General features: G+C 72.7%; 51 protein-coding genes. 30 read left to right on the forward strand and 21 right to left on the reverse strand.

Going from position 1 to position 56,067, the window contains the following annotated elements:
• Positions 1-1,166 (reverse strand): acetyl/propionyl/methylcrotonyl-CoA carboxylase subunit alpha (locus ACF1AL_RS23840; RefSeq protein ID WP_391827285.1); only part of this gene is annotated, 1,166 nt, incomplete at its 3' end.
• 379 nt (positions 1,167-1,545) lie between these two features.
• Here ACF1AL_RS23840 and ACF1AL_RS23845 point away from each other — a divergent pair.
• A complete protein-coding gene (locus ACF1AL_RS23845; protein ID WP_386916253.1) occupies positions 1,546-2,004 on the forward strand; it encodes a hypothetical protein in 459 nt (152 codons plus the stop codon).
• Here ACF1AL_RS23845 and ACF1AL_RS23850 read toward each other — a convergent pair.
• Both ACF1AL_RS23850 and mmpB read right to left on the reverse strand, forming a co-directional pair.
• Complete coding sequence (locus tag ACF1AL_RS23850; protein WP_391662104.1) at positions 1,973-2,593, reverse strand: Maf family protein; 621 nt, start codon at positions 2,591-2,593, stop codon at positions 1,973-1,975. The genes ACF1AL_RS23845 and ACF1AL_RS23850 overlap by 32 nt on opposite strands.
• 143 nt (positions 2,594-2,736) lie before the next feature.
• Positions 2,737-2,865, reverse strand: a complete 129-nt coding sequence (mmpB, locus tag ACF1AL_RS23855; protein ID WP_366842224.1) for a morphogenic membrane protein MmpB — start codon at positions 2,863-2,865, stop codon at positions 2,737-2,739.
• 117 nt (positions 2,866-2,982) lie between these two features.
• Here mmpB and ACF1AL_RS23860 point away from each other — a divergent pair, with 117 nt between their 5' ends.
• Entirely contained in the window at positions 2,983-4,134 is a 1,152-nt protein-coding gene (locus tag ACF1AL_RS23860) for an SGNH/GDSL hydrolase family protein (protein ID WP_391827287.1), read from the forward strand.
• Between the two features lie 10 nt (positions 4,135-4,144).
• On the opposite strand, the gene ACF1AL_RS23865 is transcribed toward ACF1AL_RS23860, so the two are convergent.
• Both ACF1AL_RS23865 and ACF1AL_RS23870 read right to left on the reverse strand, forming a co-directional pair.
• Positions 4,145-4,354: an acyl-CoA carboxylase epsilon subunit gene (locus ACF1AL_RS23865; RefSeq protein ID WP_366842227.1), complete on the reverse strand. Its 210-nt coding sequence runs from the start codon at positions 4,352-4,354 to the stop codon at positions 4,145-4,147.
• A 17-nt stretch (positions 4,355-4,371) separates the two neighbouring features.
• Positions 4,372-5,967: an acyl-CoA carboxylase subunit beta gene (locus ACF1AL_RS23870; protein WP_391827289.1), complete on the reverse strand. Its 1,596-nt coding sequence runs from the start codon at positions 5,965-5,967 to the stop codon at positions 4,372-4,374.
• Between the two features lie 111 nt (positions 5,968-6,078).
• On the opposite strand from ACF1AL_RS23870, the gene ACF1AL_RS23875 reads away from it, so the two are divergent.
• Both ACF1AL_RS23875 and ACF1AL_RS23880 read left to right on the forward strand, forming a co-directional pair.
• On the forward strand, positions 6,079-6,939 hold the full coding sequence (locus ACF1AL_RS23875) for a biotin--[acetyl-CoA-carboxylase] ligase (RefSeq protein ID WP_391827291.1): 861 nt from the start codon (positions 6,079-6,081) through the stop codon (positions 6,937-6,939).
• A 460-nt stretch (positions 6,940-7,399) separates the two neighbouring features.
• The gene (locus ACF1AL_RS23880; protein ID WP_366840001.1) at positions 7,400-8,503 is read left to right on the forward strand and encodes an adenylate/guanylate cyclase domain-containing protein; all 1,104 of its coding nucleotides are present in this window, start codon (positions 7,400-7,402) and stop codon (positions 8,501-8,503) included.
• 59 nt (positions 8,504-8,562) lie between these two features.
• On the opposite strand, the gene ACF1AL_RS23885 is transcribed toward ACF1AL_RS23880, so the two are convergent.
• Complete coding sequence (locus tag ACF1AL_RS23885) at positions 8,563-9,102, reverse strand: hypothetical protein (protein WP_391827293.1); 540 nt, start codon at positions 9,100-9,102, stop codon at positions 8,563-8,565.
• A gap of 94 nt (positions 9,103-9,196) precedes the next feature.
• Between ACF1AL_RS23885 and ACF1AL_RS23890 the strand changes: the two genes are divergently transcribed.
• From ACF1AL_RS23890 to hutH, 4 genes are all read left to right on the forward strand, one after another.
• Positions 9,197-9,784 carry a hypothetical protein gene (locus ACF1AL_RS23890; RefSeq protein WP_391827295.1) on the forward strand — a complete coding sequence of 196 codons (588 nt, stop codon included), beginning with the start codon at positions 9,197-9,199 and terminating at the stop codon, positions 9,782-9,784.
• Between the two features lie 172 nt (positions 9,785-9,956).
• The gene (locus ACF1AL_RS23895; protein ID WP_384208699.1) at positions 9,957-10,757 is read left to right on the forward strand and encodes an enoyl-CoA hydratase/isomerase family protein; all 801 of its coding nucleotides are present in this window, start codon (positions 9,957-9,959) and stop codon (positions 10,755-10,757) included.
• A gap of 191 nt (positions 10,758-10,948) precedes the next feature.
• Complete coding sequence (locus tag ACF1AL_RS23900) at positions 10,949-12,091, forward strand: diguanylate cyclase domain-containing protein (protein WP_384208701.1); 1,143 nt, start codon at positions 10,949-10,951, stop codon at positions 12,089-12,091.
• 211 nt (positions 12,092-12,302) lie between these two features.
• The gene (hutH, locus tag ACF1AL_RS23905; protein WP_386584392.1) at positions 12,303-13,841 is read left to right on the forward strand and encodes a histidine ammonia-lyase; all 1,539 of its coding nucleotides are present in this window, start codon (positions 12,303-12,305) and stop codon (positions 13,839-13,841) included.
• A 143-nt stretch (positions 13,842-13,984) separates the two neighbouring features.
• Here the strand turns inward: hutH and ACF1AL_RS23910 are convergent, their stop codons facing one another.
• Positions 13,985-14,317 (reverse strand): LPXTG cell wall anchor domain-containing protein, encoded by a 333-nt coding sequence (locus ACF1AL_RS23910; protein WP_391827564.1) that lies wholly within the window; start codon positions 14,315-14,317, stop codon positions 13,985-13,987.
• A gap of 154 nt (positions 14,318-14,471) precedes the next feature.
• On the opposite strand from ACF1AL_RS23910, the gene ACF1AL_RS23915 reads away from it, so the two are divergent.
• From ACF1AL_RS23915 to ACF1AL_RS23950, 8 genes are all read left to right on the forward strand, one after another.
• The gene (locus ACF1AL_RS23915) at positions 14,472-14,825 is read left to right on the forward strand and encodes a hypothetical protein (protein ID WP_366840006.1); all 354 of its coding nucleotides are present in this window, start codon (positions 14,472-14,474) and stop codon (positions 14,823-14,825) included.
• 223 nt (positions 14,826-15,048) lie between these two features.
• Entirely contained in the window at positions 15,049-16,296 is a 1,248-nt protein-coding gene (locus ACF1AL_RS23920) for an Ig-like domain-containing protein (RefSeq protein ID WP_391819362.1), read from the forward strand.
• Positions 16,297-16,385: 89 nt separating this feature from the next.
• Positions 16,386-16,892: a GNAT family N-acetyltransferase gene (locus ACF1AL_RS23925; protein WP_391705205.1), complete on the forward strand. Its 507-nt coding sequence runs from the start codon at positions 16,386-16,388 to the stop codon at positions 16,890-16,892.
• 2 nt (positions 16,893-16,894) lie between these two features.
• On the forward strand, positions 16,895-17,440 hold the full coding sequence (locus ACF1AL_RS23930) for a hypothetical protein (protein ID WP_391827298.1): 546 nt from the start codon (positions 16,895-16,897) through the stop codon (positions 17,438-17,440).
• Between the two features lie 99 nt (positions 17,441-17,539).
• Positions 17,540-18,970, forward strand: a complete 1,431-nt coding sequence (locus ACF1AL_RS23935) for an ABC transporter permease (protein WP_391827300.1) — start codon at positions 17,540-17,542, stop codon at positions 18,968-18,970.
• 143 nt (positions 18,971-19,113) lie between these two features.
• Positions 19,114-19,797, forward strand: a complete 684-nt coding sequence (locus tag ACF1AL_RS23940) for an ABC transporter ATP-binding protein (RefSeq protein ID WP_391827302.1) — start codon at positions 19,114-19,116, stop codon at positions 19,795-19,797.
• A gap of 131 nt (positions 19,798-19,928) precedes the next feature.
• On the forward strand, positions 19,929-23,252 hold the full coding sequence (locus ACF1AL_RS23945; protein ID WP_391827304.1) for a S8 family serine peptidase: 3,324 nt from the start codon (positions 19,929-19,931) through the stop codon (positions 23,250-23,252).
• Between the two features lie 108 nt (positions 23,253-23,360).
• A complete protein-coding gene (locus ACF1AL_RS23950) occupies positions 23,361-23,873 on the forward strand; it encodes a hypothetical protein (protein ID WP_366840013.1) in 513 nt (170 codons plus the stop codon).
• Between the two features lie 158 nt (positions 23,874-24,031).
• On the opposite strand, the gene ACF1AL_RS23955 is transcribed toward ACF1AL_RS23950, so the two are convergent.
• On the reverse strand, positions 24,032-25,114 hold the full coding sequence (locus tag ACF1AL_RS23955) for a helix-turn-helix domain-containing protein (RefSeq protein ID WP_391827306.1): 1,083 nt from the start codon (positions 25,112-25,114) through the stop codon (positions 24,032-24,034).
• Positions 25,115-25,289: 175 nt separating this feature from the next.
• Between ACF1AL_RS23955 and ACF1AL_RS23960 the strand changes: the two genes are divergently transcribed.
• The 3 genes from ACF1AL_RS23960 to msrA all read left to right on the forward strand — a co-directional run bounded on the left by ACF1AL_RS23960 (position 25,290) and on the right by msrA (position 28,927).
• Positions 25,290-26,333, forward strand: coding sequence for an NAD(P)-dependent alcohol dehydrogenase (locus ACF1AL_RS23960; RefSeq protein WP_366840015.1), 1,044 nt, complete (start codon positions 25,290-25,292; stop codon positions 26,331-26,333).
• A gap of 304 nt (positions 26,334-26,637) precedes the next feature.
• Complete coding sequence (locus ACF1AL_RS23965) at positions 26,638-28,212, forward strand: hypothetical protein (RefSeq protein WP_391827308.1); 1,575 nt, start codon at positions 26,638-26,640, stop codon at positions 28,210-28,212.
• 202 nt (positions 28,213-28,414) lie between these two features.
• Positions 28,415-28,927, forward strand: a complete 513-nt coding sequence (gene msrA, locus ACF1AL_RS23970) for a peptide-methionine (S)-S-oxide reductase MsrA (RefSeq protein WP_366840016.1) — start codon at positions 28,415-28,417, stop codon at positions 28,925-28,927.
• A 184-nt stretch (positions 28,928-29,111) separates the two neighbouring features.
• Here msrA and ACF1AL_RS23975 read toward each other — a convergent pair whose 3' ends face one another.
• On the reverse strand, positions 29,112-30,230 hold the full coding sequence (locus ACF1AL_RS23975) for a hypothetical protein (protein ID WP_391780059.1): 1,119 nt from the start codon (positions 30,228-30,230) through the stop codon (positions 29,112-29,114).
• 183 nt (positions 30,231-30,413) lie between these two features.
• On the opposite strand from ACF1AL_RS23975, the gene ACF1AL_RS23980 reads away from it, so the two are divergent.
• Positions 30,414-31,568 carry a cystathionine gamma-synthase gene (locus ACF1AL_RS23980; RefSeq protein ID WP_366840018.1) on the forward strand — a complete coding sequence of 385 codons (1,155 nt, stop codon included), beginning with the start codon at positions 30,414-30,416 and terminating at the stop codon, positions 31,566-31,568.
• A 104-nt stretch (positions 31,569-31,672) separates the two neighbouring features.
• Here ACF1AL_RS23980 and ACF1AL_RS23985 read toward each other — a convergent pair whose 3' ends face one another.
• The 3 genes from ACF1AL_RS23985 to ACF1AL_RS23995 form a co-directional block, all read right to left on the reverse strand.
• Positions 31,673-31,921, reverse strand: coding sequence for a hypothetical protein (locus tag ACF1AL_RS23985; RefSeq protein ID WP_384208725.1), 249 nt, complete (start codon positions 31,919-31,921; stop codon positions 31,673-31,675).
• Positions 31,918-32,424 (reverse strand): sigma factor-like helix-turn-helix DNA-binding protein, encoded by a 507-nt coding sequence (locus tag ACF1AL_RS23990; RefSeq protein ID WP_384208728.1) that lies wholly within the window; start codon positions 32,422-32,424, stop codon positions 31,918-31,920. Before ACF1AL_RS23990 ends, ACF1AL_RS23985 begins: the two co-directional genes overlap by 4 nt.
• Before the next feature lie 161 nt (positions 32,425-32,585).
• A complete protein-coding gene (locus ACF1AL_RS23995) occupies positions 32,586-33,098 on the reverse strand; it encodes a MarR family winged helix-turn-helix transcriptional regulator (protein WP_391657342.1) in 513 nt (170 codons plus the stop codon).
• A gap of 163 nt (positions 33,099-33,261) precedes the next feature.
• Here ACF1AL_RS23995 and ilvA point away from each other — a divergent pair, with 163 nt between their 5' ends.
• The 3 genes from ilvA to ACF1AL_RS24010 all read left to right on the forward strand — a co-directional run bounded on the left by ilvA (position 33,262) and on the right by ACF1AL_RS24010 (position 36,485).
• Positions 33,262-34,491, forward strand: a complete 1,230-nt coding sequence (ilvA, locus tag ACF1AL_RS24000; protein WP_366840022.1) for a threonine ammonia-lyase — start codon at positions 33,262-33,264, stop codon at positions 34,489-34,491.
• A 162-nt stretch (positions 34,492-34,653) separates the two neighbouring features.
• Positions 34,654-35,631 (forward strand): ATP-binding cassette domain-containing protein, encoded by a 978-nt coding sequence (locus ACF1AL_RS24005; protein WP_391827310.1) that lies wholly within the window; start codon positions 34,654-34,656, stop codon positions 35,629-35,631.
• The gene (locus ACF1AL_RS24010) at positions 35,628-36,485 is read left to right on the forward strand and encodes an ABC transporter permease (protein WP_391657340.1); all 858 of its coding nucleotides are present in this window, start codon (positions 35,628-35,630) and stop codon (positions 36,483-36,485) included. Before ACF1AL_RS24005 ends, ACF1AL_RS24010 begins: the two co-directional genes overlap by 4 nt.
• Positions 36,486-36,553: 68 nt before the next feature.
• Here ACF1AL_RS24010 and greA read toward each other — a convergent pair whose 3' ends face one another.
• Positions 36,554-37,051, reverse strand: coding sequence for a transcription elongation factor GreA (greA, locus tag ACF1AL_RS24015; RefSeq protein WP_366840025.1), 498 nt, complete (start codon positions 37,049-37,051; stop codon positions 36,554-36,556).
• Positions 37,052-37,257: 206 nt separating this feature from the next.
• Positions 37,258-37,656: a DUF4307 domain-containing protein gene (locus ACF1AL_RS24020; RefSeq protein ID WP_384208739.1), complete on the reverse strand. Its 399-nt coding sequence runs from the start codon at positions 37,654-37,656 to the stop codon at positions 37,258-37,260.
• A gap of 245 nt (positions 37,657-37,901) precedes the next feature.
• Between ACF1AL_RS24020 and mca the strand changes: the two genes are divergently transcribed.
• Both mca and ACF1AL_RS24030 read left to right on the forward strand, forming a co-directional pair.
• Positions 37,902-38,762: a mycothiol conjugate amidase Mca gene (gene mca, locus ACF1AL_RS24025; protein ID WP_391705394.1), complete on the forward strand. Its 861-nt coding sequence runs from the start codon at positions 37,902-37,904 to the stop codon at positions 38,760-38,762.
• Complete coding sequence (locus ACF1AL_RS24030) at positions 38,755-39,027, forward strand: hypothetical protein (RefSeq protein ID WP_391705240.1); 273 nt, start codon at positions 38,755-38,757, stop codon at positions 39,025-39,027. Before mca ends, ACF1AL_RS24030 begins: the two co-directional genes overlap by 8 nt.
• Before the next feature lie 418 nt (positions 39,028-39,445).
• On the opposite strand, the gene ACF1AL_RS24035 is transcribed toward ACF1AL_RS24030, so the two are convergent.
• Both ACF1AL_RS24035 and ACF1AL_RS24040 read right to left on the reverse strand, forming a co-directional pair.
• On the reverse strand, positions 39,446-42,652 hold the full coding sequence (locus ACF1AL_RS24035; RefSeq protein ID WP_391827312.1) for a tetratricopeptide repeat protein: 3,207 nt from the start codon (positions 42,650-42,652) through the stop codon (positions 39,446-39,448).
• A 32-nt stretch (positions 42,653-42,684) separates the two neighbouring features.
• Entirely contained in the window at positions 42,685-43,125 is a 441-nt protein-coding gene (locus ACF1AL_RS24040) for a hypothetical protein (RefSeq protein ID WP_391827314.1), read from the reverse strand.
• 173 nt (positions 43,126-43,298) lie between these two features.
• Here ACF1AL_RS24040 and ACF1AL_RS24045 point away from each other — a divergent pair, with 173 nt between their 5' ends.
• From ACF1AL_RS24045 to ACF1AL_RS24055, 3 genes are all read left to right on the forward strand, one after another.
• Positions 43,299-43,889: an ArsR/SmtB family transcription factor gene (locus ACF1AL_RS24045; RefSeq protein WP_391780064.1), complete on the forward strand. Its 591-nt coding sequence runs from the start codon at positions 43,299-43,301 to the stop codon at positions 43,887-43,889.
• Positions 43,870-45,900 carry a thioredoxin domain-containing protein gene (locus ACF1AL_RS24050; protein ID WP_391780065.1) on the forward strand — a complete coding sequence of 677 codons (2,031 nt, stop codon included), beginning with the start codon at positions 43,870-43,872 and terminating at the stop codon, positions 45,898-45,900. The genes ACF1AL_RS24045 and ACF1AL_RS24050 overlap by 20 nt, the downstream gene beginning before the upstream one ends.
• A gap of 318 nt (positions 45,901-46,218) precedes the next feature.
• The gene (locus ACF1AL_RS24055) at positions 46,219-47,406 is read left to right on the forward strand and encodes a glycosyltransferase (protein WP_391827316.1); all 1,188 of its coding nucleotides are present in this window, start codon (positions 46,219-46,221) and stop codon (positions 47,404-47,406) included.
• On the opposite strand, the gene ACF1AL_RS24060 is transcribed toward ACF1AL_RS24055, so the two are convergent.
• The 3 genes from ACF1AL_RS24060 to ACF1AL_RS24070 all read right to left on the reverse strand — a co-directional run bounded on the left by ACF1AL_RS24060 (position 47,393) and on the right by ACF1AL_RS24070 (position 49,651).
• A complete protein-coding gene (locus tag ACF1AL_RS24060) occupies positions 47,393-48,121 on the reverse strand; it encodes a Mut7-C RNAse domain-containing protein (RefSeq protein WP_391780067.1) in 729 nt (242 codons plus the stop codon). The genes ACF1AL_RS24055 and ACF1AL_RS24060 overlap by 14 nt on opposite strands.
• Before the next feature lie 79 nt (positions 48,122-48,200).
• Positions 48,201-48,839: a TetR/AcrR family transcriptional regulator gene (locus tag ACF1AL_RS24065; RefSeq protein ID WP_391705257.1), complete on the reverse strand. Its 639-nt coding sequence runs from the start codon at positions 48,837-48,839 to the stop codon at positions 48,201-48,203.
• Positions 48,840-48,904: 65 nt separating this feature from the next.
• Positions 48,905-49,651, reverse strand: coding sequence for a hemolysin III family protein (locus ACF1AL_RS24070; RefSeq protein ID WP_391657332.1), 747 nt, complete (start codon positions 49,649-49,651; stop codon positions 48,905-48,907).
• Between the two features lie 289 nt (positions 49,652-49,940).
• Between ACF1AL_RS24070 and ACF1AL_RS24075 the strand changes: the two genes are divergently transcribed.
• On the forward strand, positions 49,941-51,761 hold the full coding sequence (locus ACF1AL_RS24075) for a phosphoenolpyruvate carboxykinase (GTP) (protein ID WP_391827318.1): 1,821 nt from the start codon (positions 49,941-49,943) through the stop codon (positions 51,759-51,761).
• 352 nt (positions 51,762-52,113) lie between these two features.
• Positions 52,114-54,147 carry a calcium-binding protein gene (locus ACF1AL_RS24080; RefSeq protein ID WP_391827320.1) on the forward strand — a complete coding sequence of 678 codons (2,034 nt, stop codon included), beginning with the start codon at positions 52,114-52,116 and terminating at the stop codon, positions 54,145-54,147.
• A gap of 126 nt (positions 54,148-54,273) precedes the next feature.
• Here the strand turns inward: ACF1AL_RS24080 and ACF1AL_RS24085 are convergent, their stop codons facing one another.
• Positions 54,274-54,690 (reverse strand): hypothetical protein, encoded by a 417-nt coding sequence (locus ACF1AL_RS24085; RefSeq protein ID WP_391705267.1) that lies wholly within the window; start codon positions 54,688-54,690, stop codon positions 54,274-54,276.
• Positions 54,691-54,790: 100 nt separating this feature from the next.
• The gene (locus ACF1AL_RS24090; protein ID WP_366840041.1) at positions 54,791-56,002 is read right to left on the reverse strand and encodes a pyridoxal phosphate-dependent aminotransferase; all 1,212 of its coding nucleotides are present in this window, start codon (positions 56,000-56,002) and stop codon (positions 54,791-54,793) included.
• Positions 56,003-56,067: the final 65 nt, after the last annotated feature.

Raw genomic sequence — 56,067 nt, forward strand, 5'->3', positions numbered from 1 at the left:
GTGACGATGAGCTTGGCGAGCAGGGAGTCCCAGGCGGGGCCGATCACGCTGCCGGATTCCACGCCGGCGTCCAGGCGCACGCCCGGACCGGACGGCGGGTCGAACTTGGTGACGGTGCCGGGGGCGGGCAGGAAGTTGCGGCCGGGGTCTTCGCCGTTGATGCGGAATTCGAAGGAGTGGCCGCGCAGGACGGGGTCGTCGTAGCCGAGCGGCTCGCCGTCGGCGATGCGGAACATCTCGCGGACGAGGTCGATGCCGGCGACTTCTTCGGTGACGGGGTGTTCGACCTGGAGGCGGGTGTTGACCTCGAGGAAGGAGATGGTGCCGTCCTGGCCGACGAGGAATTCGCAGGTGCCGGCGCCTTCGTAGCCGGCCTCGCGCAGGATGGCCTTGGAGGCGCGGTAGAGCTCGGCGATCTGGGCCTCGGACAGGAACGGGGCCGGGGCCTCCTCCACCAGTTTCTGGTGGCGGCGCTGCAGGGAGCAGTCGCGGGTGGAGACGACGACGACGTTGCCGTGCTTGTCGGCCAGGCACTGGGTCTCGACGTGGCGGGGGCGGTCGAGGTAGCGCTCGACGAAGCATTCGCCGCGGCCGAAGGCGGCGACGGCCTCGCGGACGGCGGAGTCGTAGAGCTCGGGGACCTCTTCCAGGGTGCGGGCGACCTTCAGGCCGCGGCCGCCGCCGCCGAAGGCGGCCTTGATGGCGATGGGCAGGCCGTGTTCCTTGGCGAAGGCGACGACCTCGTCCGCGCCGGAGACGGGGTCGGGGGTGCCGGCGACCAGGGGGGCGCCGGCGCGCTGGGCGATGTGGCGGGCGGCGACCTTGTCGCCGAGGTCGCGGATGGCCTGCGGCGGGGGGCCGATCCAGATCAGGCCGGCGTCGAGGACGGCCTGGGCGAAGTCGGCGTTCTCGGAGAGGAAGCCGTAGCCGGGGTGGATGGCGTCCGCGCCGGATTCCTTGGCGGCCTTGAGGACCTTGTCGATGTCGAGGTAGCTGGTCGCCGGGGTGTCACCGCCCAGGGCGAACGCCTCGTCCGCGGCGCGGACGTGCAGAGCGTCCCGGTCCGGGTCGGCGTAGACGGCCACGCTCGCGATCCCCGCGTCCCGGCAGGCCCGGGCCACGCGGACAGCGATTTCGCCACGGTTGGCGATGAGCACCTTGCGCACGATTGAGGCTCCCTCCTTGAAACAAGCCGAGTTTAGGGACTGCCGACACGGCACTTCGACCCGTCCCCAATGGTGAGCTTGCCCACACGGAGCGTGATTCGAGGCTCGCTCGACCCGCGAAATCCCTTGTCGCACCGCAATACGCAGGACTCCTGCGGGTAACCCTAGCCCGCCCGTGTGGTCAAGGTCTCTGTGAGAGCGTGCCGCGCCCCACTCGGATTCTTTGTGGAGTCCCTACGAATGGCCCAATGGTTCCTTGGCATGCGCAGGACCCTTGTCCCTCGGTTTACCCGTTAGTAGCGTTCGCGCTGTATCGCACGTACTCGGGGTAACGGTGGCGTGGCCGGGTCGAGCCGCGCTCGAAGGTGGGTGGGCGACCGTGGTGCGCAGACCGGTGGCGTGGGTGGTGGCGCTCGTGCTCTTCGTAGAGGCGATCGGCGTGGCCGGGTTCAACTGGATCCTCGCCGGTGTCGTCGAGAAGCAGCACATGTCGCTGGCCGGCCTTGATCCGGACGTCATGGCGACGTCCTCGAAGGCCGGCGGCGTGGTCTTCGCGCTCTACTTCGTGCTGTGCGGGGTGGTCGCCCTGCTCGTCGCCGTCCGCAACCGCGCCCCCGCCGGGCTCGGCCGCGTGCTGCTGGTCAGCGCCGCCGTGGTGCACGGCCTGCTGGGCGCCTTCGCCTGGGGGCTGGTGGGCTGGAGCGCGTTCGTGTTCATGGTGGTCGTGCTCGCCCTGATCGTCCTGCTCCTCATGACGTACGACGCCCCGCCGCAGCCCGCCGCGGACGCGGACGGGGACGCGCCCGTCACTCCGCCGGCGGCGCCCACAACTCCGTGATGCCCACGCCCAGTTCGCTCAGCAGTCGGCGCACCAGCGGCAGGCTGATGCCGATGACGTTGCCGTGGTCGCCCTCGATGCCGTCGATGAACGGCGCGGAGCGCCCGTCGAGGGTGAAGGCGCCCGCGACGTGGAGCGGCTCGCCGGAGGCGACGTAGGCGGCGATCTCCTCGTCCGTGGGCTCGCCGAAGCGGACGACGGTGGAGGCGGTCGCGGAGACGTACCGCTTGGCCCGCGTGTCCCACACGCAGTGGCCGGTCTGCAGGACGCCGGCGCGGCCGCGCATGGTCTTCCAGCGGGCGGTGGCCTCCTCGGCGTCGGCGGGCTTGCCGAGGGCCTGCCCGTCCAGCTCCAGCACCGAGTCGCAGCCGATCACCAGGGCGCCCTGCACCTCGGGTTTCGCGGCGACCACGGAGGCCTTGGCCTCGGCGAGGGCGAGGGCCAGCTCGGCGGGGGTGGGGGCGGTCACGGCGTCCTCGTCGACCCCGCTGACGATCACCTCGGGGGCGAGTCCGGCCTGCCGGAGCAGTCCGAGCCGGGCGGGTGACTGGGAGGCGAGCACGAGTCGGCGGCGCGGCTGATCTGTCATGCGATCAGCGTAGCCGCGGGGCGCGCGGTCCGGGCGCGTCACCGGGAGCGCCCCGCCGCCGAGGGCGCCGGGTCTCCCGTGGCGGGGAGTGGCCACCGGGGCCGTCATCGGGAGCGGTCGGCGTGAGCGGTCGGCGTGAGTGGTCACCTCACGCCGATCACGATCATCGCCAGCACCATGGCCGCCGCCATGAGAACGCCCAGCCGCCGCAGCATGTCCTGCATCTCCCGCATGTCCTCGGGCGGCTCGTTCTCGGGGTCGGACCACAGCATGCCTTCCATCGTCCGGCGGGGGCCTCGCGAACCGCCTGAGTACGCATACTCATCTTCCGCTAACGGTGCTACAGTCCCATTTATAAATGGAACGCAAGTCCTGTTTGGAGGAGCGTCATGTTCACCGCCGCCTGGACCGCGTCACCCCAGCAGCCCTCGGAAGGCTTCACCCCGAACTGGTCCCGCGAGGGCTTCTGGCGCCAGTCGCTGCGCCAGGTCGTCCGCCTCACCGCGGGCGGCGGCCGGGTCCGCGTCCGGCTCTCGCACGCCTACGGCACCTCCCCGCTGCGGATCGCGGGCGCGACCGTGGCCCGCGCGGCGGCCGGGGCTGCCGGGGCGGCCGGGGCTGCCGTGGAGCCCGGCTCCCTGCGCCGGCTCACCTTCGGCGGCGCGGACGCCGTGCTGGTCCCGGCGCGCGGCCAGGTGGTCAGCGACCCCGCCGAGCTGCCCCTGGCGGCGGGCGAGGCGCTGACGGTCACCCTCCACTTCGATGAGGCGACCGGCCCCGCGACCTTCCACGCCCAGGCCTTCACCCGCAGCCACCGGGGCCCCGGCGACCTGCTCACGGAGACCGACGGCAACGCGTTCTCGGAGGTCACCGAGTCCTGGTACGTGCTCTCGGCGGTCGAGACCGACGCCGGCCGCACCGACGGCATCGCCCTGTTCGGCGACTCGATCACGGACGGCTTCGGCTCCACGCCCGGCGCCGACCGCCGCTGGTCGGACGCGCTCGCCACGCGCACCGGCCGCCCCGTACTGAACGCGGGCATCGGCGGCAACCTGCTGCTCAACGACTCGGCCTGGTACGGCGAGAAGGCCCTCCACCGCCTGTCCCGGGACGTCCTCGACCACCCCGGCGTCGACACGCTCGTCGTCCTGCTCGGCCTGAACGACATCGGCTTCAGCGAGACCGACGAGCAGCCCACCTACAAGCCGGCGCCCGTCGTCACGGCCGCCGAACTGATCGAGGGGCACCGGGAGTTGATCCGTCAGGCCCGCGAGGCCGGACTGCGCCGGGTGATCGGCGCGACGCTGCTGCCCTTCGCCGGCTCCGACCACTGGGGCGAGCGCGCGGCCAAGACGAGCCACGCCCTCAACGAGTGGATCCGCACCTCGGGGGAGTACGACGCGGTGGCCGACCTGCACCGCGTGCTGGCCGATCCCCGCGACGGGGACCGGCTGCGTCCGGCGTACGACTCCGGCGACCACCTGCACCCCGACGACGCGGGGTACGCGGTGATGGCCGAAGCCGTCGCGGACGTGCTGTGAAACGGGCGGGTCAGGCCGGCCAGTAGGTGCGCGACCAGGCCGTGGGGCCGGGCTGGGGCACCCGGCGGCCGGCGAGGCGGGCCGGGTCGGCCCACGCGGCACGCGGAGCGGGCGCGCCGGGCGGCGCGGCTGCCGCCGCCGCGGCGCGGGCCCGGACCACCGCCAGTGCGGCGGCCAGCTCCTCCGGGGTCGGGTTTCCCCGTACGACCTTGATGTTCATGACGGCTCCCAGCAGGCCTAGAGGGGGATGTTGCCGTGCTTCTTCGGGGGCAGGGTTTCCCGCTTGGTGCGCAGTTGACGCAGGCCGCGGACGATGTGGCGGCGGGTGTCGGAGGGCTTGACGACGGCGTCGACGTAGCCGCGTTCGGCGGCGATGTAGGGGTTGAGGAGGGCGTCCTCGTACTCGCGGATGAGGCGGGCGCGCACGGCTTCGACGTCCTCGCCGGCTGCTTCGGCTTCGGCGAGGGTGCGGCGGTGGAGGATGTTGACGGCGCCCTGGGCGCCCATGACGGCGATCTGCGCGGTGGGCCAGGCGAGGTTGAGGTCGGCGCCCAGGTGCTTGGAGCCCATGACGTCGTAGGCGCCGCCGAAGGCCTTGCGGGTGATGACGGTGATCAGGGGGACGGTGGCCTCGGCGTAGGCGTAGATGAGTTTGGCGCCGCGGCGGATGATGCCCTCGTGTTCCTGGCCGACGCCGGGCAGGAAGCCGGGGACGTCGACGAAGGTGATCACGGGCAGGTTGAAGGCGTCGCAGGTGCGCACGAAGCGGGCGGCTTTTTCGGAGGCGGCGATGTCGAGGCAGCCGGCGAACTGCATCGGCTGGTTGGCGACGATGCCGACGGGGTGGCCCTCGACGCGGCCGAAGCCGGTGAGGATGTTCGGGGCGAACAGGGCCTGGGTCTCGAAGAACTCGCCGTCGTCGAGGACGTGCTCGATGACGGTGTGCATGTCGTAGGGCTGGTTGGCGGAGTCGGGGACGATCGCGTCGAGTTCGAGGTCCTCGTCGCTGACGGTGAGGTCGGCCTCTTCGGGGAAGGCGGGGGGCTCGGAGAGGTTGTTGGAGGGCAGGTAGGACAGCAGCTGCTTGACGTATTCGATGGCGTCTTTCTCGTCGCCGGCCATGTGGTGGGCGACGCCGGAGGCGCTGTTGTGGGTGCGGGCGCCGCCGAGTTCCTCGAAGCCGACGTCTTCGCCGGTGACGGTCTTGATGACGTCGGGGCCGGTGATGAACATGTGGCTGGTCTGGTCGACCATGACGGTGAAGTCGGTGATGGCGGGGGAGTAGACGGCTCCGCCCGCGCAGGGGCCGACGACCAGGGAGATCTGGGGGATGACGCCGGAGGCGTGGGTGTTGCGGCGGAAGATCTCGCCGTAGGCGCCCAGGGAGGCGACGCCTTCCTGGATGCGGGCGCCGCCGGAGTCGTTGATGCCGATGACGGGGCAGCCGGTCTTGAGGGCGAAGTCCATGACCTTGCAGATCTTCTGGCCGTAGATTTCGCCGAGGGCGCCGCCGAAGACGGTGAAGTCCTGGGAGAAGACGGCGACGGGGCGGCCGTCGACGGTGCCGTAGCCGGTGACGACGCCGTCGCCGTAGGGGCGGTTGGCGTCCAGGCCGAAGTTGGTGGAGCGGTGCCGGGCGAACTCGTCGAGCTCCACGAAGGAGTCCTCGTCCAGGAGCAGTTCGATGCGCTCACGGGCCGTCAGCTTGCCCTTGGCGTGCTGCTTCTCGACGGCGCGTTCGGAGCCGGCGTGCGTCGCTTCCTGGATACGGCGCTGCAGATCCGCGAGCTTGCCCGCGGTCGTGTGAAGGTCGATCTCTTCCGGCTCGGACATCGGGATCGCGGCTCCCTGCCTGCTCAAACGGGGGGACGGTTACTCATCCGTAGCGTAGTGCTGCGCCCTGCGGTCGGCAGTGCGGCGTTTCCCACACCTAATGTGGCTTGCATGACGCCGCGAGATGCATCAGACGACAGCCGTTGGTCCGACCTCGACCGCCCGCCCCTCAACGCCGCCGCAATGCGGCGCGGGCTGGTACGGGAGGGGGCCCTGTGGTCCGACGTGGAGGTGGTGCAGCGCACCGGCTCCACCAACTCCGACCTGGTCGCCCGCGCGGCCGCGGGCAAGGCGGCCGAGGGCGCGGTCCTGATCGCCGAGGAGCAGACCGCCGGCCGCGGCCGTCTGGACCGGCAGTGGACGGCCCCGCCGCGCTCGGGCCTGTTCTTCTCGGTCCTGCTCCGGCCGACGGAGGTCCCCGTCGCCCGCTGGGGCTGGATCCCCCTGCTGACCGGCGTCGCCGTGGCCACCGGCCTCTCCCGCGCCGCCGGCGTCGACACGGCCCTGAAGTGGCCCAACGACCTCCTGGTCACCGTCGGCGGCGAGGAACGCAAGGCCGGCGGCATCCTCGCGGAGCGGGCCGGCGAGGGCGGAGTGGTCGTCGGGGTCGGCATCAACGTCACCCTCAAGGCGGAGGAACTGCCCGTGCCCCAGGCGGGCTCCCTGGCGCTCGCCGGAGCGGTGAGCACGGACCGCGACACCCTGCTGCGGGGCGTCCTGCGGGCCCTGGACGACTGGTACGGCCGGTGGCGTGCCGCGGGCGGCGACCCGGCGGCGTCCGGGCTCCAGGAGACCTACGCGGCGGGCTGCGCGACCCTCGGCCGGACGGTCCGCGCGGAGCTGCCGGGCGACCGCTCGCTGGTGGGCGAGGCGGTGGCGGTCGACGGCGACGGCCGCCTGGTCCTGGCGACGAAGGACGGCGTCCAGGAACCGGTGGGAGCGGGCGACATCGTCCACCTGCGCCCGGCGTGACCTTGCGCGGCGCGCGGGGACGGTGAGTGAGTGGCCCGGCGTGCCCTTGCGGGGCGCGCGGGGACGGTGAGTGGCCCGGCGCGTCCCTGCGGGTCCCGCGGGGACGGTGAGTGGTCACAGGGGGCAGTGCACCCCACCCAGGGGCGCGGGGAACTGCGCGCTCAGACCCCCACAGCCCGCACTGTGACGACGCGCAGCACACCCCACCACCCAAGGGGAACTGCGCGTCCAGTCCCCACCCGCCGCACCCGGACGACGCAACCGAACCACCCCGAACCGACCCGAGGGGGTCCAGGGGGCGACAGCCCCCTGCCGGACCGGCGCCACCACCCCCGGGGTGGCAAGACAACGCCGGTCACCCCACCCATCGGCCCACCTGACGGAGTGAGCTGGCGCACACCTGCCGTAAAGTTGGAGGCCGGTCGATACCTGACCGCGGCAGATCGGAAGGGCAGCAGGCGTGACCGTCGACGACTCGGGCTCCGAACCCGACGCCACCGACTCCGGTGAGGATCCCCTCACCCTGCGCCTGGAACAGCTGATCCTCGGCGCCGAGCGGCGCTACACCCCGTTTCAGGCGGCCCGCAGCGCCGGTGTCTCCATGGAACTGGCGTCCCGCTTCTGGCGTGCCATGGGGTTCGCGGACATCGGGCAGGCCAAGGCGCTGACGGAGGCCGACGTGCTGGCCCTGCGCCGGCTCGCCGGTCTGGTCGAGGCGGGCCTGCTCAGCGAGGCGATGGCGGTGCAGGTGGCCCGGTCGACGGGGCAGACCACCGCCCGTCTGGCGGAGTGGCAGATCGATTCCTTCCTGGAGGGCCTGACCGAGCCGCCCGAGCCCGGCATGACCCGCACCGAGGTGACGTACCCCCTGGTCGAGCTGCTGCTCCCGGAGCTGGAGGAGTTCCTGGTCTACGTCTGGCGCCGCCAGCTCGCCGCCGCGACGGGCCGGGTCGTCCAGGCCGGTGACGACGAGGAGATGGTGGACCGCCGCCTCGCGGTCGGCTTCGCGGACCTGGTCGGCTTCACGCGGCTGACCCGCCGTATGGAGGAAGAGGAGCTGGGCGAGCTGGTCGAGGCGTTCGAGACGACGGCCGCCGACCTGGTGGCCGCGCGCGGCGGACGGCTGATCAAGACGCTCGGCGACGAGGTGCTGTACGCGGCGGACGACGCGGGCACGGCGGCCGAGATCGGGCTGCGGCTGATCGAGACGATGGCGAACGACGAGACGATGCCGGAACTGCGCGTCGGCCTCGCCTTCGGCACGGTGACCACCCGTATGGGTGATGTCTTCGGTACGACCGTGAACCTGGCGTCCCGGCTGACGTCGATAGCCCCGCGGGACGCGGTGCTGGTCGACAGTGCCCTCGCGGAGGAGCTGATCCGCACCGGGGAGGCGCCGGCGTCGGAGGCGGAGGCGGCTGAGCAGGCGGCTGCCGCCGAGAAGGAGGGCGAGGAGCCGCCGGCGTACCGCTTCGCGCTTCAGCCGATGTACCAGCGCCCGGTGCGTGGCCTCGGCGTGGTCGAGCCGTGGCTGCTGAGCCGGCGGGACGAGGGCCGCTCGTAGCGGACCCGTCCGGGCGGCCGCTCGGACGGGACGGAGCGGGGGCAGTCCGTGGTCGCTGATCAGCCCAGCCCCAGTCCCACGCAGATGCGGATGATCGGCAGGCAGAGGCCCGCTCCGGGGTCGTCGGGCTGCCCCGGGTGACCGGTCTGGCCGGGTGGCGGGGTCGTGGGGCCACTGCTGGCCGACGGTGCCGGCGGCGGGGGCGCCGGGGCGGGATCGGTGGCCGAGGGCCCGGTGCCGGGCGTGGCGGGCGGTGTCCAGGGCGCGGCGGAGGTGGTGCCGGCGGGCGCGCCGGGTACGGCGGCCGCCGACGAGGACGGACCACCGGCCGGCAGCGGGAAGCGGCTGACGCCTCCCGGGGTCGCGGTGGCGCTCACCCCGCCCATGACGTCCGCCGCCGTGGCGCCGGGGCGCGGGGCGGCGGAGACGGTGGCGGAGGTGTCGGTGGACCGCTCGGTGGCGGTACGGCGTCCGGGGTCGAGGTCGGTGCGGGGCCCGGCCTCCGCGGTGCCGAGGCCGGGCACGCCGGACTCGGGCGCGAGCCGTACGAGGCTCAGCACACCGGCGGCCAGCGCGAGCCCTGCGGCGGCGAGCAGCACACGACGGCGGGGCCGCCGATGCCGCCCGCGGAGGACGCGCTCCGAGGGGCGTTCCTGCCCTGCGGGACGCGGTCGGGGGGAGGGACGCGGCGCGGTGGTGACCGGCGGGGTGGGAGCGGCCGTTCCCCGTGAGGTGGGGGTGGGCGGGGCCGCCGTCGTCTTGGGGGCCACCGGCGCGGTCGGCGGCTTCGTGGCCGCCGGGGCGGCTGGTATCTGCGCAGTTTTGGCGTGGGACGGGGTGGGCGGCGCGGTGGGGGCGGTCGCTTTCCGTGCGGTGGTGGCGGGCGGGGCCGTCGTCTTCGCGGGGGTCGCCGGCGCGGTCGGCGGCTTCTTGTGGGCTGGGGCAGGCGATATCCGCGCCGTCTTGGCGTCGGACGGCGCGGACGGGGCGGCGGCATTGTCGGCCGCCGTCGCTTTCCGGGACGCCGTGGCTTCCGGGGACGCCATGGGTCCCGCGGGTGCGGTGGCCTTCGGCGACGCCGTGGCCTCAGGTGACGCCGGGGCCTTCGGCGACGCCGCGCCCCCCGACGGCGCCGATTCCGCCTGCTGCGCGGCGGCTGTGCCGGCCGCCGGGGCCTTTCCCGCCGCGCTCTTCGCCGTGGCGTCGTTGCCTCTGCCCGCCGGTGTCTCCGTCGTCATCGTGACCGTCCCCTCCTGCGCTCGCGCCCCCGATGCGCCGTAGCGCACGCACGTTATGCGCTCCCCCGGACGGTGGACCCGGTTTTGGGCGGGATGTCACTCGAACGGGTAATCGGCGGGTGGCGCGGCGGAGGTCCGGCTCTTTCCCGGACGCGGTCGGCCTGCGATGATCGGGCCGTTGTCGTCTGTTAACCCGCGTTAACCGGGAGGGTGTCATGAGCGAGGAGCGGTTCGGGGAGTTCGTGCTGGTGCGGCGGCACGAGGACGGGCATGTCGCGGAGCTCGCCCTCGACCGGCCCAAGGCCATGAACGCGGTCTCCACCGAGATGGCCCGCTCGATCGCCGCCGCGTGCACGGCGCTGGGCGAGGACCGGGACGTACGGGTGGTGGTGCTGACCTCGACGCACGAGCGGGCGTTCTGCGTGGGCGCCGACCTGAAGGAGCGCAACTCCTTTTCCGACGCCGATCTGGTACGGCAGCGCCCGGTGGCCCGCGGGGCGTACACCGGCGTGCTGGACCTGCCGATGCCGACGATCGCGGCCGTGCACGGCTTCGCGCTCGGCGGCGGCTTCGAGCTCGCGCTGTCCTGCGACCTGATCGTGGCCGACGGTACGGCGGTGGTGGGGCTGCCGGAGGTGTCAGTGGGCGTGATCCCGGGCGGCGGCGGGACGCAGCTGCTGCCGCGGCGGGTCGGCGCGGCGAAGGCCGCCGAGCTGATCTTCACCGCGCGGCGCCTGGAGGCCGCGGAGGCGGCCGGGCTGGGACTGGTCGACCGTCTCGTGGACGCGGGCCGCGACCGCGAGGAGGCGTTGAGCCTGGCCGCGGGCATCGCCAAGAACTCCCCGGTGGGCCTGCGCGCGGCGAAGCGGGCGCTGCGGCTGGGGCACGGCCTGGATCTGAAGGCGGGCCTGGAGGTCGAGGACGCGGCATGGCGGGCGGTGGCGTTCTCGGGCGACCGTGCGGAGGGCGTGGCGGCGTTCAACGAGAAGCGCGCGCCGCAGTGGCCGGGGGAGTGAGCGAGGGCTGCCACGCACGGCCGGCGGCGGCCGGTCCGGGGCGAGCGCCCCTTCCGGGGTGATCGCGGCACCCTTTCCGGGGTGTTCGCGGCACCCCTCATGGGGCGTTCACCGAGGAGGACCAGAACCCGCACACACCTGTTCGCCCCATTAACGCACCGATTCGGGCAAAACCTCCCTAGCCTGGAGCAATGGGTGAGGACAGGCGGCTCGCGGCTGTGGTGGCTCTCGCGCAGGGGATGGCCGCGGCGCACAGCCCGCGCGAGTCGTGGCGGGCGGCGGCGCTCGGCGGGTGCCGCGCACTGGCCGGGAGCTTCGCCGCGCTCTCGGTGTGGGAACGGGACCTTGGCCGGCTGCGGGTCCTGGTGAACGTGGGGGACCGCGCCCCGGAGGAGGCGGAGTTCCCGGTGGACGAGACGTACCCGGTCCACCAGTTCCCGGAGATCACGGAGTTCCTGCACGAGCGGTGGGCGGCGGGCGGTGAGCCCAACGCGTGGGTGGAGACCGCGCAGGGTCCGACCGCGGACCACGCCGGGTACTGCCACCAGCGGGTCGCCGCCCTGCGCCGCCGCGGGCGCGGGTGCTGTGTGGTCGCGCCGATCGTCATGCACGGCCGGGCCTGGGGCGAGCTGTACGTGGCGCGCCGGGTCGGCGCTCCCGTCTTCGACCGGGGCGACGCGGACTTCGCGACGGTGCTGGCCGCGGTGGCCGCCGCGGGCCTGGCGCAGACCGAACGGCTCCAGGAGGCGCGCCGGCTGGCCTTCACGGACGCGCTGACCGGCCTCGCCAACCGCCGTGCCGTGGACGCCCGCCTGGACGAGGCGATCGAACGGCACCGCCGGGACGGTGCGGTGGTCAGCCTCGTGGTGTGCGACCTGAACGGGCTCAAGAACGTCAACGACACGCTCGGGCACGCGGTCGGCGACCGGCTGCTGGAACGTTTCGGCTCGGTGCTGTCGCTGTGCGGGGCCATGCTGCCGGGTGCGCTGGCCGCGCGGCTCGGCGGTGACGAGTTCTGCCTGCTGGCCGTCGGTCCGCCCGCCCAGGACGTCGTCAAGGTCGCCGACGAGCTGTGCCGCAGGGCCGCCGAACTGGAACTGGGGGAGGGCGTGGCCTGCGGGGTGGCCTCCACCGAGGAGCCGATCGGCCCGGTGCGCTCGGCCCGCCGTCTGTTCCGTCTGGCGGACGCCGCCCAGTATCGGGCGAAGGCCGAACGCTCCACCCGCCCGGTGGTGGCCGGCCAGGAGGGACCCGACGACCCGGTGATCCGCCTGGCGGACCAGCCCACCACGGAATCCACGGCGGAACGCCGCAGCTTCAGGGGCCGCCTGTAACCTGCCGACGGCACCCCGGGCCCACGGCATCCCCAGGACCCACGGCGCCCCCGCCCCGCAGGGCCTGCACGCCCATCCCTGCAAGGTCCCGCAAGGCCCCGCAAGGCCACGCAGGCCCCGCACTCTCGCTGGCCCGCCCCGTCGTAAGGGGCACTCCCGCCCCCCACTGGTGACATCTCCGTCTTCAATGCGTACGCTCCTGAATATGGATATGCACACTGTGGTGGTGGGGACGTCCGGAGTGACCGCGTCCGACGTTCTCGCGGTGGCGCGTGACGGCGCCCGTGTCGAGCTTTCCGGGGAAGCGGTGGCGGCCCTCGCCGCGGCCCGCGAGATAGTGGACGCGCTGGCCGCCAAGCCGGACCCCGTCTACGGCGTCTCCACCGGATTCGGCGCCCTGGCCACCCGCCACATCAGCCGCGAGCTGCGCACCCAGCTCCAGCGCAACATCGTCCGCTCCCACGCCGCCGGCATGGGCCCGCGGGTGGAGCGGGAGGTCGTCCGCGCCCTGATGTTCCTGCGGCTGAAGACCGTCTGCTCGGGCCACACCGGCGTACGCCCCGAGGTCGCGCAGACCATGGCGGACCTCCTCAACGCCGGTATCACCCCCGTCGTCCACGAGTACGGCTCCCTCGGCTGCTCCGGCGACCTCGCCCCCCTCTCGCACTGCGCTCTCACCCTGATGGGCGAGGGCGAGGCCGAGGGCCCCGACGGCGTCGTACGGCCCGCCGCCGAGCTGCTCGCCGAGCACGGCATCCAGCCCGTGGAACTGCGCGAGAAGGAGGGCCTGGCCCTCCTCAACGGCACCGACGGCATGCTCGGCATGCTGGTCATGGCGCTCGCCGACCTGGACCGCCTCTACAAGTCCGCGGACATCACGGCCGCCCTGTCCCTGGAGGGCCTGCTCGGCACCGACAAGGTGCTGGCGCCCGAGCTGCACGCCATCCGCCCGCACCCGGGACAGGGCGCCTCCGCCGCCAACATGCTGGCCGTCCTCAAGGGCTCCGGCCTCACGGGCCACCACCAGGACGACGCGCCGCGCGTCCAGGACGCCTACTCGGTGCGGTGCGCGCCGCAGGTCGCGGGCGCCGGGCGCGACACCGTCGCGCACGCCCGGCTGGTCGCCGAGCGCGAGCTGGCCTCGGCCGTCGACAACCCGGTCGTCCTGCCCGACGGCCGCGTCGAGTCCAACGGCAACTTCCACGGCGCCCCGGTCGCCTACGTGCTGGACTTCCTCGCCATCGCCGCCGCCGACCTCGCCTCCATCGCCGAGCGGCGCACCGACCGGCTGCTGGACAAGAACCGCAGCCACGGCCTGCCGCCGTTCCTCGCCGACGACGCCGGCGTGGACTCCGGGCTGATGATCGCCCAGTACACGCAGGCCGCGCTGGTCAGCGAGATGAAGCGGCTCGCCGTACCGGCCTCGGCGGACTCCATCCCGTCCTCCGCCATGCAGGAGGACCACGTGTCGATGGGCTGGTCGGCCGCGCGCAAGCTGCGCACAGCCGTCGACAACCTCACGCGCGTGATCGCCGTCGAGCTGTACGCCGCCACACGCGCGATCGAGCTGCGCGAGGGCCTGACGCCGGCGCCCGCCTCGCAGGCCGTCATCGAGGCCGCACGGGCGGCCGGGGTCGGGGGCCCGGGCGCGGACCGCTTCCTGGCGCCCGACCTGGCGGCGGCGGACGCCTTCGTGCGCGACGGGCGGCTGGTCGCCGCGGCGGAGTCGGTGACCGGCCCGCTGCAGTAGGACGGAACAGGGCCGAGCAGGACGGGAGAAGGCCGAGCGAAGGGGCCCTGCCGCACCGGAGTGCGGCAGGGCCCCTTCCACGTCTGCGCTCCCGCGCACCCCGCCCCTCGGACGCTCTCGACCGCCGAGGAGTCGGAGGCCGGTCAGAAACCGAGGCGTTCGCGGCGTACCGAGTAGACGACGAAACCGGCGCCGAGGGAGAGGAAGACCGTGCCGCCGACGACGTACGGCGTGGTGTCGAAGCTTCCGGTGTCGGCGAGTTGGGTGTCGTCGGTGCCGGACGCGGCGGCGGTGTCGGCGACGGTCGCGGCGTCCGACAGGGAGGCGGTGTCCGCGGCGGTGGTGCCGGCCCGCGCGCTCACCCCGGCCTGCGCCGATGTGGTCTGCGCTCTCGCCGGCGACTCCGACGTCGCGTTGGCGGACGGGACGAACCACAGGGCGCCCAGAAGGGTCGCCGCGGCGGTGGCGGTCAGCAACGAGCGGCGGGCGGATGACACGGACTATCGATCCCCTTGTGGCGCTGGCGAATTGGCCGGCGAATTGGCCGCGCGGGCCAATGCTTGGGGCGATGCTAATGAAAGGCGCGGGTCGCGGGAAAGTTGTGGGAGCAGGGAGCCTTACTCTCCCGCCATGACCACTGAAGAGACATCACGTTTTGTGCGGCTTCGCGTGGAACTCGTGCTGGAGGTGGACGACGAGCAGGCGGTGACCGCGGCCGCGCTGCGCCGGCTGGCCGACGACCCGGAGATGCCGGAGGCGGAACGGGCACACGCCGAGGGCGCTGTGACGGAAGACACCGCGGAGGCTCTCGCCTATCTCGTCGACCCGTTCGACCTGGTCAGCGAGGTGCCGGGGGTGGAGCTGCAGCAGGCCTCCTGGTCCAGTGAGCGGATCGACTACGACCCTGACTCGCCGGACTGGGAACTGGACGAGGATGATGGCGAAGAGGACGACGACGAGGACGACGAGGCGCACACCGGCTGAGGTCGCGCGGGGGGAAACCTGGCCCCGGGCGGCAACCGCCGTCCGGGGTTTCGCCGTCTCAGGGGACGCACTGACCGACACCGGCACCACCGGCCCGCCCGGGCTGCGTGGTGTGCCCCACATATCCGAGGGATATGGAACGGGACGAACCGGTCGTAGCGTTGAACGTTCTTACGGGGACACTCGGGGTTTTCGGGAATCGGCAACGATGGAGAAGCGTGTGATGACGGAGGGTAAGCGGCGCAAGGGCCTGATGGCCGCGTCCGCACTGCTCGGCGGTGTGCTGGTGCTCACCGGCTGTACCGGCGGCGAGAAGGCGTCCGCCGGCGACGGCGGCGACACCTCACAGGCCAAGGTCGACGAGGCGGCGGCCCAGAAGTCGTCCGAGGCCCAGATCACGATCACGCCCAAGGACGGCTCCACCAACGCCTCCATCAACAACTCCGCGGCCGTCACGGTGAGCAAGGGCACGCTCACGAACGTGACGATGACCTCCACGGACGGCAAGCAGATCCAGGGCGAGCTGTCCTCGGACAAGACCAGCTGGAAGCCGAGCGTCCAACTGCAGCGCTCCACCACCTACAAGGTGGCGGCGGAGGCCACCGACAAGGACGGCCGGGTCGCCCACGAGAACGCGTCCTTCACGACCGTCTCGCCGGCCAACAGCTTCATAGCCAACTTCAACCCGGAGAACGGCGCCACGGTCGGCGTCGGCATGCCGGTGTCGATCACCTTCAACAAGGCGATCACCCACAAGGCGGCCGTCCAGAAGGGCATCACGGTCTCCTCCAGCAGCGGCCAGGACGTCGCCTGCCACTGGTTCAGCGCCAACCGCATGGACTGCCGCCCCGAGCAGTACTGGCAGGGCGGCTCCACCGTCACCCTCAAGCTCGCGCTGGACGGCGTCGAGGGCGCGTCCGGCGTCTACGGCGTGCAGCAGAAGACGGTGTCCTTCCAGATCGGCCGCAACCAGGTCTCCTACGTCGACGCCAAGACCAAGGAGATGAAGGTCACCCAGAACGGCAAGGTCGTCAAGACCATCCCGATCTCCGCCGGCTCGCCCGACAACAAGACGTACGAGGGCCAGATGGTGATCTCCGAGAAGTTCAAGGAGACCCGGATGAACGGCGCGACGGTCGGCTTCACCGACGACGACGGCAAGGGCGAGTACGACATCAAGGACGTGCCGCACGCCATGCGCCTGACCAACTCCGGCACCTTCATCCACGGCAACTACTGGGGCGCCAAGTCCATCTTCGGCTCGGTCAACACCAGCCACGGCTGCGTCGGCCTGTCCGACACCAAGGGCGCGAACGACCCGTCGACGCCCGCCGCGTGGTTCTACAACCACTCCCTCATCGGTGACGTGGTCGTCGTCCAGAACACCGGCGACAAGACCGTCGCCCCCGACAACGGCCTCAACGGCTGGAACATGAGCTGGTCCCAGTGGAAGGCGGGCTCGGCGATCTGACGCCTGCCCCCCTCCTCACGGACGCGAACGAAGGCGGCCGCCCGCAAAAGGGGCGGCCGCCTTCGCCGTTGTTCCGTACGCTCCCGCCCATGATCCGACTGGAACGCCTGCGCCCGGACCACGCGGACGCGCTGCTGGCCTTCGAACGCGTCAACCGCGCGTACTTCGCCCGCACGATCCCCGACCGCGGCGACGCGTACTTCACGGACTTCCCGGCCCGCCACGCGGCCCTCCTGGCGGAACAGGAGGCAGGCGTCTGCCACTTCCACGTGATCCTGACGCCCGACGGCACCCTCGCGGGCCGCATCAACCTGGTCGACGTGGCCTCCGGCACCGCCGAACTCGGCTACCGCGTCGGCGAACGCTTCACGGGCCGCGGGGTGGCGAAGGCGGCGGTACGGGAGGTGTGCCGCCTGGCGGCCGACACCTACGGCCTGTCGGCCCTGACGGCCAGAACCACCCTGACCAACCCGGCCTCCATGGCCGTCCTCACCGCGACGGGCTTCACCCCCCTGGGCGAGACCCCCGTCGGCGGACGACCGGGCATGCGCTACGAACGCCGCCTCGCCGCTTCCCCTCCCGGTCAGGGGTGCTGAAGGTGCTGATCCAGTCGATCGAGACCTTGTGGCGCGCGGCGGAAGCGCTGCAGCGCCCCGTCGTGGCGTCCCGCGCGCCCGGAGTGCCCGTGGAGGAGGTCGAGGCGGTGTTCGGGCGGGCTGTGCCGGGGGATGTGGCGACCTGGTTCGGGTGGTCGAACGGGGTGGCGTACGCGCCGGGGCAGGTCCAGGACGATGCCGTCCTCGTGCCGGGGTACGAACCCCTCTCCGTGCGGGAAGCCGCGGCGGTGCGGGACGGGTACGGCAGTGACGACCCGGTTCTCGGTGACTTCTACGTGCCGCTGCTGGCGACCGGGGGCGGAGACTTCTACGCGGTGGTGTGTGAGCGGGCGCGGGAACATCCCCCGGTCGCCCATGTCATGATCGGCGGCGAGACGGACATCGTGTATCCGAGCGTCGGGGCGATGGTGGAGGCCTTCTGCCGTTTCTACCGGAACGGCGTCTTCTTCGTCAGCGACGAGGGGACCCTGGAGGCGGACGACGTTCGCTGGGTGGCGGAGGAGTCGGGGGCTCGGCCTTCCGGCTGACGTACCCTCACCGGCCGTCGTGTTGGCGCCCAGGGCTTCTCATCCTTCTTTTATGGGGCGCTTATGTGGCCATCACGCGCCGCACCTAGCTTCCCCCGCATGTTCTTCACCTACCTCAGGCGCGAGTTGCGGCGCCGTAGAAAGGCGGCGCTCGTCGTCGCCTCCGGGCTGGCGCTCGGGATCGCGCTCGTCATCGTCGTCAACTCCGTGTCTGCCGGCATGGGGAAGGCGCAGGACACCGTGCTGCAGTCGCTGTACGGGCTGGGCACCGACATGACCGTCACCAAGGCCGCCGCGCCCGCGGCCGACGGGGCGCAGCGGCCGCGGTTCCAGTTCGACGCGCGGGACAGCGGCGACGGCACCGAGCAGAGCAGTGACCGGGTCATGGTCCAGGGGTTCCAGACGCTGGCCTCCTCCACCGTGGCCAAGGTCGGGCAGCAGAGCGGCGTCGCCGACGCGGTGGGAGGCCTGAGTCTGCGCGTGCTCAAGGTCAGCGGGCAGTTCACCCGGGGGCAGTTCCAGCAGGAGGGCGGACAGGCGGGTCCACGGGGGTACGGGCAGCCGGGTGGTGAAGTCAGGGGCGGCGGCGCCGACTTCGACATCAACAACTACTCCGTCTACGGCACCGACGTCACCAAGCCCGCCCTCGGGCCGCTGACCTCCTCGAAGATCACCCGTGGCCGGACGTTCAAAACCTCGGAGGGTGCCGCGGCCGTCGCCGTCGTGGACTCCGCGTACGCCACGGAGAACAAGCTCTCCGTCGGGTCCGTCCTGACCATCAAGAGCGTCAAGTTCACGGTCGTCGGGATCGCCACCGCCGACAGCGGGGACGCCGCCGCCAACGTGTACCTTCCGCTGACGCGGGCCCAGACCCTCGCCGACGCCAAGGACAAGGTCACCACCATCTACGTCAAGGCGGCCGACTCCCAGAAGATCGACGGCGTCAAGGCCGCCATCCAGAAGAACGTCTCCGGTACCACCGTCACCACCTCCGCCGACCTCGCCGACACCGTCTCCGGGTCGCTGTCCACGGCCTCCTCCCTCGCCACCAGCGTCGGCAAGTGGCTGTCCGTCGTGGTGCTGGTCGCCGCGTTCCTCGTCGCCGGACTGCTCACCTCCTCCGCCGTCTCGCGGCGTGTACGGGAGTTCGGCACGCTCAAGGCCCTCGGGTGGAAGTCCGGGCGGGTCACCGGGCAGGTCGTCGGGGAGGCCGTCGTCAACGGGCTGATCGGCGGGTCGCTCGGCATCGCGCTCGGGCTCGCGGGGGCGTACGCCGTCACCGCCGTGAGTCCCACGCTGCAAGCGCAGCTCGGTGGAAACGGCTCCGGAGGCGGCGGTGGTGGCTTCGGCGGGCCCGGCCGGCGCCTCGCCGAGCGCAGCCTCGACGTCGCGCTCACCGCGCCCGTCTCCCTCACCACCGTCGCACTCGCCGTCGGCCTCGCCGTGGCCGGCGGGCTGATCGCCGGGGCGTTCGGCGGCTGGCGGGCCTCCCGGCTGCGTCCGGCCGACGCGCTGCGCCGCGTCGAGTAGACGGCCCCCCGGCCCCGGCCCCCGGCCCCCGGCCTCGCGGCCCCCCGCCCCACGGTCCCGCCTCAACGAGGCCCCCGGCCCCCGGCCCCCTGGCCTCAAGGCCCTCCGGCCCACCCCCCGCCACCCCAGGAGCTCTACGACCCATGTACGAACTCAACGGCGTCACCAAGCGCTACGCCCGCGGCAAGGACACCGTCCATGCCCTCGACGGCGTCGACCTCACCATCCACGACGGCGACCGGCTCGTCATCCAGGGCCCGACCGGCGGCGGCAAGTCCACGTTGCTGCAGATGCTCGGCGGGCTGGACCGGCCCACCTCCGGCGACGTCGTCCTCGACGGTGTCGATCTGGCCAAGTTGCCGGAGGCCCGGCTCACCCGGGTGCGCAGCGAGACCATCGGTTTCGTCTTCCAGTCGTTCAACCTCATCCCCACCCTGACCGCCCAGGAGAACGTCGAGACCGCCCTCGTACCGCTCGGGGTGAAGGCCGGTCAGCGACGCGAGCGGGCCGCCGAGGCGCTGGCCTCCGTGGGGCTCGGCGAGCGGCTCGCGCATCTGCCGGGCGAGATGTCCGGCGGCCAGCAGCAGCGCGTCGCGATCGCCCGCGCGCTGGTCAAGCGGCCGAAGGTGCTGCTCGCCGACGAGCCCACCGGCAACCTCGACGAGGGCATGCGCGACGAGGTGATGGAGGTGCTGGAGCGCATGTGGAAGGAGCACGGGCTGACCTTCGTGATGGTCACGCACGACTCCGCCATCGCCCGCAGGGCACCCCGGCTCGCGACCATCCGCAAGGGCCGGATCACCGTGACGGAAAACCCCAGCGCGTAGCCCTGGGCCGTATTGAGGTGGTGATCACCCCCCGGCATACTGCGCACCCCGGGGGGTTGACGTGCAGACGTACGGGACTGCCCCCGGCCGGGTGACAGGGGAAATCACCCGGTACTCAGCAAGGGGGAGTCTTGCGCAGACAAGTGAAGAGGGCGGGCGCGGCCGGTGTCGCCGCCGCGGCCGCCGTGGCGCTCGCCGCGGGCATGACCGGCCCGGCGGCGGCCGCCGATCCCGGGCAGCGCGCGACCGGCGCCGCCCCGGCCCACGGACAGCTCCAGGCCAAGCACCGCATCACCCTCATCACCGGTGACCGGGTCGCCGTCGACGCCAAGGGGCGGGTCGTCGGCCTGGAACGGGCGAAGGGCCGCGAGAACATACCCGTCCGCATCCAGACCGTCCACGGGCACACCGTCGTCCTGCCCGCCGACGCGGCCCGCCTCGTCGCCACCGGTGTGGTGGACCAACGGCTGTTCGACGTCACCGAGTTGACGCGGCCGGCGAACCTCACGGCCCAGCGCGGCGGGCTGAAGGTCATCGTCGGCTACCGGGGCGCCGCCACCACCGCCCGCGCCCAGGTACGCGAGGCCGGCACGCTGCGCCGCACCCTCGGCACGCTCAACGCCGACGCCGTGCAGACCCCGCAGGCCGACGCGCCCGCGCTGTGGGACGCGGTCACCAACGGCGACCGCACCGCCGCCGGGGTCGCCCACGTCTGGCTCGACGGCGTCCGCAAGGTCGCCCTCGACACGTCCGTGCCGCAGATCGGCGCGCCGACGGCGTGGGCGGCCGGCTACACCGGCAAGGGCGTGAAGATCGCCGTCCTGGACACCGGCGTCGACGCGACCCACCCGGACCTCAAGAGCCAGGTCGTCGCGGCGAAGAACTTCTCCACCGCCAAGGACGCCACCGACCACTTCGGACACGGCACGCACGTCGCGTCCATCGCGGCCGGCACCGGCGCCAAGTCGGGCGGCAAGTTCAAGGGGGTCGCGCCCGGCGCGCAGATCCTCAACGGCAAGGTCCTCGACGACAACGGCTCCGGCGACGACTCCGGCATCCTCGCCGGCATGGAGTGGGCGGCCCAGCAGGGCGCCGACATCGTCAACCTCAGCCTCGGCGGCTACGACACGCCCGACATCGACCCGCTCGAGGCCGAGGTCGACAAACTGTCCGCGGACAAGGGCATCCTGTTCGCGATCGCCGCGGGCAACGAGGGCCCGGAGTCCATCGGTTCGCCCGGCAGCGCGGACGCCGCGCTCACCGTCGGCGCGGTCGACGGCAAGGACAAGCTCGCCGACTTCTCCTCCACCGGCCCGCGCGTCGGCGACGGCGCCATCAAGCCGGACGTGACCGCGCCCGGCGTCGACATCACCGCCGCCGCGGCCAAGGGCAGCGTCATCGACCAGGAGGTCGGCGAGAACCCGGCCGGCTACCTGACCATCTCGGGTACGTCGATGGCGACCCCGCACGTCGCGGGCGCCGCCGCGCTGCTCAAGCAGCAGCACCCGGCCTGGGGGTACGCCGAGCTCAAGGGCGCCCTGACCGGTTCCGCGAAGGGCGGCGCGTACACGCCGTTCCAGCAGGGCAGCGGCCGTATCGCCGTGGACCGGGCGATCAAGCAGACGGTGATCGCCGAGCCGGTGTCGGTGAGCTTCGGCACGCAGGCCTGGCCGCACACCGACGACAAGCCCGTCACCAAGCGGCTGACCTACCGCAACCTCGGCACCGGCGACGTCACGCTGAAGCTGTCCGCGACCGCCACCGACCCCAAGGGCAAGGCCGCCCCGGCCGGTTTCTTCACGCTCGGCGCGACCAGTGTGACCGTCCCCGCGGGCGGCACCGCGTCCGTGGACCTCACCGCCGACACCCGGCTGGGCGGCACCCTCGACGGCGCCTACTCCGCGTACGTGACGGCGAGCGGCGGCGGGCAGAGCGTGCGGACCGCCGCGGCCGTCCAGCGCGAGGTCGAGTCGTACGACGTGACCGTCAAGCACATCGGGCGGGACGGCAAGGCGACCGACGGCTACCTCACCGACCTGTTCGGTTACACCGGACTGGCCCAGGGCCGGCACTACCAGCCCCCGGTCGCCGCCTCCGGCACCACCACCCTGCGCGTCCCCCGGGGCACCTACCTGCTGGACGCCTGGATCGCCCAGGACTTCAAGCAGTTCAAGGGCGGCATCGACTGGCTGGTCCAGCCGAAGCTCGACGTCACCAGGAACCTGACGGTGACGCTCGACGCCCGCATCGCCAAGAAGGCCGCCATCACCGTCCCGGACCGCGCCGCCAAGCCGCTGTCCGCGACGATCGACTACGGCTACGAGGCCGCCGGCGTCGTCGCCGGGTCCACCCAGCGCTCCTTCGCCGACGTGCGCATGGCCGCCCTCGGACCGGACGTCACCGGGCTCACCCAGACGTGGAGCGGCCAGTGGACCAAGGGCGCCACGGCCGAGTACGACGTGGCCACCAGCGCCCGGGTCAAGCGCGTCCAGGGCGGCAAGGTGCGCCACTTCGGCGCCCGCGAGTTCGCCACCGTCAGCACCCGCCTCGGGGCGTCCGCCCCCGGCAAGACCGGCGCCGTGACCGCGCTGGGCGTCCTGCCCGACGACATCGGCGTCGGACTGCCGGTCGAGCAGAGACTGCCGAGCACCCGCACCCTCCACCTGTCGACCGCCGACAAGATCCAGTGGACGTTCGGCTTCGAGCAGTACGCGGGCAAGGACGCCGACGGCTTCCCCCTCTCGGAGGCCGCCTACACGCTCGGCAACCCGCAGACCTTCGCGGCGGGCAAGAGCTACACCAAGACCTTCAACACCGCCGTGTTCGCCCCGCACGTCGACGCCGACTACGGCGTCTTCCGCGAGGACAACACCCTCTACGGCCTGCTGCCGCTGTTCGCGGACGGCAGCACGCACGCCGGCTCGTCGAACGTCACCCAGGCCACGACGACGCTCTACCGCGACGGCAAGAAGGTCGGCTCCAACCAGGACCCGCTCCTCGGCGACGGCGTCTTCACGGTCCCGGCCGCCGACGCGGCGTACCGCCTGTCCACCTCGGTGACCCGCAGCGCCAAGGTGGCGGCCGTGTCCACCCGGATCGACGCGAGCTGGACCTTCCGCTCCAAGAAGCCCGCCGCCGGCCAGTCGGCGAAGCTGCCCGTCTCCACCGTCCGCTTCAACGCCGCGACCGGCCTGGACAGCAAGGTCGCCGCGGGCCGTACGGTCACCTTCCCCGTCACCGTCGAGGGCGCGGCCGCCGGCCGCAACCTGAAGTCCCTGACGGTGTGGGCCTCCTACGACGGCGGGAAGACCTGGAAGAAGCTCCAGGTGAAGAACGGCAAGGTCACCCTGAGGAACCCGGCGCGCGGCGCGTCCGTCTCCTTCCGCGCCGCCGTCACCGGCAAGAAGGGCGACACGGCGACGATCACGGTCTACCACGCGTACTACGGCAAGTGAGCCGGCCGGCGCCCTGAGCGCCGGTGGTCAACACACCGCCCGCCGGAGGGACTTCCTCCGGCGGGCGGTGGCGTGTCCGGCGCGAGGCGGGGCCGCTAGGGTCGCCGTATGACCGCCGCCGTGACCGCCATGATCACCGCTGTCGTCGGCGTCCTCGGGACACTCCTCGCGCCCGTCCTCAGCCAGCGGATCTCCGCCCGGCAGCGGGCCGAGGACGGCGCGGCCGAGGAGCGGCGCCGGCGGTTCGAGGAGCGCAGGACCGCGTACACGGCGATGAACAGGGCCTCACGGCAGTTCCACACCCTGCTCAAGGACGCCCTGCACCGCCTGCGCGACGGTGTCTACGACGAGCCGGACCGCGAGCGGCTGGAGGAGGCCCGCCGGGACTACCGCGACCGGTACGCGGAGGCGCAGATGGTCGTGCCCGAGCGGATCCTGGAGGCCTCGCGGGCCGTGAACACCGTCCTCGCCGGGACCGACGCGGTCGTCAAGCGGCTGGACCGCGGGCTGGCCCGGGACGGCGAGAGCCCGGAGCAGGCGCTGCTGGACCTGAAGGAGGCCGAGCCCCGGCTGACCGCGATGCGGCGCCTGATGCGGGAGGACCTGGGGGTGACCGACTGACCGGCCCGGAGCGGGGTGGTCGGTGAGCGCGACCCGCTGAGCGGACGGGGGGTGGTGGGGGTGTGACCGGCTGAGCGGACCGGGGTGGTCGGTGAGCGTGACCGGCTGAGCGGACCGGGGGTGGCCGGGGGTGCGGCCGGCTCAGCGGCTGTCCGGGGTCAGGCCGGGCGGGTCGTCGACGTCGTGCCGGCGCGGGTGGCGTCCGTGCCCCAGCTGGCCAGCAGGCGCAGGGACTGAGCGGACGACGAGTCCGGCTCGGCGTGGTAGGTCACCAGGACCTGCTCGCTGTCGTCGGTCAGCTTGAACGACTCGAACTGCAGGGCCAGTTCCCCCACCAGCGGGTGCCGCAGCCGCTTCACGCCGTGCGTCTTGTCCTTCACGTCGTGCGTGGCCCACAGCCGGCGGAAGTCCTCGCTCTTCAGCGACAGTTCGCCGACCAGCGCCGCGAGCCGCGGATCGTCCGGATGGCAGCCGGCGTCCATGCGCAGCGCGCACACGATGTCGATCGCCTTCTGCTCCCAGTCCACGAACAGATCCCGGTAGTCGGGCCGCAGGAACACCAGCCGCGCCCAGTTCCGCTCCGCCGCCGGCAGCTCCGCCCAGTCCCCGAACAGGGCCGCGGCCATCCGGTTCCACGCGAGGATCTCCGAGCGCCGCCCCACGACGTACGCCGGGACCGCTTCCATCACGTCCAGCAGCTGCCGCAGCGCGGTCCGCACCTGCTGCGGGCGCGCCGCCGGCTTCTTCTTGTGCCGCGTGGGCCGGGCCAGGTGGACGAGGTGCGCGTGTTCGGCGTCCGTGAGCCGCAGCGCGCGGGCGATGGAGTCCAGCACCTCGGCGGACACGTTCCGCCCGTTGCCCTGCTCCAGACGCGTGTAGTACGCCACCGACACCCCGGCCAGCTGCGCCAGTTCCTCCCGGCGCAGCCCCGGCACCCTGCGGTGCCGGCCGAAGTCCGGCAGGCCCACGTCGGACGGCTTCAGCCGGGCCCGCCGGGTGCGCAGGAACTCGCTCAGCTCGGCCCGCCGGTCCAGCGCGGCACCGGCCGGCGGCTCGCCGCCCGTCTCCGGGCCGCTGCCGGCCGCAGGCTCACCACCGGTCAGCGGCTCACCGCCGGTCAGCGGCTCACCGCCGGGGCGCGGTTCCGTGCCGGGGCGCGGCCCGGTGCCGGCCGGCGGCTCGCCGCCCGTTCGCGGACCGGCGGGCCGGGTGCCGGGTGCGGGGTCGAGGTGGTCGTCCATGCTGTCCAGTATCCGGGGTCGTACGCACACGAGCCTGACCCCGCCAGTGGTAGGCACGCTGTGCGTACGCAAAACCGTGGCCTGGGTGGATGTCCCGCGACGGGGCAGGCTGGACGACGTGCCCGGCCGGAAGGCAGGCCGGGCGCGGACGTTTCTTTGCTAGGAGAACCCCGGCATGACCACCCCTGTTGCTGCGTACGCCGCCCCCGCACCCAAGGCCCCGCTGGAGCGCACCACCATCGAGCGCCGCGCGGTCGGTGAGCACGACGTCCTGATCGACATCAAGTTCGCCGGCATCTGCCACTCCGACATCCACCAGGCCCGCGAGGGCTGGGGCGAGGCCATCTTCCCGATGGTCCCCGGCCACGAGATCGCCGGCATCGTCGCCGAGGTCGGCTCGGGCGTGACCAAGTACAAGGTCGGCGACCGCGTGGGCGTCGGCTGCATGGTCGACTCCTGCCGCGAGTGCGAGAACTGCAAGGCCGGCCAGGAGCAGTACTGCACCAAGGGCATGGTCGGCACCTACAACGCCGTCGGCAAGGACGGCGAGCCCACCTACGGCGGCTACGCGCAGAAGATCGTCGTCGACGAGAACTTCGTCGTCCGCATCCCCGACGGCCTCTCCCTCGACGTCGCCGCCCCGCTGCTGTGCGCCGGCATCACCACCTACTCCCCGCTCAAGCACTGGGGCGCCGGCCCCGGCAAGAAGGTCGCGGTCCTCGGCATGGGCGGCCTCGGCCACATGGGCGTGAAGATCGCGCACGCGCTGGGCGCCGAGGTGACGGTGCTGTCGCAGTCCCTGCGCAAGAAGGACGACGGGCTGCGCCTGGGCGCGGACCACTACCACGCCACCAGCGACCCGAAGACCTTCGAGGAGCTGGCGGGCACCTTCGACCTCATCCTCTCGACGGTGTCGGCGCCGCTGGACTTCAACGCCTACCTGTCCCTGCTGAAGGCCGGCGGCGCCCTGGTGAACGTGGGCGCGCCCGAGGAGCCGATCTCGCTGAACCTCTTCTCGGTGATCGGTGGCGGCAAGACGCTCGCCGGTTCCATGATCGGCGGTATCGCGGAGACCCAGGAGATGCTGGACTTCTGCGCCGAGCACGGCTTCGGCGCCGAGATCGAGCTGATCCGCGCGGACCAGATCAACGAGGCCTACGAGCGGGTGCTGAACAGCGACGTGCGGTACCGGTTCGTGATCGACACGGCGACGATCTGACGCCGGCCGCTGTCCGAGGGCCCGGGGCGCAGTGCGCTCCGGGCCCTTCCGCGTCGCGCGGCGCCGCCACCGGTCCCGGCGCCGGGCGGTGGGCAGTCGCCCGGGCGGATCACTCCGATTGCCCGGACGCTCGCGACGGGTGACGGTTCAGCTACCGAGAGTTCCCCGTCAGGGCCGGTGCGTGCGGAACCACGAGATGAGCCGGCAGCGCGGCCCCATGACATCGAGTCGGTCGGAAGGGATCGCCATGGGCCGCTGTGCGTCGAGAATCAGGTTGCCGCTGACGTTCGTGATACTGCTCGCCGTGGCCGGATGCGGCCAGTACCGGGCCGGTGCCGGTGCGGACCCGGCCGGTGACACGATCGGCACGCGGCTGGTCGCGGACCTGCGCAAGAACGGGTTCCAGGTCAGTCCGGGCTACCCGAGGCTGTACACCGAAGAGGACTGCGAACGCTACACCTACCCCAAGCTGCACAACTGCTACGCCAACAACCCCGCGGCCCCGTACGTGGTGCCCGTGGTGAAGACCTGGCCGGGGGAGTACGTCGACCCCGCCACCGTGAACGCCTTCGGCCCGACGCGGGCCGGCTACAGCTCGACGTACCGGCTCGACCCGCGGGACGCGCTCGTGCTCTACGGCAAGATGCCGCCACCGGGCCGCTACATGGGCCTGCAGACCTGGGAGTTCAGCCAGCGGGGCCGGTGGAGCGACAGCGACTACGCCAAGTGGCAGAACAAGCTCGGCGTGCCCATGCACTTCCTGTTCGACACCGTCCCGCCGGGCGACCGCGGATCGGACCGGACCCAGAGCCTGTCCGCGCTCGGGGACGTCGTGAACAACGTCGTGATGGAGCGGCAGGCGGGCTACTCGTTCGAGAAGAACCGGTACTTCATCGTCACGCCCAGTGCCACCACCGACCGCGCCGTACGCCGGGCTCTTCAGGCCCAGGGCGTTCCCGCCGAGGACATCTTCACCGAGCAGATCCCCGACCGGGACAGCCACGGTCCGATCGGGCCGCTGGGCATCGGCCGCGACGCCCCCGACTTCGTGACCTCCTTCCGGTACGCCCTTCCCGCCGCGGGGCAGGAGAAGGCCGCCGCCGCATGGCGGCAGAACCCTCCGCTGACGGTGATGCGCGTGCGCGCCCCCGCCTCGGCCGGCCCCGTCCAGCGCTACGGACCGATGACCATCGGCCCCCGCACCGCCAACAGCGAGGCCGACCTGGGCGGCGACCTGCGCGAGCTGATCGGCGCCGTGTGCGACCGTGTCCGCGACACCGCGCACCTGCGCCCCCAGGACTGCGGCCGGCCGCTGCCGGACTCCACCCGGCTGATCGACCCGGTGCAGGAGTTCGGGTGGACCGGGCCGTACTGCCGCAAGATCAACATGGACTGCCTGGGCGACCAGCAGGACGCCGCGTACTACCTGTCGCAAAAGCCCCTCCCGCTCGACAACGGCGAGGTCTACGCGGCGGTCGGCACTCTCGCCACCGAGACCGGCAACGCCACCTACAGCGCCCTGTCGGTCAACAACGCGTCCCTGCTGGCCGGTGTGGCGAACGTCCTGGACAAGGATCTCAAGGGCTCCGCCTCGGGGTACCTGAAGAAGAACGCCGACAGCGGCAAGCTCTACGTGCGCTACTTCACCCGTGACTGCGCGGCACTGCGCGGCCTGCCCGGCGGGACGAAGAACTGCACTGAGATCACCACGGACATGCTGCCCTCCCACCATGACACCACCGCGGTGGGCGACCCCGCCCTGCGCGGCACGCTCGTGCTCGCGCTGCGTGACTACGTCAAGCCGGGGACCCACCGCGGCCCGGACTCCTCCAAACTCCAGTCGCCGAGGGTCCTGACGTTCACCCAAGCGGGTAAGTAGCCCCGAAGAGGACCCGGTGGCCCCTGGCCCCCCACCGGCGGCACGCGGCGCGGACCGATCAGGTCACGCGCCGCGTGCTCATCGTCTCCAGGGGCATGGAATCGCCCGGAGACCTCACGCGTTGTACACGCCGGGCATCGGAAGCCGCCGATGGGCGAGCCGAGAAGCCCGGACGACCGAGTCGACGAGGAGTGGAGGGGCCATGGCTGCGCAGACGCAGAGGGCCGTGCTGGCGGGCGGATGTTTCTGGGGGATGCAGGAGCTGATCCGCCGGCTCCCGGGGGTGACGTCGACCCGGGTCGGATACACCGGCGGTGACGTGCCGAACGCGACGTACCGCAACCACGGCACGCACGCGGAGGCCATCGAGATCCTCTTCGACCCCGAGCAGACCGACTACCGGGCCCTGCTGGAGTTCTTCTTCCAGATCCACGACCCGACGACCAAGAACCGCCAGGGCAACGACATCGGCCTCAGCTACCGCTCGGCGATCTACTACGTGGACGACGAGCAGAAGCGGATCGCCGAGGACACCATCGCGGACGTGGACGCCTCCGGTCTGTGGCCGGGCAAGGTCGTCACCGAGGTGGAGCCGGTCGGTCCGTTCTGGGAGGCCGAGCCCGAGCACCAGGACTACCTGCAGCGCTACCCGGACGGCTACACCTGCCACTTCCCGCGTCCGGGATGGCGCCTGCCGAGCCGCACGCAGGGCTGACCCGGGCGCACGCAGAACTGACCGAGGGCAAACCCCTGCCGGGGACACCGAGGGCAAGCCCCTGCCGGGGACACCGAGGGCAAGCCCCAGCCGGGGCCCCGGGGGGCAAGCCCCTGTAGCTCGTGCCGGGGACATCGTGCCGGCGGCGGACCGTGGACGGTCCGCCGCCGCCGCGTCGCCGGGGTCAGTGCGGCAGGGTCGCCGGGCTGCCGCCGTTCGCCTCGTAGCCGGCCACCGCGAGCGCCCGGTAGACGGCGAACTCGGCGGCCGGGTCGGGGGACAGCGTCCACGGCAGGGCACCGCAGTGGCCGTCGACGTGGACCAGCTGGCTCATCGCCTCCGCCCAGCGCTCCGCCCGTACCAGGAAGAAGACCAGCAGGTGCCGGACGTGCGCCAGCATCGGGTCGTCGTAGCGCGCCGCGTGCACCGCGTGCAGGGCGCCGTGGATCGCCTTGGTGACGACCTCGCTCTGGTAGAAGCCGCGGACCAGGTTCACCTCGGGCAGGTGCTCGAAGACCGCGAACAGCGGCATCGCCGCCAGCAGCGAGCCCTGCGGGGCCCGCGCGGCCGCCGCCTCGGCGAACTGGTACGCCAGCTCACGCGAGCCGTGCCACTTCTCGCACCAGTAGTGCAGCGCGGCCAGGTGCGCGCCCATGTGGTGCGGCGCGCGGTCCAGGATCTTCAGCCACAGCTGCTCGAACTCCTCGCGCGGATAGGCCAGGCCGCGCGCCACGGACAGCTCGACGATGTACGGGACCGGGTCGCCCGGCGCCAGCAGCGCGGCCTCGCCGCACGCCGCCCTGGCCTCCTCCATGATGATCCGGAAGTCGTCCGTGCCCGGCGTGGACGTACGCCACGCCTGCTGCACCAGGAACTCGGCGTGCACGGTGGCACCGCCCGCGTCCTTGGGCTGCTCGGCCCGCCACACCCGCAGCCACTGCCCGCCCGGGATCTCCCCGACCCCGCCCGGCCGCTGCTGCAGCTCCAGCGCGGCCGCGCCCGCGAACGCCTGCACCCGCTGCCAGCGCAGCTCGCCCTGCGTCTCGGTGCCGGCCAGCAGCTGGGCCGCCGCCTTGTACTCCTGCGTGCTCTGCACCACGTCCAGGACGTCCAGCAGGTCCTGGTCGGCGCCGGGCATGCGGATGTCCAGCTCCTCCTCGCGCACGAAGCCGTAGTCCGCGGGGTCCGCCGCGTCCGGGTGGCCGGGCGGCACCTGCTCGATCATGCCGCGCCTGCGCCTCAGCACCGGCAGCAGCACGATGGTCAGCATGGCCGCGGCCATCAGGGCCCACAGAATCTCCATGGCTCCAGCGAACCAGACCGCGCCGACAATTGGCCAACCCGTTCGACGGGCCTGTGGAAAACCCGGACGCCTGGGGAAAACCCGCGCGGGCAGGGGGCGGGCGCCTGGGGAAAACCCGCCGGAGGCGAGCGCGGCCGATGTGCGGGCGTCATTCGGGCACGGCGCGCACTACGCTCGGTGCCCATGAGCGACAGGCACATCAGTCAGCACTTCGAGACCCTCGCGATCCACGCGGGCAACACCGCGGATCCCCAGACCGGCGCCGTCGTCCCGCCGATCTACCAGGTCTCGACCTACAAGCAGGACGGCGTGGGCGGCCTGCGCGGAGGCTACGAGTACAGCCGCAGCGCCAACCCGACCCGTACCGCCCTCGAGGAGAACCTCGCCGCCCTGGAGGGCGGCCGCCGCGGCCTCGCGTTCGCATCCGGACTGGCGGCCGAGGACTGCCTGTTGCGTACGCTGCTCAGCCCCGGCGACCACGTCGTGATCCCGAACGACGCCTACGGCGGCACCTTCCGCCTCTTCGCCAAGGTCGTCTCCCGCTGGGGCGTGGAGTGGTCGGTGGCCGACACCAGCGACCCGGCCGCCGTGCGCGCCGCGATCACCCCGAAGACCAAGGTCGTGTGGGTCGAGACGCCGTCCAACCCGCTGCTCGGCATCACCGACATCGCCGCCGTCGCCCAGGTCGCCCGGGACGCGGGCGCGAAGCTCGTCGTCGACAACACCTTCGCCACGCCGTACCTGCAGCAGCCGCTGGCGCTGGGCGCGGACGTCGTCGTCCACTCGCTCACCAAGTACATGGGCGGGCACTCGGACGTGGTCGGCGGCGCGCTGATCGTCTCCGACCAGGGCCTCGGCGAGGAGCTGGCCTACCACCAGAACGCGATGGGCGCGGTCGCCGGGCCGTTCGACTCGTGGCTGGTGCTGCGCGGCACCAAGACGCTGTCGGTGCGCATGGACCGGCACAGCGCCAACGCGACCAAGGTCGCCGACATGCTCACGCGGCACGCGCGCGTGACGCAGGTGCTGTACCCGGGCCTGGAGGACCACCCCGGGCACGAGGTCGCCGCCAAGCAGATGAAGGCGTTCGGCGGCATGGTCTCCTTCCGGGTGGCCGGCGGCGAGGAGGCGGCCGTCGAGGTCTGCAACCGCGCGAAGATCTTCACCCTCGGCGAGTCCCTGGGCGGCGTGGAGTCGCTCATCGAGCACCCGGGCCGGATGACGCACGCCTCCGCGGCCGGTTCCGCGCTGGAGGTGCCGGGCGACCTGGTGCGGCTGTCCGTCGGCATCGAGAACGTCGAGGACCTGCTGGAGGACCTGCAGCAGGCCCTCGGCTAGCCGAACCGGATCACGAGCCGGGCGGCGTTCCGAGCCGCCCGGCCGGTGACCTCACCGGCCGCCCGCGCGGGGTGACCTCACCGGCCCGCCCGCGCGGGGCGGGCTCACCAGCCGTCCAGGGGCGGGGTCGTGTCGGACGGCGGCTGCGCCCACGGCTGCACCGTCACCGCCCACACGGTGAAGGCCACGGCGGCCAGGGTCAGCAGCAGCCACATCAGCCGGCGGGCCGTGGTCCGGCGGTGCAGCACGCGTGTGCCGCGGCGCACCGCCTCGGCGTACAGCTCCGGCGGCACGTGCGGTGGTGTGCCCTCCATGATCCGGCGTACCTCGGCCTCGCGCTCCGGCTGGTTCACGACGGTGCCGCCTTCGCCGCCACGGGCGCCGCGGCGCGGCCCCGCGGCGGGTGCAGCAGGGTCGTCATGGCGCGATGCCCCAGCGCGCGCACCCGGTCCAGGGGCAGGCCGAGGAGCGCCGCGATCTGCTCCTCGCCGACGCCTTCGAACAGCCGCAGGACCAGGACCAGCCGTTCCTGCGGGGCGAGCCGGCCCAGCGTGGCGCCGGGGTGGGGCGCGCCGCGGTCGAGGAGGCCGCCGTACTGGTGCCAGGCGCTGTGGGCGAAGCGGATCGCCAGATGCCGGCGGGCACGGTCGTAGGGGTCCTCGCCGCGCAGCTGGTCCCAGCACGCGTACGTGTGCGCGAGCGCGTGGGTGAGCAGGCGGCGGGCGCGCGGATTGTCGTCCGGCGGCTCGGCGGTCAGCAGGGTGGCGGTGTGCAGCAGCCGTCCGGCCGCCCCGGCGACGAACGCCTGGAACTCCTGGGCCCGTCGGGCGCTCTGCGACGCATGCCGTTCTCGCACCGCGCCTCCCCCTGCGGGCGTCCGATGAGATGCGGGGTCCCGGGGCCGTACGGCGCGGGGGACCCGGTCTCATATGAGGCCAGGGGTGGCCTTTCGGTCAAGAGTCGCGCACGCGTTCGTGACCGGGGCGGCGACCCGGCCGGGCGGCGGCGTGGACGGGGTCAGGAGGACGCCGGGGCCGGCTCGGCCGACGGCGGCACGGCCTGGGCCGCGGTCCGCGCGGACAGGGCGCTGTTGAAGCGCGTCAGGAGCGCGCAGAACGCCTCGCGCTCCTCCGGTGCCCAGTCCTCCGTCAGCTCGGCCATCAGCCGGCGCCGCGAGGAGCGCACCTCCTCCAGCCGGGTCTGCCCGCGCGGGGAGAGCTGCAGGACGACCGCCCGCCCGTCCTCGGGGTGCGAGGTCCGCTTGACGAGGCCGGTGTCGACGAGCGGGGCGACCTGGCGGGTGACCGTCGAGGAGTCGATGCCCATGCTCGCGGCGAGGGCCTTGACACCCATCGGGCCTTCCTTGTCGAGCCGGTTGAGCAGCAGGTACGCCGCGCGGTCCATGGAGTTGCGCACCTGCCCGACCCCGCCGAGCCGGGTCTGTTCGGCGCGGCGGGCGAACACCGCCACCTCGTGCTGGAGGGCGTCGAGGAGACCGGTGTCACCGACGGTCGTCATGTCCATCGACATTTCTGGTGTTGTGGGCATGGCCGGGGGCTCGCTTCATGAAGGGCTGCTGGGTTGGGGGACAGGGTACGCGGCCCGGCCCCGGGGCGTACCGAGGCTGCGCGATCCGGGTCTCGGTGGTTGGTCACACCCGTGGCACGCGCGCGTGAACTGCGAGACTTGAACCATGAACCACCGCACGGTCACCACGCTCCCGCCGGTCACCCTGGACGACGTCCGCGGGGCCCGGAAGATGCTCACCGGGGTCGCACGGGTGACCGCGATGGAGGGCAGCCGCCGGCTGTCGCAGCTGGTGGGCGCGCCGGTGCACTTCAAGTGCGAGAACCTGCAGCGGACGGGGTCGTTCAAGCTGCGCGGTGCCTATGTGCGGATCGCCGGGCTGCTGCCGGAGGAGCGGGCCGCGGGCGTGGTCGCGGCGAGCGCGGGCAACCACGCGCAGGGCGTGGCGCTGGCCTCGTCGCTGCTGGGCGTGCGCTCGACGGTGTTCATGCCCAGGGGCGCCCCGCTGCCCAAGATCAGCGCCACCGAGGACTACGGCGCCGAGGTGCGCCTGCACGGCCAGGTGGTCGACGAGACGCTGGCCGCCGCCCAGGAGTACGCCGCCGAGACGGGCGCGGTGTTCATCCACCCCTTCGACCACCCCGACATCATCGCGGGGCAGGGCACGGTCGGCCTGGAGATCCTGGAGCAGTGCCCGGAGGTGCGCACGATCGTCGTCGGGGTCGGCGGCGGCGGACTGGCGGCCGGGGTCGCGGTCGCCGTGAAGTCGCTGCGGCCGGACGTGCGGATCGTCGGGGTGCAGGCGGAGGGCGCCGCCGCGTACGTGCCGTCGCTGGCGGCGGGGCGGCCGGTGGCCCTGGAGCACCCGGCGACGATGGCCGACGGCATCCGGGTCGGCCGGCCCGGCGACGTGCCGTTCGGGATCGTCGAGGAACTGGTCGACGAGGTCCGCACGGTCTCCGAGGACGCGCTGTCGACGGCGCTGCTGCTGTGCCTGGAGCGGGCCAAGCTGGTGGTGGAGCCGGCCGGGGCGAGCCCGGTCGCGGCGCTGCTGAGCGAGCCGGGGGCGTTCGAGGGGCCGGTGGTGGCGCTGCTGTCCGGCGGCAACGTCGACCCGCTGCTGATGCAGCGCATCCTGCGGCACGGCCTGTCCGCGCAGGGCCGCTACCTGGCCGTTCGCGTGCGGCTGACGGACCGGCCGGGGGCGCTCGCGGCGCTGCTCGGGGTGTTGTCGGCGGTCGACGCCAACGTCCTCGACGTAAGCCATGTACGCACCGACCCCCGGCTCGGGCTCACCGAGGCGGAGGTCGAGCTGCACCTGGAGACGAAGGGGCCGGCGCACTGCGCCGAGGTCGGCCAGGCCCTGAGCCGGGCGGGCTACACCGTCATCGGCTGAGGCCGGGCGCGGTCGCGTCACTCGTTCGGGGAAATCCATTGAGCGACGCGATACATCGCGATATCTTGAGGGTCGCGGATCGTCGCATCCCTCATCCGTCAAGCGAGACAAACCACCCGAATCTAGGCTTTCCGAAGAATCCCCGATGACGTGGAGACACATATGCCAGGCGCCATCTACGCCGAGGGACTGGCCAAATCCTTCGGTGACGTAAAGGCTCTGGACGGCGTCGACCTCGACGTCCCCGAAGGCACCGTCCTCGGCCTGCTCGGGCCGAACGGCGCGGGCAAGACCACCACGGTCCGCTGCCTGACCACCCTGCTGCGTCCCGACCGCGGCCGGGCCGTCGTCGCCGGCGTCGACGTGCTCAAGCACCCCAACGAGGTGCGGCGCTCCATCGGCCTGTCCGGCCAGTTCGCCGCCGTCGACGAGTACCTGACCGGCCGGGAGAACCTCCAGATGGTCGGGCAGCTCTACCAGATGAAGTCCAGGGCGGCGAAGGCCCGCGCCGGCGAACTGCTGGAGCAGTTCGACCTGGCGGAGGCCGCCGACCGCCCCACCAAGACGTACTCCGGCGGCATGCGCCGCCGCCTCGACCTGGCCGCCGCGCTGGTCGTCTCCCCGCCGGTGATGTTCATGGACGAGCCGACCACCGGGCTCGACCCGCGCAACCGCCAGCTGCTGTGGGAGGTCATCAAGGAACTCGTCGCCGGCGGCACGACGCTGCTGCTGACCACGCAGTACCTGGAGGAGGCCGACCACCTCGCGCACGACATCGCCGTCGTCGACCACGGCCGCGTCATCGCCCGCGGCACCTCCGACCAGCTCAAGGCCCGCACCGGCGGCGAGCGCGTGGAGGTCGTGGTGCACGAGCGCGAGCACATGGCCACGGCGGCGGAGGTGCTGCGCGGCTTCGGCAAGGGCGAGACCACGATCGAGGAGCACACCCGCAAGCTCACCGTGCCGGTCGTCGGCGGCGCCAAGCTGCTCGCCGAGGTGATCCGCGAACTCGACACCCGCGGCATCGAGATCGACGACATCGGCCTGCGCCGGCCCACGCTCGACGACGTCTTCCTGTCCCTGACCGGGCACGTGGCCGAAGCCAGGCACGAGGAGAGGGAGAAGGAGACCGTGAAGTGAGTGCCCTCACCGACACCGCACGGGTGGCCCCGGCCACCAACCCCGTCAGCCAGTCGATCCGCGACTCCCTGGTCGTCGCCAAGCGCAATCTGATCCGCATGAGCCGGATCCCGGAGATGGTGATCTACGGGCTCATCCAGCCCATCATGTTCGTGGTGCTGTTCACCTACGTCTTCGGCGGTTCCATGCAGATCGGCGGCAGCACCAGCGCCACCGACTACAAGAACTTCCTGATGGCCGGCATCTTCGCGCAGACCGTCACCTTCGCCACCGCCAGCTCCGGTGCCGGCATCGCCGACGACATGCACAAGGGCCTCATCGACCGCTTCCGCTCCCTGCCCATGGCGCGCGGCGCGGTCCTCACCGGGCGCACCCTGGCCGACCTGGTGCAGACGGCCCTCACCCTGGTCGTCCTCGCCGTGGTCGCCCTCCTGGTCGGCTGGCGCGTCGGGTCGAACGGCGAGACGAACGCCGTCAAGGTCCTCGGAGCCTTCCTGCTGCTGCTCCTGCTCGGCTACGCCTTCACCTGGATCGGCGCGCTGATCGGCCTGTCGGTGCGCACCCCCGAGGCGGCCACCTCGGGCGGGCTGATCTGGCTCTTCCCGGTCACCTTCATCTCGAACGCGTTCGTCGACACCAGCCACATGACGCCGTGGCTGCGGCACATCGCCGAGTGGAACCCGTTCAGCGCGACCGTGCAGGCCTGCCGCGTACTGTTCGCCAACCCCGGCCAGTCCACGTCCGGCGCCTGGCCCATGCAGCACCCGGTGTGGGCGTCGCTGATCTACTCCGTACTGATCATCGTCATCTTCCGGACCCTGGCGGTGCGAAAGTACCGCTCGGCCACGGCCTGACGCCCGGCACGGCGAAGCCCCCGGCGCCGTGGGCGCCGGGGGCTCGTGTCGTGGGGGCCGGGGGCCGGTCAGCCGTTGTACGGCTCGGCCTTCAGGATGCGGACCGAGGCCTTCTTGCCGTTGGGCAGCTCGTACTCCGCGTCGTCGCCGACCTTGTGGCCGAGCACGCCCGAACCGAGCGGGGACTGCGGCGAGTAGGTCTCGATGTCGGAGCTGGCGTACTCGCGGGAGGCGAGCAGGAAGGTCAGCGTGTCGTCCTCGTCACCGTCGAAGGCGATCGTCACGACCATGCCCGGCGCGACCGCACCGTCGGAGGCCGGGGCCTCGCCGACCTTGGCGTTCTCGAGGAGCTGGGTCAGCTGGCGCACGCGGAGCTCCTGCTTGCCCTGCTCCTCCTTGGCCGCGTGGTACCCGCCGTTCTCCCGCAGGTCGCCCTCCTCGCGCGCGGCCGCGATCTTCGCCGAGATCTCCGCACGCGCGGGACCAGTAAGGTACTCAAGCTCAGCCTTGAGCTTGTTGTACGCCTCCTGGGTCAGCCAGGTGACGTTCTCGCTGGTCTGGGTCACAGGTGCTCCTCGTAGGTACTGGGATACAAAGCATCGCCCTACCCAGAAGAATGTTCCCTCATGGATGGGCGAAACCACGAGCCTAACAATTCAATGGCCGAAGGGGGAGGACATAAGCCATCTAAATTGCGTCAACGCAGGTCAGCGTGTGCGTATTCCGGGTGATGCGGAAGCGTTCGCCCGCCCGGGGCGCCTTCGGGGGCGCGTCAGCCGCTGTGGCAGCCCAGCAGCTCCGCCGTCGTCCCCCGCGCCGTCGTACGCAGCGTGACGACCCGGTCGATGCGGGTGTCCGGCCCGGAGAAGCGGAAGTCGGCCCGGCCGACCTCGGTGCCGTCCGCGGACTGCGAGCGCAGGGTGCAGTAGCCGTCGGCACCGGCGTCCTTGTGGACCTCCAGATGCACCTTGACCGCGGTGCCGGTGGAGTCGAAGGTGATCACCTGGGCGCTGATGGAGCTGCCGGCGACGTAGTGGTAGCCGAACCAGCCGACCACGACGAGCAGCACGGCACCGAGGACCGCTCCGACGATCTTCAGGGTGCGGTCGCTGCGCACGTCCGAGGAGCGGCCGTAGCGCTCCTGCGGCAGCTGTGTGCCGGCCGTACTCATGATCGTCCTCTCGGCGGGCCCTGGGCGGGACGGGCGGGCGGGGCGTGCGGCGTCCGGAAACCGGTGCCCGGCGCGGGCCCCGGAATTATTCGCCGCCCGATTCGGTCACTATAGAAGCCGCCCGCCCGGCGCCCGAGCACCGCCCCTCAAGGACGTCCCCGCGGGACGACAGCCGTTAGATTGCGCCCGACGCCACGGGGGCGCCGACCACCGAGGATTGAGTCTTGACTGACCAGCTGCGACTGATGGCCGTGCACGCCCATCCCGACGACGAGTCGAGCAAGGGCGCGGCCACCATGGCCAAGTACGTGTCGGAGGGGGTGGACGTGCTGGTCGTGACCTGCACGGGCGGGGAGCGCGGCTCCATCCTCAACCCCAAGCTCCAGGGCGACAAGTACATCGAGGAGAACATCCACGAGGTCCGCCGCAAGGAGATGGACGAGGCCCGCGAGATCCTCGGCGTCAAGCAGGAGTGGCTCGGTTTCGTCGACTCCGGCCTGCCCGAGGGCGACCCGCTGCCGCCGCTGCCGGAGGGCTGCTTCGCCCTGGAGGACGTCGACCACGCGGCCGGGGAGCTGGTGAAGCAGATCCGCGCCTTCCGTCCGCAGGTGATCACCACCTACGACGAGAACGGCGGCTACCCGCACCCCGACCACATCATGACCCACAAGATCTCCATGGTGGCGTTCGAGGGCGCGGCGGACACCGAGAAGTACCCCGAGGACGTGTACGGCCCGGCCTACCAGCCGCTGAAGCTGTACTACAACCAGGGCTTCAACCGGCAGCGCACCGAGGCCCTGCACAAGGCGATGCTCGACCGGGGCCTGGAGTCCCCCTACGGCGAGTGGCTCAAGCGGTGGGAGACCTCCGACCGGCCCGAGCGCACCCTGACCACGCACATCCCGTGTGCCGAGTTCTTCGAGATCCGCGACAAGGCGCTGATCGCGCACCGTACGCAGATCGACCCGGACGGTGGCTGGTTCCGGGTGCCGCTGGACCTGCAGAAGGAGGTCTGGCCGACGGAGGAGTACGAGCTGGCGAAGTCGCTCGTCGATACCTCCCTCCCCGAGGACGACCTCTTTGCGGGCATCCGCGACAATGCCTGACATGAGCGCAAGCGTGAGCCTGGCCGTGACGCACCTTCTCCCCGTCGCCGCCGACAGCTTCGACAAGGACAAGGTCACCCCCGGCATCCTCGGCTTCGTCGTCTTCGCGGCGATGGCCGTGGCGGTGTGGGTCCTGATGAAATCCATGAGCAAGCACATGCGCAAGGTGGACTTCAAGGAGGCCCCCGACCCGGACGCGAAGCCCTCCGGCGCGTCCGACACCCCGGGCAAGGCCCCCCGCCAGGCCAAGCCCCAGCAGGGCTGACCCCTCCGGGGGCGGCGCGGGAACGGTACGGGTGGGTGCCTGACGGCACGGCCACCGGTACCGGCAGCGCGGCCCTCGGGGGCGGCGGTGCCGGGGCGCTGGGGGCGACACCCGGGGCCGGCCGGGCCACGCCGTCGTGCCGGCGCGGGTCACACCCGGCGGCCGGCACCGGCGCCAGGGCGTCGCCTTGGCGCGCCGGGTCGTCGGCCTCGTGCCGTCGGCCGGTTTCACGCTTGCCAGGCCGTTGGTGTCGTGCCGTCGGCCCGTCTGTCGCCCGCGCGTCCGTCGGCGCCTTGCCCGGCGAGCACGTCCGCGCCGCCCGTGCGTCTGTGGGCACCCCGCCCGGCCGCCGCCTCCGCGCCGCCGGGCGTCGCGCCGTCGCCGGTCAGCGCGGGATGACGGCCGGGTGGGGTGGACGTCAGCTCGGGGCCGGCGTCGGTACTCCCATCACCTCGCGGGCGTGGCGGTCCGGGGTCATGCCCAGGCGCCAGGCCTGCCAGCCCGCCTCCAGGGTGACGCCGCGTTCCAGCAGCAGCTGGTAGGCCTCCAGGTAGTCGTCGAGCTTGCCGTCGCGGGCGGGATGCGAGGCGCGGGCCAGCTGGGCCGCCTCCTCCTGCGCGACGGCCGTGCCGACCTCCACGCCGCCGGGCGCCGCGTACGGCAGCAGCGTGCAGCGCAGGAAGCGCGCCCAGTCCTCGCCGCGCCGGTCGCCGTAGGAGGCGAACAGCGCGGCCGCCTCGTCGCACAGCGCCAGCGCCTGCGCGGTGCGCGCGTTGCCCGCGTCCACCACGGCCAGCTCCAGGCAGGTCCACGCCTCGCCGTGGGCGACGCCGATGCGCTGGAAGTCGGCGCGGGCGTCCACCAGCAGCTGCCGGGCGAACCCGGAGTTGCGCAGGCTGCCGGTCTGCGCCGCCCGCTGGTCCCGCGTGACCCGCGCCGAGTGGTGCCGGGCGCAGGCCAGGCCGTACACGTCACGCATCCGGGAGAACATCGTGCGGGCGCGTTCCAGCTCGCGCACCGCACGGTCGAGGTCGCCGGTCTCCTCCAGGGCCTGGCCCAGGTAGTACAGCGTCCACGCCTCGCCGCGCGCGTCCTCGTTCTCCCGGTGCCGTGAGGCCGCGCGGCGCAGCGCGTCCACCGCCTGGGCGGCCTCGCCGTCGACGAGCAGCGCGCGGGCCAGCTGGGTCATCGCCCAGGCCTCGCCGCGCGCGTCACGCGTGCGGCCGTACAGCTCCAGCGCCCGGCGCAGGTCGGCGTCCGCGCGCGGGACGTCGCCCCTGCGCAGCCCCAGCTGGCCGAGCTGGAAGTGCGCCCACGCCTCGCCGTGCACCGAGCCGCCCTCGCGGTGCAGCACCAGCGACTCCTCCAGCAGGGTCAGCGCCTCGGCGAGCCGGCCCCGGTCGCGTTCGACGGCGGCCAGCGCGTGCATCGTCCACGCCCGGTCCGTGGCCAGGTCCGGACCGGCCTGCAGGTCCATCGCCTCGCTCAGCTTGGCGGCGGCCTCGGTGAGATTGCCCTGGTGGTGCAGGGTGATGCCGAGCGAGCACAGGGCGCGCGCGGCGCCCGCGTCGTGGTGGGCCTCCAGATACAGGTCGACCACGGAGGTCAGCGTGGTGCGCGCCTTGTCCAGCTCGCCGAGCTGGCGGGCGGCGATGCCGGTGCGCCACTGCACCGAGCGCACCAGCAGGCCCTGGTCGACGCTCTGCGCCAGCTCGCTGATCTCGCCGAGCCGGTACAGGTCGCCGCGCAGCAGGCAGTAGTCGCACAGCGCGCCCAGCAGGTTCAGCACCGCGCGCTGGTCGACGCCCTCGGCGTGCCGGAGCGTGGCGGTGATGAAGCTGGACTCGTCGTCGAGCCAGCGCAGCGCCTCGTCCAGGGAGGTGAAGCCGTGCGGGCTGAACCGGTCCGAGCGGGTGGAGACGTTGCCGTCGACGAGCCGCAGCACGGAGTCGGCGAGCTCGGCGTAGCTGAGGATGAGCCGTTCCTGCGCGGCCGCGCGCTCGGCGGGCTCCTCCTCGTCCAGCAGGCGGGCCTGGGCGAAGGAGCGCACCAGGTCGTGCAGCCGGTAACGGCTGCCGCGCACATGGTCGATCAGGCCCGCGCGGGCGAGCGTGGCGAGATGACGGGCGGCCTCCGCGCGATCGGTGGACAGCAAGGCGGCGGCCGCGGCGGCCCCCAGGGAGGCGCGGCCGGCGAGCGCGAGGCGCCGCAGCAGCCGCCGGGGCTGCTCGCCCTGGTCGGTGTAGCGCAGCCACAGTGCCCGCTCGACCGGCTCGACCGGGCCGTACGCCCCCAGGTCGCCGGCCAGTTGCCGGGGTGAGCGCGGGCCGAGCGCGGACCCGGCGATGCGCAGCGCCAGCGGCAGCGCCCCGCACAGCTGCCGGATCCGGTCGGTGGCCTCGGCGTCGTACGGTCCCGAGGCGTCCTCGGCGGCGGCGTTCAGCAGGTCCTCCGCGCCGGCCGCGTCGAGCGCCTCGACGGGCAGGTGGTGCACCCAGGCGTCGAGGTCGCCGGGCAGGTCCAGCGGCCGGCGCGCGGTGACCAGGACGAGGCTGTCGGAGTGCTCGGGGATCAGCGCGCGCACCTGCTCGGGGTCGTGCGCGTCGTCCAGGATCACCGTGACGGGTACGCCGGCCAGATGCCGGTGGTACAGCTCGCCGAGCCGTTTGACCTGCTGGTCGGGGGAGGAGCGCTCCCGGAAGAGGAGTTGCTCGCGGGGTGCGCCGAGCCGGTTGAGCAGGTGCAGCAGGGCGTCCCGGGTGGGCAGCGGCGGCTCGCCCGCGCCGTCGCCGCGCAGGTCGACCACGCACGCCCCGCGGAACTGGTCCTTCACGTCGTGCGCGGCGCGCACCGCGAGCGTGGTGCGGCCGCTGCCGGGCTCGCCGTGCAGGACGACGACGGTCGGCTTGGTCCGGGTGCCGGCGCGGGCCGCCTGCACCCACTGTCTGATCCGCGCCAGTTCGGCGCGCCGTCCGGCGAACGGGCCGTCGGAGTCGGGGAGTTGCCCGAAGGACTGCTCCAGTGCCGTACGCCCCCGGGCCGCCGCGCTCTTGTCGGCGCCGCGCAGCTGCGGTCCCGGCTGCTTGCCGATCGGGCCGGTGGAGGCGGCCCGTACGCGCTGCTGGTCCAGGAAGGGGCGGATGCCGCGTACCTCCAGTGCCGTCAGCCACTGCAGCCGCAGCTGTTCGGGACCGCCGGGCTGGCCGGCGGCGCCGGCGCGGTGGTGGGCGGCGGGCAGGTGCGCGCCGGCCGCCTTCACCACGGTCGCCGCCGCTCCGGCCACTCCCGCGGTGACGCCGGCGCCGACGGCGGTGGCGGCGCCCGTGCCCAGGGCCACGTCGGCGACGGTCGCGGCTACGGCGGCAACGGCCGCCACCAGCAGGGGAGTCGTGCCGCCCTGCTGGGCGTAGCGCTGCCGGAAACCCAGCTGCCCGGCCCGGGCCTCGTCCAGCGCGCGGGTGTAGGCGTCGTACTCCTCCCGGGCGGTCCGCGCCATGTCGTCCAGGGCGGCGCGCGCCCGGGAGAGCAGCACCTGCCCGTCGATCCGGCCGCCGGAGCGGCGGACCTCCTCCTCCACGGCCCGCGCCAGCAGCCGCTCGGCCTCCACCCGGTGTGCGTCCCGCATGCCTCGTCCCCCTCCGACGGCAACTCCTTTGTCTATGAGTGTCCTTCGGGGGGCGTCGCGATGCGAGAGGCCGCCCCGCGAACGGGACCGGCCGGCACGCGGCCACCAGGACGCTGACGTTCCGTCAGGGCGAGCGCCATGCAGGCGCAGGTGAGCGCGGCCTCGGCCACCGCGCACGCCAGGGCCTGGCCCAGGGCGGCCCCGGGCTGGGCGGTCGTGATGTCGAACCAGGCGTCCAGCACCGCCGCGGTCGCGGTCGCCGACGCGGTCAGCCGCATACGTGGGTCGCGGCGCAGGCCGAGCAGCGCGGTGGCGGCGCAGCCGGCCGCCATCAGCACGTCCAGGCCGATCCAGGCCAGCGACCAGTTCCGCACCTCGGTGCGGGCGGGCAGAGTCAGGCCGAGCACCACCATCCACGGCACGAGCAGTACCGCGGCCGAGCCCAGCCCGACCAGTGTCCACTTCTTCCGCACGTCTCCCACCCCTTCGTCCCCCGTCCCTGGTGCCGGCCGCGGCCTCGCGTCTCCCTCGGATGCCACGCCTGCGCCACCGCATGCCTCCACCGTAGAACCGCAGAGAAAATTCTGCAAAGAAAATTCGGCGAACATCGGGGATCTCTCGGGGTCGCCGGGGTTACCGTGACCGCATGACCGACGGCACGCCCGAGCTGACCAGCGCCGAACGCACCGCCCTGTACAAATCCCTCGGCAACCCGCTGCGCCGCCGGATCCTGGAGTACCTCGGCCGCCACGGCGAGGCGAACTCCACCGTCCTGGCCCGGGAGCTGGGCGAAAGCTCCGGCACCACCAGCTACCACCTGCGCAAACTGGCCGAGCAACGGCTCATCGAGGAGATCCCGGAGAAGTCCGGCGGCCGCGAACGCTGGTGGCGCGCCCTGCCCTTCCGCCACACCACGCCCGACCCGGCCGGCATGCCCCCGGAGGAGTACGCGGCCGCCGCGCACCTCGCCGAGCTGAAGATCGACGTGGACACGCGGCTCTACCGGCGCGCCCACCAGGAGTACCGCGGCCCCGACGGCTGGGCGCAGGTGCAGCGGCATGGCGCCTGGATGACCCGGGACGAACTGCACGCCTTCATGCGCGAGTACGACGCCCTCCTGGCGCGTTACGGCCATGAGCGCGACGACGCGCCGGAGGGGGCCCGCCCGGTGGCCCTGCGTTTCTACGCCGTGGCGGAGCCCGTGGGAGAGTGGAGGAGTGAACCGACTGGCACATGAGACGTCCCCGTATCTCCTCCAGCACGCCGACAACCCGGTCGACTGGTGGCCCTGGTCCACCGAGGCCTTCGACGAGGCGCGCAAGCGGGGCGTACCGGTGCTCCTGAGCGTCGGCTACAGCAGCTGCCACTGGTGCCATGTCATGGCCCACGAGTCGTTCGAGGACCGCGCCACCGCCGACTACCTGAACGAGCACTTCGTCAACGTCAAGGTCGACCGCGAGGAGCGGCCCGACGTGGACGCCGTCTACATGGAGGCCGTGCAGGCGGCCACCGGGCAGGGCGGCTGGCCGATGACCGTGTTCCTCACCCCGGACGCCGAGCCGTTCTACTTCGGCACCTACTTCCCGCCCGAGCCGCGCCACGGCATGCCGTCGTTCCTCCAGGTGCTGCAGGGCGTGCACCAGGCGTGGACCGACCGGCGCGAGGAGGTCGCCGACGTCGCCGGGAAGATCGTGCGGGACCTGTCCGCGCGGGAGATCGCCTACGACACCGTGGCCGCGCCCGGCGAACAGGAGCTGGCGCAGGCGCTGCTCGGGCTCACCCGGGAGTACGACCCGCAGCGCGGCGGCTTCGGCGGCGCGCCGAAGTTCCCGCCGTCCATGGTGATCGAGTTCCTGCTGCGCCACCACGCCCGCACCGGCTCCGAGGGCGCCCTGCAGATGGCGCAGGACACCTGCGAGCGGATGGCCCGCGGCGGGATCTACGACCAGCTCGGCGGCGGTTTCGCACGCTACTCCGTCGACCGCGACTGGGTCGTGCCGCACTTCGAGAAGATGCTGTACGACAACGCCCTGCTGTGCCGCGTCTACGCCCACCTGTGGCGGGCCACCGGCTCGGAACTGGCCCGGCGGGTCGCGCTGGAGACGGCCGACTTCATGGTGCGCGAACTGCGCACGTCCGAGGGCGGGTTCGCCTCCGCGCTGGACGCCGACAGCGACGACGGGTCCGGCCGGCACGTCGAGGGCGCGTACTACGTGTGGACGCCGCAGCAGCTGCGCGAGGTGCTCGGCGAGGACGACGCCGCGCTCGCCGCCCAGTACTTCGGCGTCACCGAGGAGGGCACCTTCGAGGAGGGCGCCTCCGTCCTCCAACTCCCGCAGGACGAGGGCGTCGTCGACGCCGCGCGGATCGCGTCCGTCCGGCAGCGGCTGCTGGAGGCGCGCGCCGAGCGGCCCGCGCCCGGCCGGGACGACAAGGTCGTCGCCGCCTGGAACGGCCTCGCGATCGCCGCGCTCGCCGAGACCGGCGCCTACTTCGACCGGCCCGACCTGGTCGACGCCGCGCTCGGCGCCGCCGACCTGCTCGTCCGCCTCCACCTGGACGACCACGTCCGCCTCGCCCGGACCAGCAAGGACGGGCGCGCCGGCAGCCACACCGGTGTCCTGGAGGACTACGCCGACGTCGCCGAGGGCTTCCTCGCGCTCGCCTCCGTCACGGGCGAGGGCGTGTGGCTGGACTTCGCCGGCATCCTCCTCGACCACGTGCTGACCCGCTTCACCGACCCCGGGACGGGCTCCCTGTACGACACCGCCGCCGACGCCGAGCGGCTGATCCGCCGGCCGCAGGACCCGACGGACAACGCGACCCCGTCCGGCTGGACCGCCGCCGCGGGCGCCCTGCTCGCCTACGCCGCGCACACCGGCTCCGAGCCGCACCGCGCCGCCGCCGAGAAGGCCCTCGGTGTCGTCAAGGCGCTCGGTCCGCGCGTCCCCCGCTTCATCGGCTGGGGTCTCGCCGTCGCCGAGGCCCACCTCGACGGTCCGCGCGAGGTGGCGGTCGTCGGCGCCGCCACCGACGACCCGGCGGCCCGCGTCCTGCACCGCACGGCGCTCCTCGGCACGGCCCCCGGCGCCGTCGTCGCCTACGGCACGCCCGACAGCGACGAGTTCCCGCTGCTGAGCGACCGCCCTCTGCGGGACGGCGCGCCGACGGCGTACGTCTGCCGCAACTTCACCTGCGACGCGCCGACCACCGACCCGGAACGGCTGCGGGCGGCCCTGGGCGGCTGAGACGGCGGAGAGGGCGGAGAGGGCCGAGAGGGCGAGCGGGGCCGGGGTGCGGCGCCCTCGCCTCACAGGGCGGCACGCGTGCGTGCGGCGGGGCGTACACCCCCGGCGGCGAAGCTCGCACGCACCCGCACGCGTGCGTGCGGCGGTGTCGCCGGTCCGTAGGGGCCCGTTCATCTGCGGCCCACCGGAAGGGCCCTGGGACGTCAGGGTGGGCCGTTAGCCTCGGCGGCTGTGCGTGACGGAAGTGACCGCCGTCGTGTACCGGGGGTTCAGGGACTCGGGGAACTGCTCCTCCTCACTTCGACCGGGAGGCGTCCGATGACCCACGAGTACACCGCGCCCGCCCCGGACCTGGGCGCCGCCGAGCTGCCCGAGCCCGGCGCCGTCACCGTCGTCGTACCGACCTTCAACGAGTCGGCGAACATCCGGCAGTTGCTGGCCCGCATCTCCCAGTCCGTGCCCGCGCGGCTGCCCTGCGAGGTGCTCTTCGTCGACGACTCCACCGACGACACCCCGCAGGTCATCGCCGAGGCGGCCCGGGACTGCTCCTTCCCGGTCGGTGTGCTGCACCGCGACGAACCCGTCGGCGGGCTCGGCGGGGCGGTCGTGGAGGGCCTCAAGGCGGCCGGCTCCGACTGGATCGTCGTCATGGACGGCGACTGCCAGCACCCGCCGCACCTGGTGCCGGAGCTGGTCGCGACCGGTGAGCGCACCGGCGCCGACCTGGTCGTCGCCTCCCGCTACACCGACGGCGGCAGCCGGGCCGGACTCGCCGGCGGCTACCGGATCGCCGTCTCGCGGGGTGCGACCTGGCTGGCCAAGGGGCTCTTCCCGGGCCGGCTGCGCGGCATCAGCGACCCGATGAGCGGGTTCTTCGCGATCCGCCGCAGCGCCGTCACCGCCGACGTCCTCGCCCCGCTCGGCTACAAGATCCTCCTCGAACTCGCCGTGCGGTGCCGTCCCCGGCGGGTCGCCGAGGTGCCGTTCGTCTTCGAGGAACGCTTCGCCGGCGAGTCCAAGTCCACCGCCCGCGAGGGCTGGCGTTTCCTGCGCCACCTCGCCGGGCTGCGCGCCGACGCGCCCCTCGCCCGCATGATCGGCTTCGGGCTGATCGGGGCGAGCGGCTTCGTGCCCAACCTGGCCGGGCTGTGGGCGCTGACGCTGCTCGGCGTGCACTACGTCCCGGCGGAGATCATCGCCAACCAGTTCGGCGTGGCCTGGAACTTCCTGCTCATCGAGCAGCTGCTGTTCCGCGACCGGCGCGCGCACCGCCGCTGGTGGGACCGGCTCGGCCGGTTCGCGCTGCTCGCCAACGCCGACCTGGTGCTGCGCATCCCGCTCATCGCGCTGTTCGTCGGGCACCTGGGGATGGGCCCGCTGGCCGCGACCGCGCTGGCGCTGGTCACGACGTTCGTGCTGCGGTTCGCGGGCACCGAGGCCCTGGTGTACCTGCCACGCCGGCGCACTCGGGGGCGAGACGCGAACCAGGGCGTCAGCGGGGGCTGAACTCCGCCACCGCGCGCTCCACGATGGCCTCCAGCTGTTCGTGGTGGGCGCCCTTCCAGTAGGCGCGGCCGCAGTCGCGGCACTGGGCGAACACGTCGTACGTGCGATGGGTGCCCTGTTCCAGCTGGTCGGCGACCTCTTCCTTGGTGGCCCGGCGCAGCAGGCCGTTGCAGGCGGTGCAGCGGGTCCAGGGCCGGAGCTCGGGCCGGAAGCGGTCGAGGACGTCGCGGAGCTGTTCCTCGGGCCGGGTGCTGTAGACGAAGCCGCCCGCCCACAGTTCGCGCCGGCGCAGCAGCCCCCGGTCCCGGCTGAGCATCACGCGCTGCTCGGCGGCGGAGCGGGCGGCGAGCGCCGGGTCGCCGATGTCCGTCGACTCGTACGCCGTGTCCACGCCGAGGAGGCGCAGCCGCCGGGCGAGGGTGCCGAGGTGCACGTCGAGCAGGAAGCGCAGCGGCGCGCCGGGGACCTGCTGGGGGCGCTGGACGGTGCCGACCCGCACCCGGTCGCCCGGGGCGGGGATGTAGGACACGGGCACCTCGCGGCCGTCCACGGCGAGGCCGCCGACCTCGGTGAGCGGCACACCCAGGGACTCCACGACGTGGCCGAGTGTCGAGACGCCGTCGACGGCGGCGGGGACGGCTCCGCCGCGTCGCGCCTGCGGCACGAACAGATGCAGTTCGGGGGCGAACTCGACGTGGATCTCGGCTGCGTTCACCCGGCCAGGATGTCACGCCAGGGGCGCGTGTCTCCCGGCGTTTTCCCGGGGGCGGGCCCGCGGGCGCGGGCCGATGGTGTCAGGTTCGCCGGGCCGGAAGCCCGTGTTCCAGTACGTCGAACGTGCGGTCGACCAGGTCGGCGAGGTCGGTCCGGAAGCCGTTCTCGGCCCAGTGCAGACAGGCTTCCATCAGGCCGCCCATCAGGGACATCGCGAAGACGCGCACCTCCAGGGCGTCCGCGGCGAGGCCGGTGCGTTCGGCGAGGGCCCGGCAGAGCAGGCGGCCGGTGACGGAGGCGTTCTCCCTCATCCGGGCGCGCACGGCCGGCACCTCGGCCATCAGCGTCGTGCGCAGCCGCATGGCCTCGGGCTCCTCGCCCGTCCCCACGCCGACGGCCGTACGGATCACCTGGCGCAGGGACTCCGTCGGCGGCTCGTCGAGCGGCCGCGCCCGCAGCTCGGCCAGGAGGACGGCGTCGTACTCGTCGGTGAGGACGATGTCCTCCTTCACCGGGAAGTAGCGGAAGACGGTCGAGGGGGAGACCTCGGCGCGCTCGGCGATCTGCTCGATCGTGGTGGCGTCGTAGCCCTGCTCCTGGATCAGTGCGTACGCGGCGGCGCGGATCGCCCGGCGGGTCTTGATCTTCTTGCGTTCGCGCAGGCCCGGACGCGGTCGGTCGGCGGGGGAGGGGCGGGGTGCGGCCGTCATGGTGGTCATTGTCGGCCATCGGAAAAAGGGCCACGGCCCGGTCGGCCGTGGCCCTCGTGCCGGGGCGCGGGAGGTCAGGCGTGCTGGTAGGCCACCAGCGAGATGCCGACGTAGTGCGTGATGAACGCGGCCAGCGTGAAGGAGTGGAACACCTCGTGGAAGCCGAACCAGCGCGGTGAGGGGTTGGGCCGCTTGATGCCGTAGATCACGCCGCCCGCGCTGTAGAGGACGCCGCCGACGATGACCAGGACGAGGACGGCGACGCCGCCCGCGTGCATGAAGTCCGGCAGGAAGAAGACGGCGGCCCAGCCCATGGCGATGTAGCAGGGCGTGTAGAGCCAGCGCGGGGCGCCGACCCAGAAGACGCGGAAGACGATGCCGGCCGCGGCGGCGGCCCAGATGCCCCACAGCAGCCACTGGCCCTTGGCCCCGGGAAGCAGAAGCATGGTGAGCGGGGTGTAGGTGCCCGCGATGATCAGGAAGATGTTGGCGTGGTCCAGGCGGCGCAGGATGCCGTCCATGCGGGGGCTCCAGTTGCCCCGGTGGTACAGCGCGCTCACGCCGAACAACAGGCAGGCGGTGAGTGCGTAGATCCCGCAGGCGAGGCGGCCGCGCGGGGAGTCGGCCAGCGCGGTGAGGATCAGGCCGGCGATCAGGGCGGCCGGGAACATGCCCAGATGCAGCCAGCCGCGCAGCTTGGGCTTGAGCGGCTGGGCGAGCGAGTGTGCGAGCTGGTGGGCCATCGAGGGCCCGGAGGCGGCACCGGAGCCGCGGCCGGCGGCCTGCGTGTCCGTGGGCGCGTCGGAGGCGGACGAAGTCATGGCCGCATGGTACCTACGCCCCCATAAGTCGGGGGTCAGCGCGGGCTCGTGGCCCGCCGTGCGTAAAAAGACCTTCAGGTTAATCCAAGACGCCCACAAAGAGAACGTAAACCCGCTGGGAAACCGTGGCGTTCCTCACGTCGCTCACCTGTGAGGCCCCCTGGACATATGGGCGCTTCCGTCGGATGATCAAATGAGTGCAGTCGGCACCGGATGAGCATCAGCGAAGCGTCCGGGTCGCAGCCCCCACGGGGCAACAAGGGACAAAATCCATCATTTAGGAGCAACCGTGGCGCGCGACAACTCGGCTTCCAGCGTTCCCACCGACCATCAGGAACTGATCTCGTGGGTGAACGAGATCGCCGAACTGACGCAGCCGGACAACGTGGTCTGGTGTGACGGATCCGAGGCCGAGTACGACCGGCTCTGCGAAGAGCTGGTCGCCAAGGGCACCTTCAGGAAACTCGACCCGATCAAGCGCCCCAACTCCTACTACGCGGCCTCCGACCCGACCGACGTCGCGCGCGTCGAGGACCGGACCTTCATCTGCTCCGAGAAGGAGGAGGACGCCGGCCCCACCAACCACTGGAAGGACCCCGCCGAGATGCGGGAGATCTTCAGCGGCGACAAGGGCCTGTTCCGCGGCTCCATGCGCGGCCGCACCATGTACGTCGTGCCCTTCTGCATGGGCCCGCTCGGCTCCCCGCTCTCCGCCATCGGCGTCGAGATCACCGACTCCGCCTACGTCGCCGTGTCCATGCGCACCATGACCCGCATGGGACAGCCGGTCCTCGACGAGCTGGGCGCCGAGGGCTTCTTCGTCAAGGCCGTCCACACGCTCGGCGCCCCGCTGGAGCCGGGCCAGGAGGACGTGCCGTGGCCCTGCAACTCCACCAAGTACATCTCGCACTTCCCCGAGTCCCGCGAGATCTGGTCCTACGGCTCCGGCTACGGCGGCAACGCCCTGCTCGGCAAGAAGTGCTACGCGCTGCGCATCGCCTCCGTCATGGCCCGCGACGAGGGCTGGCTCGCCGAGCACATGCTCATCCTCAAGCTCACCCCGCCGCAGGGCGAGTCCAAGTACGTCGCCGCCGCCTTCCCGAGCGCCTGCGGCAAGACCAACCTCGCCATGCTGGAGCCCACGATCTCCGGCTGGACCGTGGAGACCATCGGCGACGACATCGCCTGGATGCGCTTCGGCGAGGACGGCCGCCTGTACGCGATCAACCCCGAGGCCGGCTTCTTCGGCGTCGCGCCCGGCACCGGTGAGCACACCAACGCCAACGCGATGAAGACCCTGTGGGGCAACGCCGTCTTCACCAACGTCGCGCTCACCGACGACGGCGACGTGTGGTGGGAGGGCATGACCGAGGAGCTCCCGGCCCACCTGACCGACTGGAAGGGCAACGACTGGACGCCGGAGTCCGGGACGCCGGCCGCCCACCCCAACGCCCGCTTCACCGTGCCGGCCTCGCAGTGCCCGATCATCGCGCCCGAGTGGGAGGACCCCAAGGGCGTGCCGATCTCCGCGATCCTCTTCGGCGGCCGCCGCGCCAGCGCGGTGCCGCTGGTGACGGAGTCCTTCGACTGGAACCACGGCGTCTTCCTCGGCGCCAACGTGGCCTCCGAGAAGACCGCCGCCGCCGAGGGCAAGGTCGGCGAGCTGCGCCGCGACCCGTTCGCCATGCTGCCGTTCTGCGGCTACAACATGGGCGACTACATGGCCCACTGGGTCGACGTGGCCAAGGACAAGGACCAGTCCAAGCTGCCGAAGATCTACTACGTCAACTGGTTCCGCAAGAACGACGAGGGCAAGTTCGTCTGGCCCGGCTTCGGCGAGAACTCCCGCGTCCTGAAGTGGATCGTGGAGCGCCTGGAGGGCAAGGCCGAGGGCGTCGAGACGCCGATCGGCATCCTGCCGACCAAGGACGCCCTGGACACCGACGGCCTCGACCTGGCCGACGCCGACCTCGACTTCCTGCTCACCGTCGACAAGGAGGTCTGGCGCGAGGAGGCCGCCCTGGTCCCCGAGCACCTGAACACCTTCGGCGACCACACGCCGAAGGAGCTGTGGGACCAGCACCGCGCGCTCGTCGAGCGCCTGGGCTGATCCCGCCCCCGAAAACCCCGCGGCCGGTTGAACCGACTGTGCCCTGACCAGCTGCATCGTCACGGCCGGCCGCGGAGCAGACCGGCGAGGCGGCGCACAACGGCGTGCGCGGCCCCGGGCCTGCCGTCCCCGCCCCGTCCGCCCCGACGGCAGCGGCGACGGCAGGCCCTCGCTGTTTCCACCCCACCCCACCCCACGCCCGCCACGCCCACCCCGCCGGCCCGTCGCCGCATGAAGCACCGTGGCCGCCGGCCCCGCCGCGTCACCCCGCAGGGTGGTTTCCCGGTGCCGGTGGGCGCAACGCGGGTCGTGGCGGGCGGACCTGTGTGCGAACGCCGTCACCCTGTCGCACATGCTCACACCTCTTGCGCGTCCGGCAGGGCGCCGGACCGGCGAGCGCCGCCGCCGGTCCCTCCTGGCCAGGGCCGGGACCGTGGCCGCCACCGTCCTGGCGCTCGTCCTGACCCTGCCCGGCATCGCGGCCGCCGCCCCCGGCGATCCGGACCCGTCCTTCGACGGCGACGGCCGGGTCCTGACCGACTTCGGCGGCTACGACTACGGCAACGACCTCGCCGTCCAGCCCGACGGCAGGATCGTCACCGTCGGCGCCGGGACGAGCGCGGCCGGCGACGCCGACTTCGCGCTGACCCGGCACACCCCCGACGGCAGCCCCGACCCGTCGTTCGGCGGCGACGGCAAGGTCACCACCCCCGTCGCCCCCGAGGGGCTGGACGACTGGGCCAACGCCGTGACCCTGCAGCCCGACGGCAAGATCGTCGTGGCCGGAACCGCCTGGCGGGACGCGGAGAACTGCTGCTGGTTCGTGGTCGCCCGCTACAACGGCGACGGCAGCCTCGACCCCACCTTCAACGGCGACGGCGTCGCCTACGCCGACCTCGCCGGGCCCACCGAGGCCCTCGACGTCGCGATCGACTCCGGCAACCGGATCGTCGCCGCCGGCTACTCCGGCGGCACCCTCGCCGTGGCCCGCTTCAACCCCGACGGCAGCCCCGACACCGGCTTCGGCGGGACCGGCGTGGTGACCGCCGACCCGGCGCCCGGCTCCCTGGAGGAGGGCGGCGACGGCCGCGCCCTCGCCCTGCAACCCGACGGGAAGATCGTCGTCGGCGGCGAGGTCGGCACGACCCGCTTCGACTTCGTGCTGATGCGCTTCAACGGCAACGGCAGCGTCGACACCGGCTTCGGCTCCGGCGGTATCGCCCGCACCGACTTCGGCGGCTACGAGGCCGTGGAGTCCCTCGCCGTCCAGCCCGACGGCAGGATCGTCGCCGCCGGCTCCAGCGACAGCCGGTACGCGCTGGCCCGGTACACCACCGACGGCAGCCTCGACCCGAGCTTCGACGGCGACGGCCGGGTCACCACACCCGGCGGCAACGCGAGCGACCTGGCGCTGCAGAGCGACGGGCGGATCGTCGTCGCCGGCGGCACCACCGGCGGCGACTTCGGCGTCCTGCGCTACAACCCCGACGGCGCACTCGACGGCGGCTTCGGCAACGGCGGCCAGGTGACCACCGACTTCGGCGGCGGCGACACGGCACGCGGCGTGAAGCTCGACTCCTCGGGGCGGATCGTCGCCGCAGGCCAGGGCGGCCCCGGCAGCGACCTGGCGCTGGCCCGCCACCAGGGCGGCGGCGCCACCCCGCCCCCGCCGCCGGCCGGCGCCGATCTGGCGGTGACCAAGACCGGCCCGGCGACCCTCACCCTGGGCGACCGGGCCACGTACACGGTGCGGGTGACCAACGCGGCCGGCTCCACCGCGACCGCGACCGGGGTGACCCTGACCGACACCCTGTCCGGTGCCGGCGGCACCCTCGTGTCGGCGACGGCCTCGCAGGGCGGCTGCACCCTCACCGCCACCACCGCGACCTGCGCGCTGAACTCCCTCGCGCCCGGCGCGAGCGCCACCGTCACGGTCGTCGCCGAGCCCCGCACCTCCGGCACGCTCACCGACACCGCCCACGTCACCGCGGGCCAGACCGACCCCGCCCCCGGCAACGACACGGCCACCGCGACGACCGGTGTGACCAACTCCCGCGGCTGCACCATCGTCGGCACCAGCGCCGCCGACACCCTCACCGGCACCGCCGGCAACGACGTGATCTGCGGCCTCGGCGGCAACGACACCATCCGCTCCGGCAGCGGCACCGACACGGTCCACGGCGACTACGGCAACGACGTCATCGACGGCGGCACCGGCAACGACACCCTCTACGGCGGCCCCGGCAACGACAACGTCTACGGCAACTACGGCGCCGACCGCGTCACCACCACCGACGGCGTGACCGCCAACGACACGGCCAACGGCGGCCCCGACCCGGACACCTGCACCACGGACCCGGGCGACACCCGCATCAGCTGCCCGTGACAGCGCAAAGGGTGGGTGCCCCCCGGCGAAAGGCGCCCGCTCGCAAGCGGGCGCAGTGAAGGGGCTCCCGGTCCGCGCGTCGCTGCGGCACGCGGACCGGGGCCGTCGAGGGAGCCCCGAAGGGGGCTAGCGGGACGCCAGCTCGCGGGGTTCGAGCGCCGCGGCGTGGAGGTCCATCTGCTGCGCCGCGAGGATCGCCACCGCGGTGTCGGCGCGCGAGGCGGCGACGACGAGGGCCCGGCCGGCGAGGGCGTGGGCGCGCTCGTGCAGCGCCAAGGCGTCACCGGCGGCGGGCGTGGGCATCGCGCGGACCGGCGTACGGCCTCCCCGCAGCCGGGCCACCTGGTCGGCGAGCCGCTCCCCGGCGGCGTCCAGGTCGCTCGAGGGCGCGAGCGCGCGCAGCTCGTCCGTGACGGCGAGGAGGGCGGCGAGATGGCCGGCGAGCTGGATGTCCAGCTCCTCCTCGCGGGAGCGGTGGGGGAAGTCCGAGGGCATGCCGGCCATCGTGCTGTGGACCGACTTGGTGCGGATCGGTTCGTACATGGATGGCCTCCTCAGTGCTTCAGGAAGCCATCCTAGCTTGGATTCTGTCTAAAGTTGAGTCGTTCACAAAAGAGGACGCCGTGCACACCGAGCGTGAGCGTCAGGGCTGGCTGTAACCGTCCAGGAAGCGGCCGATCCGGCCGACCGCGTCCCGCAGGTCGGTCACCGACGGCAGGGTCACCACGCGGAAGTGGTCGGGCTCGGGCCAGTTGAAGCCCGTACCCTGCACGACCATGATCTTCTCGCGGCGCAGCAGGTCCAGGACCATCCGCCGGTCGTCCTTGATCTTGAACACCTTGGGGTCCAGCCGCGGGAAGAGGTAGAGCGCGCCCTTCGGCCGTACGCAGGTGACGCCGGGGATCTGGGTCAGCAGCTCGTAGGCCGTGTCGACCTGCTCCTTCAGCCGCCCGCCCGGCAGCACCAGGTCGTTGATCGTCTGCCGTCCGCTGAGCGCGGCGACCACCCCGTGCTGGCCCGGCATGTTGGCGCACAGGCGCATGTTCGCGAGGATCGTCAGACCCTCGATGTAGGAGTCGGCGTGGGCACGCGGCCCGGAGATCGACATCCAGCCGACGCGGTAGCCGGCCACCCGGTACGCCTTCGACATGCCGTTGAAGGTGAGGGTGAGCAGGTCGGGGGCGACGGCGGCGGTCGGGGTGTGGGTGGCGCCGTCGTAGAGGATCTTGTCGTAGATCTCGTCGGAGCAGACCAGCAGGTTGTGCCGGCGGGCGATGTCGGTGAGCCCCTTGATCACGGACTCGTCGTAGACGGCGCCCGTGGGGTTGTTGGGGTTGATGATGACGATCGCCTTGGTGCGGTCGGTGACCTTGCGCTCGACGTCGGCGAGGTCGGGCATCCAGTCGGACTGCTCGTCGCAGCGGTAGTGCACGGCGGTGCCGCCGGACAGCGACACGGCGGCGGTCCACAGCGGGTAGTCCGGCGCGGGGACGAGCACCTCGTCGCCGTCGTCCAGCAGGCCCTGCATCGCCATGACGATCAGCTCGGAGACGCCGTTGCCGATGAAGACGTGCTCGACGTCGGTCTCGATGCCGAGGGTCTGGTTGTGCATGACGACGGCCCGGCGGGCGGCGAGGAGGCCCTTGGCGTCGCCGTAGCCGTGCGCGGTGGAGACGTTGCGGAGGATGTCCTCCAGGATCTCCGGGGGGCACTCGAAGCCGAAGGCGGCCGGGTTGCCGGTGTTGAGCTTGAGGATGCGGTGGCCCGCCGCCTCAAGCCGCATGGCCTCCTCGAGAACCGGGCCCCGGATCTCGTAACAGACGTTGGCGAGCTTGGTCGACTGGATCACCTGCATGTCAAGGAGCTTACGGCCGCATAACGCGCCATGGGTGGTGTTTTCCGCCACGTGAGACACGGCGT

Source organism: Streptomyces sp. NPDC014801, assembly GCF_043082085.1.
Taxonomy (GTDB): Bacteria; Actinomycetota; Actinomycetes; order Streptomycetales; family Streptomycetaceae; genus Streptomyces.

What these genes read in the sequence shown, in the direction of transcription:
- ACF1AL_RS23850 (WP_391662104.1), bottom strand. Translation starts at nt 2,593, where the DNA reads ATGACAGATCAGCCGCGCCGCCGACTCGTGCTCGCCTCCCAGTCACCC.
- mmpB (WP_366842224.1), bottom strand. Translation starts at nt 2,865, where the DNA reads ATGCTGTGGTCCGACCCCGAGAACGAGCCGCCCGAGGACATGCGGGAG.
- ACF1AL_RS23860 (WP_391827287.1), top strand. Translation starts at nt 2,983, where the DNA reads ATGTTCACCGCCGCCTGGACCGCGTCACCCCAGCAGCCCTCGGAAGGC.
- ACF1AL_RS23865 (WP_366842227.1), bottom strand. Translation starts at nt 4,354, where the DNA reads ATGAACATCAAGGTCGTACGGGGAAACCCGACCCCGGAGGAGCTGGCC.
- ACF1AL_RS23870 (WP_391827289.1), bottom strand. Translation starts at nt 5,967, where the DNA reads ATGTCCGAGCCGGAAGAGATCGACCTTCACACGACCGCGGGCAAGCTC.
- ACF1AL_RS23875 (WP_391827291.1), top strand. Translation starts at nt 6,079, where the DNA reads ATGACGCCGCGAGATGCATCAGACGACAGCCGTTGGTCCGACCTCGAC.
- ACF1AL_RS23895 (WP_384208699.1), top strand. Translation starts at nt 9,957, where the DNA reads ATGAGCGAGGAGCGGTTCGGGGAGTTCGTGCTGGTGCGGCGGCACGAG.
- ACF1AL_RS23900 (WP_384208701.1), top strand. Translation starts at nt 10,949, where the DNA reads ATGGGTGAGGACAGGCGGCTCGCGGCTGTGGTGGCTCTCGCGCAGGGG.
- hutH (WP_386584392.1), top strand. Translation starts at nt 12,303, where the DNA reads ATGCACACTGTGGTGGTGGGGACGTCCGGAGTGACCGCGTCCGACGTT.
- ACF1AL_RS23915 (WP_366840006.1), top strand. Translation starts at nt 14,472, where the DNA reads ATGACCACTGAAGAGACATCACGTTTTGTGCGGCTTCGCGTGGAACTC.
- ACF1AL_RS23920 (WP_391819362.1), top strand. Translation starts at nt 15,049, where the DNA reads ATGACGGAGGGTAAGCGGCGCAAGGGCCTGATGGCCGCGTCCGCACTG.
- ACF1AL_RS23925 (WP_391705205.1), top strand. Translation starts at nt 16,386, where the DNA reads ATGATCCGACTGGAACGCCTGCGCCCGGACCACGCGGACGCGCTGCTG.
- ACF1AL_RS23935 (WP_391827300.1), top strand. Translation starts at nt 17,540, where the DNA reads ATGTTCTTCACCTACCTCAGGCGCGAGTTGCGGCGCCGTAGAAAGGCG.
- ACF1AL_RS23940 (WP_391827302.1), top strand. Translation starts at nt 19,114, where the DNA reads ATGTACGAACTCAACGGCGTCACCAAGCGCTACGCCCGCGGCAAGGAC.
- ACF1AL_RS23950 (WP_366840013.1), top strand. Translation starts at nt 23,361, where the DNA reads ATGACCGCCGCCGTGACCGCCATGATCACCGCTGTCGTCGGCGTCCTC.
- ACF1AL_RS23955 (WP_391827306.1), bottom strand. Translation starts at nt 25,114, where the DNA reads ATGGACGACCACCTCGACCCCGCACCCGGCACCCGGCCCGCCGGTCCG.
- ACF1AL_RS23960 (WP_366840015.1), top strand. Translation starts at nt 25,290, where the DNA reads ATGACCACCCCTGTTGCTGCGTACGCCGCCCCCGCACCCAAGGCCCCG.
- msrA (WP_366840016.1), top strand. Translation starts at nt 28,415, where the DNA reads ATGGCTGCGCAGACGCAGAGGGCCGTGCTGGCGGGCGGATGTTTCTGG.
- ACF1AL_RS23975 (WP_391780059.1), bottom strand. Translation starts at nt 30,230, where the DNA reads ATGGAGATTCTGTGGGCCCTGATGGCCGCGGCCATGCTGACCATCGTG.
- ACF1AL_RS23980 (WP_366840018.1), top strand. Translation starts at nt 30,414, where the DNA reads ATGAGCGACAGGCACATCAGTCAGCACTTCGAGACCCTCGCGATCCAC.
- ACF1AL_RS23995 (WP_391657342.1), bottom strand. Translation starts at nt 33,098, where the DNA reads ATGTCGATGGACATGACGACCGTCGGTGACACCGGTCTCCTCGACGCC.
- ilvA (WP_366840022.1), top strand. Translation starts at nt 33,262, where the DNA reads ATGAACCACCGCACGGTCACCACGCTCCCGCCGGTCACCCTGGACGAC.
- ACF1AL_RS24005 (WP_391827310.1), top strand. Translation starts at nt 34,654, where the DNA reads ATGCCAGGCGCCATCTACGCCGAGGGACTGGCCAAATCCTTCGGTGAC.
- ACF1AL_RS24020 (WP_384208739.1), bottom strand. Translation starts at nt 37,656, where the DNA reads ATGAGTACGGCCGGCACACAGCTGCCGCAGGAGCGCTACGGCCGCTCC.
- mca (WP_391705394.1), top strand. Translation starts at nt 37,902, where the DNA reads ATGGCCGTGCACGCCCATCCCGACGACGAGTCGAGCAAGGGCGCGGCC.
- ACF1AL_RS24030 (WP_391705240.1), top strand. Translation starts at nt 38,755, where the DNA reads ATGCCTGACATGAGCGCAAGCGTGAGCCTGGCCGTGACGCACCTTCTC.
- ACF1AL_RS24035 (WP_391827312.1), bottom strand. Translation starts at nt 42,652, where the DNA reads ATGCGGGACGCACACCGGGTGGAGGCCGAGCGGCTGCTGGCGCGGGCC.
- ACF1AL_RS24045 (WP_391780064.1), top strand. Translation starts at nt 43,299, where the DNA reads ATGACCGACGGCACGCCCGAGCTGACCAGCGCCGAACGCACCGCCCTG.
- ACF1AL_RS24055 (WP_391827316.1), top strand. Translation starts at nt 46,219, where the DNA reads ATGACCCACGAGTACACCGCGCCCGCCCCGGACCTGGGCGCCGCCGAG.
- ACF1AL_RS24065 (WP_391705257.1), bottom strand. Translation starts at nt 48,839, where the DNA reads ATGACCACCATGACGGCCGCACCCCGCCCCTCCCCCGCCGACCGACCG.
- ACF1AL_RS24070 (WP_391657332.1), bottom strand. Translation starts at nt 49,651, where the DNA reads ATGACTTCGTCCGCCTCCGACGCGCCCACGGACACGCAGGCCGCCGGC.
- ACF1AL_RS24080 (WP_391827320.1), top strand. Translation starts at nt 52,114, where the DNA reads ATGCTCACACCTCTTGCGCGTCCGGCAGGGCGCCGGACCGGCGAGCGC.
- ACF1AL_RS24085 (WP_391705267.1), bottom strand. Translation starts at nt 54,690, where the DNA reads ATGTACGAACCGATCCGCACCAAGTCGGTCCACAGCACGATGGCCGGC.
- ACF1AL_RS24090 (WP_366840041.1), bottom strand. Translation starts at nt 56,002, where the DNA reads ATGCAGGTGATCCAGTCGACCAAGCTCGCCAACGTCTGTTACGAGATC.